The organism is Roseateles puraquae (genome assembly GCF_002205845.1).
Lineage (GTDB): Bacteria > Pseudomonadota > Gammaproteobacteria > Burkholderiales > Burkholderiaceae_C > Pelomonas > Pelomonas puraquae.
Genome location: NZ_NISI01000012.1, coordinates 55574 through 110956, shown reverse-complemented (window position 1 = coordinate 110956; position 55383 = coordinate 55574). Strand labels below are relative to the sequence as shown.

At 70.8% G+C, this 55383-nt stretch carries 53 protein-coding genes (2 of these 53 only partly in view); 23 read left to right on the top strand and 30 right to left on the bottom strand.

The genetic code is table 11. The features are described from left to right. On the top strand, positions 1-92 hold the final stretch of the coding sequence (locus tag CDO81_RS22840; RefSeq protein WP_088485552.1) for a serine/threonine-protein kinase. Its footprint begins 2473 nt before the window's first position; 92 of the gene's 2565 nt are visible here — the last part of the coding sequence; its start codon lies off the left edge, out of view; its stop codon occupies positions 90-92. Here the strand turns inward: CDO81_RS22840 and CDO81_RS22835 are convergent. From CDO81_RS22835 to tsaB, 7 genes are read right to left on the bottom strand one after another with little or no spacing between them, the layout of a single operon-like run. Then, positions 84-1337, bottom strand: coding sequence for an NAD(P)/FAD-dependent oxidoreductase (locus tag CDO81_RS22835; protein ID WP_088485551.1), 1254 nt, complete (start codon positions 1335-1337; stop codon positions 84-86). The genes CDO81_RS22840 and CDO81_RS22835 overlap by 9 nt on opposite strands. Further along, the gene (locus CDO81_RS22830; RefSeq protein ID WP_088485550.1) at positions 1334-1651 is read right to left on the bottom strand and encodes a c-type cytochrome; all 318 of its coding nucleotides are present in this window, start codon (positions 1649-1651) and stop codon (positions 1334-1336) included. Before CDO81_RS22830 ends, CDO81_RS22835 begins: the two co-directional genes overlap by 4 nt. A gap of 10 nt (positions 1652-1661) precedes the next feature. Beyond that, a complete protein-coding gene (locus CDO81_RS22825) occupies positions 1662-2753 on the bottom strand; it encodes a class I SAM-dependent methyltransferase (protein WP_088485600.1) in 1092 nt (363 codons plus the stop codon). 5 nt (positions 2754-2758) lie between these two features. Continuing rightward, positions 2759-4834 (bottom strand): putative bifunctional diguanylate cyclase/phosphodiesterase, encoded by a 2076-nt coding sequence (locus CDO81_RS22820; RefSeq protein ID WP_158218393.1) that lies wholly within the window; start codon positions 4832-4834, stop codon positions 2759-2761. Positions 4835-4842: 8 nt separating this feature from the next. Then, positions 4843-5631, bottom strand: coding sequence for a uracil-DNA glycosylase (locus CDO81_RS22815; protein WP_088485548.1), 789 nt, complete (start codon positions 5629-5631; stop codon positions 4843-4845). Continuing rightward, positions 5628-6110, bottom strand: a complete 483-nt coding sequence (rimI, locus tag CDO81_RS22810; protein WP_088485547.1) for a ribosomal protein S18-alanine N-acetyltransferase — start codon at positions 6108-6110, stop codon at positions 5628-5630. The genes CDO81_RS22815 and rimI overlap by 4 nt, the downstream gene beginning before the upstream one ends. Then, positions 6107-6790 carry a tRNA (adenosine(37)-N6)-threonylcarbamoyltransferase complex dimerization subunit type 1 TsaB gene (gene tsaB, locus CDO81_RS22805; protein WP_088485546.1) on the bottom strand — a complete coding sequence of 228 codons (684 nt, stop codon included), beginning with the start codon at positions 6788-6790 and terminating at the stop codon, positions 6107-6109. The genes rimI and tsaB overlap by 4 nt, the downstream gene beginning before the upstream one ends. A 23-nt stretch (positions 6791-6813) precedes the next feature. Here tsaB and dacB point away from each other — a divergent pair, with 23 nt between their 5' ends. Together dacB and CDO81_RS22795 are read left to right on the top strand one after the other, a co-directional pair. Next, a complete protein-coding gene (gene dacB / locus CDO81_RS22800; protein WP_088485545.1) occupies positions 6814-8214 on the top strand; it encodes a D-alanyl-D-alanine carboxypeptidase/D-alanyl-D-alanine endopeptidase in 1401 nt (466 codons plus the stop codon). 58 nt (positions 8215-8272) lie between these two features. Next, a complete protein-coding gene (locus tag CDO81_RS22795) occupies positions 8273-9418 on the top strand; it encodes a GGDEF domain-containing protein (protein WP_158218392.1) in 1146 nt (381 codons plus the stop codon). A 1-nt stretch (position 9419) separates the two neighbouring features. Here the strand turns inward: CDO81_RS22795 and CDO81_RS22790 are convergent, their stop codons facing one another. Then, complete coding sequence (locus tag CDO81_RS22790; protein ID WP_088485543.1) at positions 9420-9920, bottom strand: TspO/MBR family protein; 501 nt, start codon at positions 9918-9920, stop codon at positions 9420-9422. Positions 9921-10112: 192 nt separating this feature from the next. Here CDO81_RS22790 and lepB point away from each other — a divergent pair, with 192 nt between their 5' ends. Both lepB and CDO81_RS22780 read left to right on the top strand, forming a co-directional pair. Then, complete coding sequence (gene lepB, locus CDO81_RS22785) at positions 10113-10799, top strand: signal peptidase I (protein WP_193466532.1); 687 nt, start codon at positions 10113-10115, stop codon at positions 10797-10799. 105 nt (positions 10800-10904) lie between these two features. Continuing rightward, positions 10905-11462, top strand: coding sequence for a pyridoxamine 5'-phosphate oxidase family protein (locus CDO81_RS22780; RefSeq protein ID WP_241517104.1), 558 nt, complete (start codon positions 10905-10907; stop codon positions 11460-11462). A 28-nt stretch (positions 11463-11490) separates the two neighbouring features. On the opposite strand, the gene CDO81_RS22775 is transcribed toward CDO81_RS22780, so the two are convergent. Then, the gene (locus CDO81_RS22775; RefSeq protein ID WP_241517103.1) at positions 11491-12195 is read right to left on the bottom strand and encodes a Crp/Fnr family transcriptional regulator; all 705 of its coding nucleotides are present in this window, start codon (positions 12193-12195) and stop codon (positions 11491-11493) included. A gap of 87 nt (positions 12196-12282) precedes the next feature. On the opposite strand from CDO81_RS22775, the gene CDO81_RS22770 reads away from it, so the two are divergent. Then, positions 12283-12807, top strand: a complete 525-nt coding sequence (locus CDO81_RS22770) for an Mpo1 family 2-hydroxy fatty acid dioxygenase (RefSeq protein WP_088485542.1) — start codon at positions 12283-12285, stop codon at positions 12805-12807. Between the two features lie 18 nt (positions 12808-12825). Here CDO81_RS22770 and CDO81_RS22765 read toward each other — a convergent pair whose 3' ends face one another. Genes CDO81_RS22765 through CDO81_RS22755 form a run of 3 tightly spaced genes read right to left on the bottom strand, consistent with a single transcriptional unit; the run spans position 12826 to position 15715 of the window. Continuing rightward, positions 12826-13461, bottom strand: a complete 636-nt coding sequence (locus tag CDO81_RS22765) for a class I SAM-dependent methyltransferase (RefSeq protein ID WP_088485541.1) — start codon at positions 13459-13461, stop codon at positions 12826-12828. 20 nt (positions 13462-13481) lie between these two features. After that, complete coding sequence (locus tag CDO81_RS22760; protein WP_088485540.1) at positions 13482-14774, bottom strand: ABC transporter permease; 1293 nt, start codon at positions 14772-14774, stop codon at positions 13482-13484. An 11-nt stretch (positions 14775-14785) separates the two neighbouring features. Then, complete coding sequence (locus CDO81_RS22755; protein ID WP_088485539.1) at positions 14786-15715, bottom strand: ABC transporter ATP-binding protein; 930 nt, start codon at positions 15713-15715, stop codon at positions 14786-14788. A gap of 142 nt (positions 15716-15857) precedes the next feature. On the opposite strand from CDO81_RS22755, the gene CDO81_RS22750 reads away from it, so the two are divergent. Further along, complete coding sequence (locus tag CDO81_RS22750; protein WP_088485538.1) at positions 15858-16760, top strand: lactate/malate family dehydrogenase; 903 nt, start codon at positions 15858-15860, stop codon at positions 16758-16760. Positions 16761-16783: 23 nt separating this feature from the next. Here CDO81_RS22750 and CDO81_RS22745 read toward each other — a convergent pair whose 3' ends face one another. Beyond that, a complete protein-coding gene (locus CDO81_RS22745) occupies positions 16784-17866 on the bottom strand; it encodes a methyl-accepting chemotaxis protein (RefSeq protein WP_088485537.1) in 1083 nt (360 codons plus the stop codon). 185 nt (positions 17867-18051) lie between these two features. On the opposite strand from CDO81_RS22745, the gene CDO81_RS22740 reads away from it, so the two are divergent. After that, positions 18052-18630 carry a GNAT family N-acetyltransferase gene (locus CDO81_RS22740; protein ID WP_158218391.1) on the top strand — a complete coding sequence of 193 codons (579 nt, stop codon included), beginning with the start codon at positions 18052-18054 and terminating at the stop codon, positions 18628-18630. On the opposite strand, the gene CDO81_RS22735 is transcribed toward CDO81_RS22740, so the two are convergent. The 5 genes from CDO81_RS22735 to CDO81_RS22715 are packed head-to-tail and all read right to left on the bottom strand — an operon-like array spanning position 18631 to position 23184. Then, the gene (locus CDO81_RS22735; RefSeq protein WP_088485535.1) at positions 18631-19767 is read right to left on the bottom strand and encodes an acyl-CoA dehydrogenase family protein; all 1137 of its coding nucleotides are present in this window, start codon (positions 19765-19767) and stop codon (positions 18631-18633) included. It abuts the gene before it with no gap. A 31-nt stretch (positions 19768-19798) separates the two neighbouring features. Next, positions 19799-20464 (bottom strand): SDR family oxidoreductase, encoded by a 666-nt coding sequence (locus tag CDO81_RS22730; protein WP_088485534.1) that lies wholly within the window; start codon positions 20462-20464, stop codon positions 19799-19801. After that, positions 20461-21093: a LysE family translocator gene (locus tag CDO81_RS22725; RefSeq protein ID WP_088485533.1), complete on the bottom strand. Its 633-nt coding sequence runs from the start codon at positions 21091-21093 to the stop codon at positions 20461-20463. Before CDO81_RS22725 ends, CDO81_RS22730 begins: the two co-directional genes overlap by 4 nt. A gap of 4 nt (positions 21094-21097) precedes the next feature. Continuing rightward, positions 21098-22276 (bottom strand): acetyl-CoA C-acyltransferase, encoded by a 1179-nt coding sequence (locus CDO81_RS22720; protein WP_088485532.1) that lies wholly within the window; start codon positions 22274-22276, stop codon positions 21098-21100. A 59-nt stretch (positions 22277-22335) separates the two neighbouring features. Next, entirely contained in the window at positions 22336-23184 is an 849-nt protein-coding gene (locus CDO81_RS22715; protein ID WP_088485531.1) for an AraC family transcriptional regulator, read from the bottom strand. Between the two features lie 58 nt (positions 23185-23242). On the opposite strand from CDO81_RS22715, the gene CDO81_RS22710 reads away from it, so the two are divergent. Continuing rightward, a complete protein-coding gene (locus tag CDO81_RS22710; protein WP_241517102.1) occupies positions 23243-24610 on the top strand; it encodes a cytochrome P450 in 1368 nt (455 codons plus the stop codon). On the opposite strand, the gene CDO81_RS22705 is transcribed toward CDO81_RS22710, so the two are convergent. Together CDO81_RS22705 and CDO81_RS22700 are read right to left on the bottom strand one after the other, a co-directional pair. Then, positions 24592-26175, bottom strand: coding sequence for an SH3 domain-containing protein (locus tag CDO81_RS22705; RefSeq protein ID WP_088485530.1), 1584 nt, complete (start codon positions 26173-26175; stop codon positions 24592-24594). The two genes, CDO81_RS22710 and CDO81_RS22705, sit on opposite strands and share 19 nt — an antisense overlap. 8 nt (positions 26176-26183) lie before the next feature. Continuing rightward, positions 26184-26426 carry a DUF3297 family protein gene (locus CDO81_RS22700; protein ID WP_088485529.1) on the bottom strand — a complete coding sequence of 81 codons (243 nt, stop codon included), beginning with the start codon at positions 26424-26426 and terminating at the stop codon, positions 26184-26186. Between the two features lie 129 nt (positions 26427-26555). Between CDO81_RS22700 and CDO81_RS22695 the strand changes: the two genes are divergently transcribed. Continuing rightward, positions 26556-27977 carry a M16 family metallopeptidase gene (locus tag CDO81_RS22695; RefSeq protein ID WP_088485528.1) on the top strand — a complete coding sequence of 474 codons (1422 nt, stop codon included), beginning with the start codon at positions 26556-26558 and terminating at the stop codon, positions 27975-27977. A gap of 7 nt (positions 27978-27984) precedes the next feature. Further along, complete coding sequence (locus CDO81_RS22690; RefSeq protein WP_088485527.1) at positions 27985-29415, top strand: M16 family metallopeptidase; 1431 nt, start codon at positions 27985-27987, stop codon at positions 29413-29415. A gap of 62 nt (positions 29416-29477) precedes the next feature. Here CDO81_RS22690 and CDO81_RS22685 read toward each other — a convergent pair whose 3' ends face one another. The 4 genes from CDO81_RS22685 to CDO81_RS22670 form a co-directional block, all read right to left on the bottom strand. Continuing rightward, on the bottom strand, positions 29478-30062 hold the full coding sequence (locus CDO81_RS22685; RefSeq protein ID WP_088485526.1) for a hemerythrin domain-containing protein: 585 nt from the start codon (positions 30060-30062) through the stop codon (positions 29478-29480). Between the two features lie 85 nt (positions 30063-30147). Continuing rightward, positions 30148-31899, bottom strand: coding sequence for a bifunctional isocitrate dehydrogenase kinase/phosphatase (gene aceK / locus CDO81_RS22680; protein ID WP_088485525.1), 1752 nt, complete (start codon positions 31897-31899; stop codon positions 30148-30150). Positions 31900-31912: 13 nt separating this feature from the next. Beyond that, complete coding sequence (gene can / locus CDO81_RS22675) at positions 31913-32584, bottom strand: carbonate dehydratase (protein WP_088485524.1); 672 nt, start codon at positions 32582-32584, stop codon at positions 31913-31915. 23 nt (positions 32585-32607) lie between these two features. Continuing rightward, positions 32608-33786 carry an isovaleryl-CoA dehydrogenase gene (locus CDO81_RS22670; RefSeq protein WP_088485523.1) on the bottom strand — a complete coding sequence of 393 codons (1179 nt, stop codon included), beginning with the start codon at positions 33784-33786 and terminating at the stop codon, positions 32608-32610. Positions 33787-33901: 115 nt separating this feature from the next. Here CDO81_RS22670 and CDO81_RS29180 point away from each other — a divergent pair, with 115 nt between their 5' ends. Further along, on the top strand, positions 33902-35467 hold the full coding sequence (locus CDO81_RS29180) for a methyl-accepting chemotaxis protein (RefSeq protein WP_088485522.1): 1566 nt from the start codon (positions 33902-33904) through the stop codon (positions 35465-35467). Positions 35468-35471: 4 nt separating this feature from the next. Here CDO81_RS29180 and CDO81_RS22660 read toward each other — a convergent pair whose 3' ends face one another. After that, on the bottom strand, positions 35472-36359 hold the full coding sequence (locus CDO81_RS22660; RefSeq protein WP_088485521.1) for a LysR family transcriptional regulator: 888 nt from the start codon (positions 36357-36359) through the stop codon (positions 35472-35474). A gap of 110 nt (positions 36360-36469) precedes the next feature. Here CDO81_RS22660 and CDO81_RS22655 point away from each other — a divergent pair, with 110 nt between their 5' ends. Together CDO81_RS22655 and CDO81_RS22650 are read left to right on the top strand one after the other, a co-directional pair. Further along, positions 36470-37150 (top strand): Bax inhibitor-1/YccA family protein, encoded by a 681-nt coding sequence (locus CDO81_RS22655; protein WP_088485520.1) that lies wholly within the window; start codon positions 36470-36472, stop codon positions 37148-37150. Between the two features lie 11 nt (positions 37151-37161). Further along, a complete protein-coding gene (locus CDO81_RS22650; protein ID WP_088485519.1) occupies positions 37162-37572 on the top strand; it encodes a TerB family tellurite resistance protein in 411 nt (136 codons plus the stop codon). Here CDO81_RS22650 and CDO81_RS22645 read toward each other — a convergent pair. Next, on the bottom strand, positions 37553-39538 hold the full coding sequence (locus CDO81_RS22645) for an OPT family oligopeptide transporter (protein ID WP_206602155.1): 1986 nt from the start codon (positions 39536-39538) through the stop codon (positions 37553-37555). The two genes, CDO81_RS22650 and CDO81_RS22645, sit on opposite strands and share 20 nt — an antisense overlap. A 124-nt stretch (positions 39539-39662) precedes the next feature. Between CDO81_RS22645 and icmF the strand changes: the two genes are divergently transcribed. Both icmF and CDO81_RS28245 read left to right on the top strand, forming a co-directional pair. Continuing rightward, positions 39663-42953: a fused isobutyryl-CoA mutase/GTPase IcmF gene (icmF, locus tag CDO81_RS22640; RefSeq protein WP_088485518.1), complete on the top strand. Its 3291-nt coding sequence runs from the start codon at positions 39663-39665 to the stop codon at positions 42951-42953. Positions 42954-43167: 214 nt separating this feature from the next. Continuing rightward, a complete protein-coding gene (locus CDO81_RS28245) occupies positions 43168-44253 on the top strand; it encodes a WD40/YVTN/BNR-like repeat-containing protein (protein WP_088485517.1) in 1086 nt (361 codons plus the stop codon). Between the two features lie 19 nt (positions 44254-44272). Here the strand turns inward: CDO81_RS28245 and CDO81_RS22630 are convergent, their stop codons facing one another. Continuing rightward, positions 44273-45424, bottom strand: coding sequence for a GGDEF domain-containing protein (locus CDO81_RS22630; protein WP_088485516.1), 1152 nt, complete (start codon positions 45422-45424; stop codon positions 44273-44275). A gap of 101 nt (positions 45425-45525) precedes the next feature. After that, the gene (locus CDO81_RS22625) at positions 45526-46533 is read right to left on the bottom strand and encodes a transglycosylase SLT domain-containing protein (protein WP_241517101.1); all 1008 of its coding nucleotides are present in this window, start codon (positions 46531-46533) and stop codon (positions 45526-45528) included. Positions 46534-46580: 47 nt separating this feature from the next. Between CDO81_RS22625 and CDO81_RS22620 the strand changes: the two genes are divergently transcribed. Next, entirely contained in the window at positions 46581-47177 is a 597-nt protein-coding gene (locus CDO81_RS22620) for a YdeI/OmpD-associated family protein (RefSeq protein WP_088485515.1), read from the top strand. A 159-nt stretch (positions 47178-47336) separates the two neighbouring features. On the opposite strand, the gene CDO81_RS29175 is transcribed toward CDO81_RS22620, so the two are convergent. Beyond that, on the bottom strand, positions 47337-48551 hold the full coding sequence (locus tag CDO81_RS29175; RefSeq protein ID WP_144397368.1) for a GGDEF domain-containing protein: 1215 nt from the start codon (positions 48549-48551) through the stop codon (positions 47337-47339). A 121-nt stretch (positions 48552-48672) separates the two neighbouring features. Between CDO81_RS29175 and CDO81_RS22610 the strand changes: the two genes are divergently transcribed. The 6 genes from CDO81_RS22610 to CDO81_RS22585 are packed head-to-tail and all read left to right on the top strand — an operon-like array spanning position 48673 to position 55253. Next, on the top strand, positions 48673-49575 hold the full coding sequence (locus CDO81_RS22610; RefSeq protein ID WP_158218390.1) for a diacylglycerol/lipid kinase family protein: 903 nt from the start codon (positions 48673-48675) through the stop codon (positions 49573-49575). A gap of 7 nt (positions 49576-49582) precedes the next feature. Continuing rightward, a complete protein-coding gene (locus CDO81_RS22605) occupies positions 49583-50875 on the top strand; it encodes an alanine racemase (protein ID WP_088485512.1) in 1293 nt (430 codons plus the stop codon). Then, complete coding sequence (locus CDO81_RS22600; protein WP_158218389.1) at positions 50872-51990, top strand: lactonase family protein; 1119 nt, start codon at positions 50872-50874, stop codon at positions 51988-51990. Before CDO81_RS22605 ends, CDO81_RS22600 begins: the two co-directional genes overlap by 4 nt. A 49-nt stretch (positions 51991-52039) precedes the next feature. Next, positions 52040-52507, top strand: coding sequence for a CreA family protein (locus CDO81_RS22595; RefSeq protein WP_088485510.1), 468 nt, complete (start codon positions 52040-52042; stop codon positions 52505-52507). Beyond that, a complete protein-coding gene (locus CDO81_RS22590; protein WP_088485509.1) occupies positions 52504-53661 on the top strand; it encodes a GGDEF domain-containing protein in 1158 nt (385 codons plus the stop codon). Before CDO81_RS22595 ends, CDO81_RS22590 begins: the two co-directional genes overlap by 4 nt. Beyond that, the gene (locus CDO81_RS22585) at positions 53661-55253 is read left to right on the top strand and encodes an acyl-CoA dehydrogenase family protein (RefSeq protein WP_088485508.1); all 1593 of its coding nucleotides are present in this window, start codon (positions 53661-53663) and stop codon (positions 55251-55253) included. Before CDO81_RS22590 ends, CDO81_RS22585 begins: the two co-directional genes overlap by 1 nt. Positions 55254-55267: 14 nt before the next feature. Here the strand turns inward: CDO81_RS22585 and CDO81_RS22580 are convergent, their stop codons facing one another. Continuing rightward, on the bottom strand, positions 55268-55383 hold the end of the coding sequence (locus tag CDO81_RS22580; RefSeq protein ID WP_088485507.1) for a substrate-binding periplasmic protein. The gene runs 637 nt beyond the window's last position; 116 of the gene's 753 nt are visible here — the last part of the coding sequence; the start codon falls outside the window, past its right edge; its stop codon occupies positions 55268-55270.

The following is a 55383-nucleotide window of genomic DNA, read 5'->3' as shown; positions in this document are numbered from 1 at the left end:
ACGCCGCGCCGGTGCGGGAGGCCTGGGCCGATCTCGCCGCCCTGCGCGGCGGTGCCCTCACCCAGGCCAGCCTCGGCGGCCTGCTACTTTGACCCCAGTGCCAGGCTGTCGGCCCAGATGTTCTCGGCCCAGTCCCGCGCCACATCGGCCTCGGCAGCGCTCGCACGCGGCGACACCCCGCCCGCGCCGGCCACGGCCTTCATCGTGCGCTCGGTGGCGTCGTACTGGTAGACGGCGGCCACATGCATGGCTTCGTCGGGCGTGACGAAGCTGTAGCAGGTGTTCATCACCACCGGCGCCGGGTTGACCGGCTGACCCTGCAGCTCGGCCAGCACCGCCGCTGCCGCGACCTTGGCCTGCTGGTTGGCGAGGTGCGCCGACTTCGGCATGCCAGGCGCCGAGAAGACTGCATCGCCCACCACATGCACGCCCGCCGCGGCCTGGGCCTGCATGGACAGCCAGTCCACCCCGACCCAGCGTCCGTTGACATTGGCCAACTCGCGCGCCAGCGACCCGGCGCGCTGAGGCGGGATGAGGTTGAGCACGTCGGCACGCACGTCCTCGAACTCGAAGCGCGCCACGTCGCCGGCCACCTCGCGCAGCTCGGCGTTGGGCTGGTAGGTCAGCACGCCGGCGTGGTGCTCGCGAAAGGCCCGCTCGAACAGCGCCTTCTTGCTCTGGATCTCGGGGTTGGCGTCCAACACCAGCAGCTTGGCGCGCGGCCGGTGGCGGCGCAGCCAGGACGCGATCAGGCAGGCCCGCTCATAGGGGCCGGGCGGGCAGCGATAGGGCGCCTTCGGGATGCTCATCAGCACCACGCCGCCGTCGGGCAGGGCTTGGAGCTGGCGGCGCAGGGCCAGGGTCTGTGCGCCGGCCTTCCAGGCATGCACCACACGGCCGCTGTCCAGCGCGGCGGCGAGGCCGGGCGTGGCGTCGAGCTGGAAGTCGATGCCCGGCGCCAGGATGAGCCGGTCCCAGCGCCGCGTGCTGCGGTCGGCCAGGCGCAGGCTGCGGCCGGCCGGGTCGATGCCCACCACCTCGCCGCGCAGCCGGCGCACGCCCTGGGCCTCCAGCGCCGCGTAGCCGTGGGCGAGGCTCAGCGGCTCGCGCACGCCGGCGATGACGAGGTTGGACATCGGGCAGGAGATGAAGCCGTCGTTGCGCTCCACCAGGGTCACGTCCACGGCCGCGCCGCCCCAGAGCTTGAGGTAGCGCGCGGCGGTGGCCCCGCCGAAGCCGCCTCCCACGACGACCACCTGCGGTCGGGCGCGGCCCGGCGTGGCGCAGCCGGCCAGCGCCAGGCTCGCCGCCCCCAGCAACTCGCGGCGCGCGATCACGGCCGCGAGGCCGGCGCCGGGGCCGGCTGGGCGGCGAAGTAGGCTGCGATCAGGCGCAGCTGCTCCTCGGTGTAGCCCTTGGCGATCTGCGGCATCACGGTGCCGGGCTGGCGCCCCTGGCGGTAGTCGGCCATGGCCGACAGCAGCACCTCGGCCTTCATGCCAGCCAGCGGCGGGATGACCGAGCCGACCGCACGGCCCTGCGTGCCGTGGCACGTGGCGCAGGTGGCGGCGAGCTGCCGGCCGACGCCGAGCTCCTGCGCAGGAGCAGATGACGCCGCCAGCACCGCCGGCAGCAGAACCCAGGCTTTCATCGCACGCCTTTCAGAGCTTGTGCGACCGGTCTCCGCGTTCGAACCCCAGCGCGTCGAAGGGCGCCAGCAGCGGGGCAAAGCCGATCACCTTGAACAACTCGCCCATCTCATGCTCGGCCAGCAGGCGGTGCGCCATCGCGCGCTCGCCCAGCGAGGCGCCGTGCAGGAGGTCGGCGATGCCGCAGTTGAGCAGAAAGTTCGCCTGGCTGGTGTAACCCAGCACGACCAACCCCGCGTCCTGCCCGGCCAAGGCAATGCCGGTGAAGTTGACGTGGGCGGTAATGTCCTTGTCGCCCACCGCCACCAGCGGGTCGGCGTCGGCCTGGTGGGCCTGGTGGCACATCAGCGTGCCGCCGCGGCGCTGCGGGTGGTAGTACTCGCCTTCAGGGAAGCCGTAGTCGATGAAGAAGGCCGCACCGCGCTGCAGGCTGCGCGCCAGCGTGGCGATGAAGGCCTCGGCTTGTGGATGGATCTCGGTCACCGTCCCGGGCACGAAGCCGCCATGGCCAGGGTCCAGCAGCGGCGGGCGCAGGCGGCTGTCTCGGTCCTCGAAGGCGAAGCCCTCGCCGGCCGACACCACGCCGCGCTCGCGCCAGGTCTGGCCGTCGTAGGCGATCAGCTGCACGGGCATGGCGTCCAGCACCTCGTTGCCCACCACCACGGCCTCCAGTGCCTCGGGCAGCGCATCCAGCCACTCCACACGGCCCGCCCAGTGCGCCAGGCGCGCCTGTTGCCGCTCACGCAGCTCGGCCGACAGCTCGACGATGCGGTAGCGCGCCAGGCCGGCGCCCAGCGCATCGAGCTCGGCGATCAGCTGCGCCGCCAGCGCGCCCGAGCCCGCGCCGAACTCCACCACCTCATTGCAGCCGCTCGCCGACAAGGCCTGCGCGATCTGCCGGGCCAGCGCCCGGCCGAACAGCGGCGTCATCTCGGGTGCGGTGACGAAGTCGGAGCCTTCGCTCGGCATCTGGCCGAACTTGCGACGCGCGCCGGCGTAATAGCCCAGGCCGGGGGCGTACAGGGCCAGGCTCATGAAGCGGTCGAACGGCAGCCAGCCGCCCGCCGTCGCGATCTCGGCGTGGATCTTCTCGGTCAGTGTCATGCGGTTCACCGGGCCTTCACCCAGGCTTCGAAATCGGCGGCCGACATCGGCGCCCCCACCAGTTCACCCTGGAACTGCTGGCAGCCCCAGCTCGCCAGCAGCTGCCACTGCGCCGCGGTGCGCACCCCCTCGGCGGTGACGGTCAGCCCCAGGCCCACGGCCATCTGCACGATGGCGCGGGTGATGGCCTGGGCGCCGACATCGTCTGGCAGCCGGGCCACGAAGCTCTGGTCGATTTTGAGCTTGTCCAGCGGCAGCTCGGTCAGGTGGGCCAGCGAGGTGTAGCCGGTGCCGAAGTCGTCGACCGACACCGTCAGGCCCTGGGCGCGCAGCGCGGCCAGCGTGGTCGGCGCGTGCTCGACGTCTTCGATCAGCATGCGCTCGGTCAGCTCCAGCTCCAGCCACTGGCCTGGCGCGCCGGCCTCCGCGAGCACGCGCCGCACGATGTCGCCAAAGCCGTCGAGGTTGAACTGCATCCGCGACAGGTTGACCGCGATGCGCATCGCGCCCAGTCCTCGCGTCAGGCCCTGCTCGCGCCAGCGACGCGCGGTGGTGGCCGCCTCGCGCAGCACCCATTCGCCCAGCGCCAGCATGAGGCGGTGGCGCTCGGCCACGAAGATGAAGCTGTCCGGGCTCAGCAGCCCGCGCTGTGGATGCCGCCAGCGCAGCAGCGCCTCGGCCCCGCTGAGCTGGCCCGTGGCCGCCTCGACCTGCGGTTGGAAGAACAGTTCGAACTCGTTGCGCGTCAGGCCCTGGGCCAGCTCGGCTTCCAGCACCAGATCGGCGTAGGCGGTTTCGGCCAGGGCCGGCTCGAAGAACTGGTAGGTGGCCCGGCCGCGGGCCTTGGCGCGGTACATGGCCGTGTCGGCGTGCTGGATGAGTTCCTCGGCCTTGCGGCCATGGTCGGGGAAGACCGCCACGCCGATGGACGGCGTGACCGACAGCGCGCGACCGTCAGCCTTGACCGGCACCTCGACGACCGACAGCAGTGCTTCCAGCACGACACGGATATCGTCGCGGCTCTCCAGGTCGGACAGCAGCACCACGAACTCATCGCCGCCGAAGCGCCCCACCAGGTCGCTGCCGCGCAGCGCGCCGAGGAGGCGCTCCGACACGGTGGTCAGCACCTGGTCGCCTTCGAGGTGGCCGAGGCTGTCGTTGACGCGCTTGAAGTTGTCGAGGTCGATGAACAGCAGCGCCAGCATCTCGCCGCGGCGCTCGGCGCGGCGCATCAGCAGGGCCATGCGGTCCATGAAGGCCGTGCGGTTGAGCAGGCCGGTCAGGCCGTCATGGTGGGCCAGGTGCTGGATGCGGGCTTCGTTGGCGAGCCGGTCGCGGATGTCGCGGACCACGGCCATGCGCAGCCGCTCCTGGTCGCGCTCCAGCGTGCGCATGATGAGCTCCACCGGAATGCGCGACCCGTCGCGGTGCAGGATGACGGTCTCGTAGCGCAGCTCCTGCCCGAGGCGCATCACCTCGCGCACCTTGGGCACTTCGTCCTCGGCGACGAAGGCCATCACATGCTTGCCGATGAGCTCGTGCCGCGGCCAGCCGGTCAGCTCGCACAGCGGCACGTTGACATCAGTCATCACGCCATCGCGATGGAAAAGGATGCCCTCCACCGTGGCCTGCATGAACTTGTCCAGCCGCGCCTCGGACTCGCGCAGCCGGCGCTCGGCCACGCGGTGGCGGGTGATGTCATACACCAGCACCCAGCTGCCGAGCAGCACGCCGTGCTCGTCGAACTGCGGGATGAGGTGGATCTCGAGGTAAGCCTCCTCGCCGCTTGGATGCGCCAGCAGCCGCTCGTACACCACCGGCTTGAGCTCGCGCACCAGCTCTTCCACCGGTCCGCGCACCTCTTCATAGGCCTGGGCGCCGACGATCTCGCTGAAGTGCTTGCCGATGATCGACTGCTGCGTCAGCCCGAAGGCCTCGGCATAGCCCCGGTTGGCGAACAGGCAGCGATGGTCGGCCGCGCCGTAGAGGGCGATCCAGGCCGGCACATGGTCGGCCAGCATGCGAAAGCGCGCGGCATCCAGCGCCTGCGCCTGCAGATCGAGGGCCTGGGAAGCGCTCACCGGGTCCCTCATGAGGCGCGCAGCAGGGACAGGGCCAGACGCAGGTCGTCCCAGGCACCGGCCTTGTCGGCCCCGGAACGCAGCAGGTAGCCCGGCGCGAACGTGACCACCACCGGCAGGCCGCGCCACTGGTGCACCCGGCCACGCAGCCGGCCCAGCGGCTCGGTGGTGCCGGTCAGGCGGCGCGCCGCCTGCAGGCCCATGGCCAGCACCACGCGCGGCTGCAGCAGGGCCACCTGGCGTGCCAGCACGGCATCGCAAGCCTCCAGCTCAGCCGGCTGCGGGGCCCGGCCGCGCGGCGGGCGGCACTTGACCAGCGGCGTGACGAAGGCGGTCGCGTCGTCGCCGGCCCGGCGCTGGCCGGCGGCCTGGAGCATGCGGTCCAGCAGCCGACCGGCGTCGCCCGGCTGGCTGTCGCCGCTGGCGTCCTCCGACTCGTCCGGCGGATCGGTCACGACGAGCCATTGCGCCTGCTGCAGCGCGCCCTGGCCAAATACCGCGTGCCGGCGCTGCTCGCACAAGCCGCAGCCGCGGCAGGCGGCGACAGCGTCGCGCAGGGCGGGCAGGTCCAGCCCGGCGAAGTCCGCAGCCTGCGCAGGAGCAGCCTGCGTCATGGCCGGCGGCGCCATGACCGCCGCCGGCGCCGGCACGGCCACGCGCATCACCGGCGGCGGCGGTGCAGCCACGACGATGGGTTCCGGCTCGGCGGCCTCGGGCTCGGGCGTGGGGTCCAGTGCCACCGGAAGGCGGTAACCCATCTCGGCCAGCATGGCCCTCTGGCGTTCGTCCCAGCTCATGAGCTGACTCCCAGGCTCATGAGGATGGCGTCCTCGCGGGGGCCTTGCACCACCGGGTAATAGGCGCGCCGCCGGCCGACTTCGGTGAAGCCGTAGCGCCGATACACGTCGCGCGCGCGCTCGTTGCTGACCCGCACTTCCAGCCACAGCTGCATCAGCCCGCGGCGGCGGCATTCGTCCACCAGGCGGTCCAACATGACCACGGCCAGGCCGCGCCCCTGCCAGGCCGGTACCACGGTGATGTTCAGCAGATGCATCTCATCGGCCCCGGGCATGGCCACCCAGTAGCCCAGCAGCTCGGCGCGCGGGCCGCGCAGCACCTCGGCGGGGTAGTCGGCGGCGAGCGAGTCGACGAAATTGCCGTGCGTCCAGGGCACGGGGTAGGCCTGGCGCTCAGCGGCCATGACCTCGGTCAGGTCGGGCACGCGCATCACGGCGGCCTCGAACGGCGGCAGGCCGGGCTGCACCACGGCGTTCATGCGCGCTGCTCCCGCTCCGCGGTGGTGAGGGCCACCTTGTCGCGGATATAGACCGGCAGCGCCTCGGCGGCGTCGCGGGTCTCGCCGCGCTGCCAGGCCGCCAGCGCCAGGGCACCGAGCGCCGCGGCACGCGAGCGGGCCTGGGGCCAGGCTGGCGCTACCGGGCCCAGGGCCTCGGCGTACTCGGTGAGCGCGGACCCGGCCGCGGCGGCGGGCCGGCCCCAGTGGGCAGCCAGCGCGGCGGGTGCGTACAAGGCCGGGGCGTCGAGCACCTGCCAGCTGCCGCCATCGTGGCGGTAGTGGGCGGCGTAGATCTCGCCCATGCGGGCGTCCATCGCGACCCAGACGTCGTCGCCGGCGCCCTGGGCGCGGGCGTCCTCCGCCACCAGCATGAGGCTGTCCACGGCCAGCACGGGCTTGCCCAGCCCGAAGGCCAGGCCCTGGGCCACCGCGCAGGCGGTGCGCAGGCCGGTGAAGGCGCCGGGCCCCTGGCCGAAGGCGACGGCCTCCAACTCGGCCAGGGTCACGCCGGCCTCCGCCAGCAGCGCCTTGACCTCAGGCAACAGCCGCGCCGAAGCCTGGGCGCCGCCGGCGGCCTCGAAAACCCGGGTCTGCGCCGGTGTCACGAGGGCCACGGCCATCGTGTCGGTGGAGCTGTCGAGGGCCAGGAGGAAGGGCATCGGGGCAGTGTAACTTTCGGGTCATGCGCAAACAGGCTCGGGCATGGCTCTTGGGGGGATGGATCGGGGCGTGGATCGGGGGGGTGGCCGCCCAGGGGCTGCCCCTGTCGGTCCAGGTCGCGCTGCGCCAGGCCAACCTGCCCCCGACCGCCCTCGGCGTGGTCGTCCAGGCCCTGGACGAGCCCGAGCCCCGCCTGGCCTGGCAGGCCGCCACGCCGATGAACCCGGCGTCGCTCACCAAGCTGGTCACCAGCATGGCCGCGCTGGAGACGCTCGGGCCCGCGTGGCAATGGCAGACCCCGGTGTGGCTGACCGAAGACGGCGGCCTGGCCGTGCAGGGCAGCGGCGACCCCCGCCTGGGCACCGAGCGGCTGTGGGCCGGTCTCAAGCGCCTGGGCGTGACCGAGCTGCGCGGCCCGCTGCGGCTGGACCGCAGCGCCTTCACGCCCGGCACCGCGGCACCGGGCGATTTCGACGGCGAACCCTGGCGCGTCGGCAACGCCCAGCCCGAGGCCCTGCTGTTGAACGCCAAGGCCATCACCTACAGCGTGCGGGTGGACGGCGCTCAGGCCCGCATCACCGCCGACCCGCCGCTGGACCCGCCCCAGACCGTGCCCACCACCACCGCGCCCTGCGGCGACTGGCGCAGCGCGCTGAAGCTGCAATGGGCCGCCGGCCAGCGACCGCGTTTTGCCGGCAGCTTCCCGGCCGCCTGCGGCGAGCAGAGCTGGACGCTGGCCGACCCCGACCCGGCCACCTACCCCGGCCGGCTGCTGGCGCTGATGCTGGGCGAGGCCGGCATCGCCTGGCGCGGCGACAACGCCCTGGTGATCGAGGCCGCGGCCCCGGCTGCCGCCCCCACCCTCTTCTGGCCAGGGCCCACGCTGGCAGAGGCGCTGCGCGACATCAACAAGAACAGCAGCAACCTCGGCGCCCAGCAACTGCTGCTCACGCTGGCCCGCGCAGCCGGGGTGCCGGCCCCCTCGCCCGACACCGCGGCCGCCTGGCTGCAGGCGTGGCTGGACGTCCATGCCGGCAACACGCCGCCGACGCGGGTCGTCAACGGCTCGGGCCTGGCCCGCGAGACCCGCATCAGCCCCGCCCAGCTCGCCGCGCTGCTGCGCTGGGCCTGGGGCCAGCCCTGGATGCCGGAGCTGCTGGCCTCGCTGCCGGTGGCGGGGCTGGACGGCACGCTGTCGCGCCAGCCGGGGCGTTTTGGCGCGGCCACCGGGCGGGCCCACCTGAAAACCGGCTCGCTGCGCGACGTGACGGCCCTGGCCGGCATCGTGGACGCCCCCTCGGGCCGGCGCTGGGTGCTGGTGGCCGTGATCAACCACGCCCAGGCGCAGGCCGGGCGCGGCGTGCTGGATGCGCTGTTGCGCTGGGCGGCGCAAGACGCGCCGGCCGCCAAGGCGGGCTCGTGAGCCCCGCGCACCCCGTGCCCCAGGCACACTGGGGCCTCCCTCGCAGCCCCCGCCTCCCGTGACCGCGCAACCCCTGCTGATCGCGCTCGTTTCCGTGCAGTTCCTGGTGCATGCGCTGGTGTGGGCGATGACCGCCCGCATGGCGCGGCGCTGGCGGGAGGCCGAGGGTCATTTCGCGCTGTTCTGGTTCATGCTGGCCACCGGCCTGATGCTGTTCGTGCCGCCCTGGGACAGCGGCAGCGCACCGCGCAACCTGGCCGATCTGCTGATCATCGCCGCGTCGATGTGCGAGCACCGCGGCCTGGCGCTGCACTGGGGCCGGCGCCTGCCGCTCACGCCCTACGCCCTGGGCCTGGCGGCCGCAGCGGGTGTCGTCGCGGCGAGCTTCCTGATGGACAACGGCCACGGGTTGCGCGTGGCGGTGGTGTGCTTCGGCTGCGCCGCGATGATGGCCGCCAGCGTGCGGCTGATGTGGCGCCAGGGCCGTGCAGCCACGCCGATCTTCGCGCCGGTGGCGGCCGCCGGCTACACGCTGCTGGCCGCCGCCCTGACGGTGCGTGGCGTGCAGGCGCTGATGGTGGGCGCCACCACCAAGATCTCGATCGATGCACCCGTGCACGCCAACATTCCGCTGGCGATCGCCGTGCTGTTCGTCGGCGGGCTGCTGAACCTGGTGCACATCCGCCTGGTGCTCGGCCGCGTGCTGCACCGCCTGGGCCAGCAGGCGCAGACGGATGAATTGACCGGCGCACTCAACCGCCGCGGCCTGCTGCAGCACCTGGAGGCGGTGCATGCGGGTGCCGCGTCAGGCCAGGCCGGTTATGCGCTGCTGATGGTGGACATCGACCACTTCAAGACCATCAACGACCAGCACGGCCACGCCGAAGGCGACCGCGTGCTCAAGGGCGTCTCGGCCAGCCTTCGCAAGGCGCTGCGCGCCGATGACCACGTGGGCCGCTGGGGTGGCGAAGAGTTCTGCGTGCTGCTGCCCCACACGACCCTGCACGACGCGACCCTGCTCGCCGAGCGCATCGCGCGCCGCGTGTCGGACGACGGCCAGCGCGTTCCGGTGACCGTGAGCATCGGGGTGTCGGTGTACACCGCGGGCGACACCGATCTCCAGGCCGTGCTGCGCCGAGCCGATGGTGCGCTTTACGAGGCCAAGGCAGCGGGACGCGATCGGGTGGTGGCGGCGTTGTCGTGACTTAGAGCAACTGCGGGTTGGCCTGCCACACCGTCCAGGTCAGCACCGACGCGAAGCTGACCCAGGCGAGATACGGCAGCATCAGCAGCGCCGCGGGCCTGCGGATGCGCCAGAAGGCCACCATGGTCGCGACGATGAGCACCAGCATCAGCAGCACGTCCGCAAACGCGCCGGCCCCGGTGCGCCAGGCGAAGAACAGCCACGACCACAGCGCATTGGCCACCAGCTGCACGACGAACAGCGTCAGCGCGGCGCGCCGCCCCGGGTGGGCGGCCTCGCGCCACACCAGCCAGGCCGACACCGCCATCAACAGGTAGAGCACTGACCACACCGGGCCGAAAACCGAAGCCGGCGGCGCCCAGCCGGGTTTGGCCAGCTCGGCATAGAAGCCCGGCGCATTGCTGGAGCCGACCGCGCCAAGCCCGGCAAAGACGAACACGAACACCAGCCAGCCCAGCAGGGCGGCGGCCTGGAAGGGGGTGGAACGCTGGGTCAGCTGCATGGAGGCTCCCGTGGAATTGCCGCAACGATAGGCCGTTTTGCTTTCCCCAGCGGCCGGCTGGGGCGCCTGAAGACCGTAGGACATCACCGGCTACCCCACCACTCAGGCGCGCCCGCCGCCATTCGGCCTGCCCGGCCTGCCATTCGCCCGCTGCGGCCCCGCCCGACCGGCCTGTCGGGCCAGCATGCCGCCATGAACCTGCGACGCACCCTCCGCGAGAACCGCGGCTTCCTGCTCTTCCTGCTTGGCTTCGGCCTCTTCCGCACCGCCGTGGCGGACTGGAACCCCATTCCTTCCGCCTCGATGCGCCCCACGCTGCTGGAAGGCGATGTGGTGCTGGTCAACCGGCTGGCCTATGACCTCAAGCTGCCGCTGACCGACGTGGTGCTGCTGCCGCTGGCCGAGCCTCAGCGGGGCGACATCGTCACCCTCAGCTCGCCGGCGGGCGGCACGCGCCTCATCAAGCGCATCGTCGGGCTGCCGGGTGACCGCATCGCGATGCAGGGCGGCGTGTTGATCCTGAATGGGCAGCCGCTCGCCTACACCGACCGCCGCACGGTCGGCGAGCAGCTCGCGCCCGGCTGGCCGGTGGCTGCGGTGCGGGCGACCGAGCAACTGCCTGGCCATTCGCACGCGGTGCAGTTCCTACCCGGCGTGACCGCGCGGCGCGACTTCGCGGAGCGCACCGTGCCGGCGGATGAGTTCTTCCTGCTGGGCGACAACCGCGACAACAGCGAGGACTCGCGCTACATCGGCACCGTGCCCCGCGAGAAGCTGATCGGCCGCGCCCACCATGTGCTGGTGGCAGCCGACTGGCTGGGCGAGGACGGCTGGCGCATGGCGCCGCGCTGGGGCCGCTGGTTCACCGCCCTGCGCTGAGCCGACCGCTGAGCCCACGGCTGAGCCGGTGACGGGCTGGCGGCCTACACCCGGGACTGCGGGTGGGGCCTAACTTGGCGCCATCCCCTTCTTCCGGAGACCGCCATGAACGCACCGCTGATGAATCCCCCCAGCCAGGACCTGACCCCCACCCACGCCGACCGCGAACTCGACGACCTGCGCCGCGACCTGGCCGGCGCGGGCGCCGCCGAAAAGATCAAGGAAATCGTCGACAAGGCCGATACCTGTTTCCTGGTGACCCATGGCGGCGTGCGACCGATGGGCGTGCGCGCCTGTGACGAGGACGGCACGATCTGGTTCCTGAGTGACAAGCACAGCCACAAGAACGCCCAGATCGCGGCCAACCCGCAGGTGGAGCTGTACTTCCAGGCCTCGGAGCATTCGGGCTTCATGCACCTGAGTGGCCAGGCCCAGTTGTCGGAAGACCGCGCGCTGATCGACAAGCTCTGGACACCCCTGGCCCGCACCTGGTTCCCGCAGGGCAAGGAGGATCCGTGCATCAGCGTCATCGGCGTGAAGCCTACGGTCGGCCAGTACTGGGACAACAAGCATGGTGACGCCGTGGCCGGCGTGAAGATGCTGATCGGCGCCGCGTTGGGCAAGCCGCTGACGGACGGCGAGCTGGGCGAGCTGCGACCCTGACGACGCCCGGTGGCGGGCGCCAGGCGAGTCAGCCCGGCGTGGCGTCGCGGCGCAGGGCGTCGAGGTCCAGCACCTCCACCGCGCCGCGTGCACGCCGGAGCGCGCCCGCAGCCTCCAGCTCCTTCAGCGCCTGGTTCACGGTCTGGCGCGACAGCGCCAGCATCGACGCCAATTGCTCTTGCGACACCCGCAGCACCCGCAGGCTCTGGCCGTCGAGCGTGCCGAAGCCCGTGGCCATCAGGGCCAGCCGGCGCGCCAGGCGGGCGCGGGGGGCGAGCAGCACCAGGTCTTCCACCGCAGTGAACGAGGCGCGGATCTTCTGCGTCAGCAGGCGGCCGAAATGCCGCCACCACGCCGGCTGCTCGGCCAGCAACGCCGCCAGCTCAGCCTGGGACACGTGCCACAGCGTGACGGCCGACTCCGCCCAGGCGTCATGCGTGCGGGGCTCGTCGTCGAAGAGCGCGATCTCGCCGAACCACTGCGGCGGATTGAGCACCACCAGCACCGCCTCCTGGCCCGCCTCGTTCACGCCTGTGAAGCGCACCAGCCCCTGCGCCAGGCCATAGAGGCCGTCCGGCGTGTCACCGCGCGAGAACAGCCGCTCGCCCGGCCGCAGCCGACGCTCGCGCAGATGCGCCCGCATCCACGCCTGCAGCGGATCAGGCAGGGAGCGGAACCAGGCGCTGGCCGTCAACACGGCCAGGTGGGCATCGGGAGCAGGCGATCGGGGCACTTGTGTCGGCGGCTGGACAGAACGCGGCCCCGGTTTGTCCCATGATCCGGCCCGCCGGGGCAACCGGCCACACCACAGGAGACGCCCATGAAAACCCTGGAAGACCAGCTCGCCAACTATGCGGCCTACCACCGCGACAGCCGCAACATCGCCACGCACTTCGTCGGCATCCCGCTGATCGTGGTGGCGGTCGCCACGCTGCTGTCCCGCCCGGTGATGCCACTGGCCGGCCTGCCCGTGTCGCCCGCCGTGGCGGTGTCTCTGCTGACCGCGCTGTACTACCTGCGGCTGGACCTGCGCCTCGGGCTGCTGATGACGGCGCTGCTCGCGGGCGCGGTCGCCTTCGGCGCCTGGGCGGCGGGGCAAACGACTGCGCTGTGGCTGACGCTCGGCGTGGGCGGCTTCGCGGTGGGCTGGGTGTTCCAGTTCGTCGGCCACTTCAGGGAGGGCCGCAAGCCGGCCTTCGTGGATGACCTGATCGGCTTGATCATCGGGCCGCTGTTCGTGACGGTGGAGCTGCTCTTTCTGCTCGGGCTCTACGGCGAGCTGCAGCAACGCATCGACGCCCGCGTCGGCTCGGTGCGCCGCGGCCGCACGCCCGCCAGCGCCTGAGGCTGAGGCGCCGCGGCGTCAGGCGTCTTGGAATGCCAGCAGATGCCAGCGGGTGGCGGCGCTGACGAGCACCGCGTCATTTACCACCGCGCTGTGCAGGCGCAGGCCCAGCGGCGCCAGCAGCGCCTGCACCTCGGACGGCGCATGGTTGTGAAACCGGCGCCCGTCGCCGTCTCGATCACCCGCCAGGGCTGACGCGGCCATCTCGGGGAGGGCCAGCAGCAACCGCACGGCGGGCGCAGCCTGCCGAGGCCGCAGCAGGCTGGCCATCGAGGCCAGCGCCGCCGGCAGGTCGGACGGCGCCAGATGCATCAGCACGGCGCTGCACACCACGGCATCGAAGCCCTGCGGCCGCTCCACCGCAAACGGATGCCCGAGGTCCGGCAGGCCCGCATCGGCCAACCGCCCACGCGTGGTCGGGTACAGCCGCTCGGCCTGCGCACGCATGCCGGCATGCGGCTCCACGCCCCAGGCCTGCAGCCCGAGAGCCAGCATGCCGGCCACATCGCGCCCTGCACCGGCGCCCACATCCAGCACGCTGCATCCCACGGGCAGCAGCCGCTCGACCTGGGCCAGCATGGCGCTGCGCGGTGACTCTGCGGCCACACCCTCGTTGGCGTAGCGGTCGTAGAAGGCGTGGGTTCCGGCGTCCATGCGGCACTGTAGCGACGCCCTCACTCCTCCCAGCGGAACCGCCACACGGCGAGCAGCCCGAACGCCGCGCTGAAGGCCAGCATGACGCCGCTGGGCAGCAGGGCCGCCGAGAACGGCTGGCCGCGCCAGGTCATGGCGTCCAGCGCATCCACGGCCCAACGGGTGGGCACGGCCAGCGTCAGGGTCTGCAGCCACTCCGGGAACAGGAAGGACGGCACCCAGGCGCCGCCGAGCATGACCATCAGCAGCGTGGCCAGGATGGCCAGGCCGCGGGTGGCCTCGGGCGTGCGGCCCAGGGCCGCCACCAGCAGGCCGAAGCTGGCGGTCAGCAGCGAGAAGCTCAGCAACACCAGCGCGAAGCCGGGCAGGCTGCCCAGCACCCGCACCCCGAAGGCCGCGATGGCCACCGCATAGATGACGGTGAACACGATCAGCGAGATGACGGCGCTGGCGACGATGCGGCTGCCCAGCAGCTGGCTGCGCGACAAGGGTGCAGCGCGCAGCCGCTTCCACAAGCCCAGGCGGCGCATCATCAAGAGACCCAGCGCCAGCTCCACGCCGCTCATCAGGATGAACTGCACGCCCATGCCGGCGAAGGAGTGTGCATAGCTGTTGTAGGCCACCGGCGCGGCATTGGCGCCGGCCTGCACCGCCTCGATCTCGCGCGTGCGGTAGGGCAGGGACAGGCCGCCTGCGGGCTGAGACCCAGCCGATGCGGCTGACGCCGGCTCGTGCCGCTGCACAGCGCTGATGCTGTCGAACATGCGCACCAGCTCGCTGCGACGTTCGGGGTCCATGCCCTGCGCCGCCTCGACCTCGCGCTTCATGTTGCCCAGCACCGGGCTGTCGGCGCTGAAGGTGCTGCGGCTGACCTCCTGCATCAGCGTCTGCGCGAGCATGCCGCGCACCACCGCCAGGGCGCTGCTCTGGGAGGGGTCGTAGTGCAGCTGGATTTCCGGCTTGCTGCCTGCACCGAACAAGGCCGCCCCGGCCTGCTGACCCAGGCCCGCCGGCAGGATGGCCACCGCGCGCAGCTGGCCGGCGCGCACCTGGGCCAGCGCTTCATCCTCGCGGGCGACGGTGGTCTTGAGCGAGGCCTCTGCCTGGAGGGCCGCCACGACGCGCCGGGACAGCGGGCTGTCGTCGAGGTCGACCACGCCGATCGGGATGCCGGCCATCTTGCTGCTGCCGCCGAACAGGCTGCCGAAGAAGGCCGCGATCAGGATGGGCGCGACGATGCTCATCAGCACCGCGCGGCGGTTGGAGAAGTAGAGCCGGATCTCGGCACGCACGAGGGCAAGAAGAGCTTGCATGGTGGATGTCCTCAGTCCCGCAGGGCGCGGCCGGTGAGTTGCAGGAAGACGTCTTCGAGCGTGGCGCGGCTGGATGCCAGCCCACGCACCCGCACGCCGCGCTGGGCCAGCGCCGCCAGCAGGGGGCCGGCATCGCGCCCCAGGTCGGGCAGCTGCACGTCCAGCCGCTGGCCGGTGCGGCGCAGGCCGGGCAGGCCCGCCAGTGCGGCGTCGTCGGGCTCGCCGTCGAGCTCGATCTGCAGGGTCTGCGCCGCCGGCAGCCGCGCGAACAGCTCGGCCTGCGTGCCGCTGGCGACCACACGACCGTGGTCGATGATGACGATGCGGTCGGCCAGGCGCTCGGCCTCTTCCATGTAGTGCGTGGTGTAGATCAGCGCCTTGCCGGCCGCCTTGAGCGCCTCCAGGTTGTCGAAGATGGCGTTGCGGCTTTGCGGGTCGACGCCGGCCGTGGGCTCGTCCAGCAGCAACACGTCGGGGTCGTGCAACAGCGCGCAGGCGATGTTGAGGCGCCGCTTCATGCCGCCGGAGAAGGTAGCGGGCCGGTCCTGGGCACGGTCGGTCAGGCCCACCAGGGCCAGCACCTCGGCAGCGCGACGACGGATGAGGTCCGGCGCCAGGCCGTACAGCGCGCCGCAGAGTTCCAGATTCATGCGCGCGGGCAGCTCTTCGTACAAGGCGATGTCCTGCGGCACCAGGCCGATGCGCCGCTTGTAGGCCGCCTCGTCGCTCGACAGGCTCACGCCGCCCGAGAGCGTCACCCGGCCGGCGTCCGGCACGGTCAGGCCGCAGATCATGCCCACCGTCGTCGACTTGCCCGCGCCATTGGGCCCGAGCAGGCCGAGCACCTCGCCCGGGCGCAGCGACAGGCTCACGTCCTGCACCGCCACCCGCTCACCATAGACCTTGCGCAGGCCGGTCGCCTGCAACACCTCGTTGACCATGTTCGCCTCTCCTGACTGGATGGCGGCCATGCTAGGCAGCGCGACGCAGCCGCCCCAGCGGCCGGCGACGAATGGCAAGCAGGCGGCGCGAATCGACAGCGGCAGGCCGCCGAGGGGGCTTCACGCCGGCCATACTTCGGGCATGAAAGCACGCATCGGCATCATCGGCACGGGCTGGGTCGGCACCAGCGTCGCCTTTTCCACCCTGCTGGCGGGCCACGCCAGAGAGCTCTGGCTGCACGACCTGCGCATCGACGTGGCCGAGGGCGAAGCCCTGGACCTGGCCGATGGCGCCGCCTTCTACCCGCGCTGCGAGGTCAAGGCGGTGCCGCTGGCGCAGATGCGCGAGGCCGACATCGTCGTGCTGGCCGCGGGCCGCAACGGCCGGGCAGACGAAAGCCGGCTGGACCTGCTGCGCGACAACGCCCGCATCGCCGCGGGCGTCGGCCGGTCGCTGACCGGGTTCGGCGGCATCGTGATCGTCGTGACCAACCCGGTCGACGTGCTGACGCGAGTGGTACGCAGCGCCAGCGGCCTGCCGCCGGAGCGCGTCATCGGCACCGGCACGCTGCTGGACACCGCCCGCCTGCGCCAGCGCCTGGCCGTGAAGCTCGGCGTGGCCACGCAGTCGGTGCATGTGCAGATGGTGGGCGAGCATGGCGACACCTCGGTGCCGCTGTGGTCAGGCGCCCGCGTGGGCGGCGTGCCCTTGCGCGACTGGCCGGGCTGGCAGCCCCAGGACGAGGCGACGCTGGCGCAGGAGGTGCGCCGCGCGGCCTACGAGGTCATCAAGCGCAAGGGCGCCACCAACCATGCCATCGGCCTGGTGACGGCCGAGCTGTTGGGCTGCATCGTGAATGACGAGCGACGATTGCTGCCGGTGTGCCGCGTGCAGGACGATGGGGTTGCGCTGTCGCTGCCGGCCCTGGTGGGGGCGGCCGGCGCCGTGGCGGTGACCGCACCGGCCATGGACCGCGCCGAGCGCGCCGCGCTGGTGACGTCCAGCGACGTGCTGGACCGCGCCTTCGGCACGCTGGCAGCCTGAACGGAGACGTCCGACCGCCGCGCTCAGCGCGTCTTGAAACGCCCGACCAACTCGTTCAGGCGGCTGGCCTGGGCCTTCAGGCTCTCGGCCGCCGCGGCGCCCTCTTCCACCAGGGCGGCGTTCTGTTGCATGGACTGATCGAGTCGGTCCACCGAATCCGCAATCTCACGCAGGCCGGCGCTCTGGGTGCGGGCCAGCTCGGTGGCGTCCTTGATCAGCGACGCCACGCGCTCCACGCTGGCCACCACGTCCTGCATCTGCGTGCCGGCGTCGTTGACGAGGCGTGAGCCGGCATCGACCTGCTCGACACTGGCGCTGATCAAGGACTTGATCTCCTTGGCGGCCCCGGCGGAGCGCTGCGCCAGCGAGCGCACTTCGGACGCCACCACCGCGAAGCCCCGCCCCTGCCCGCCCGCCCGGGCGGCCTCGACGGCGGCGTTCAGCGCCAGGATGTTGGTCTGGAAGGCGATGCCGTCGATGACGCCGATGATGTCGGCAATCTTGCGGCTGCTTTGGCTCACGCCGTTCATGGCCGTCACGGCGTTGAGCACCACCTCGCCGCTCTGGCGCGCCTGGGCGGACGTGGTCTGGGCCAGCGTGCTGGCCTCGTCCATGGCTTCGCTGCTGTGGCGGGCGGCCTCGGTCATCTGCCGCATGGAGCTGGCTGCCTGCTGAAGGTCGGCGCTGCCCTGCTCGGTGCGCTGAGAGAGGTCGAGGTTGCCGGCCGCAATCTCGGTGGCGGCCGTGTTGACCTGCTCGGCGCCGTCGCGCAGCGTGCTCATCATGCCGCGCAGCGTGGTCTGCAGCTTGAGCATCATCGACATGCCGGCACGGGCGCTGGCATTGCCGCGCAGCACGATGTCTTCACGCAGGTCGCCGTCGCTCATGCGCGAGGCACCGCCCATCAGGTCGCGCAGGAAGTCGCCGGTGCTCTTGGCGCCGTCGATGTAGATGAAGGCGATGAGCCCGCCCAGCACCAGGCTGCCGCCGATCAGCCACCCGGCCGACATGCCGGTCAGCACCCCCACGATGACATGCACTTGCAGGGCCACGGTCAGGCCGAGGTACAGCGCCACGCGCTGGGCAATGGAGAGGTTGGCGAACATCGGGACGGGCCTCCTTTTGTCCAACTCAATTTAGCGCAGGGGCGGCGCGCACCCCCTTGACCGGCGACGGAACAGTGACATTTGCACGTTGTGATGTCCACGCAACGTGGCGTTACAAGTCGGAAGCAAAACTCTGACGAAGTTGAGCGATGCTTCGAACCTGTCAGAAAGCTTGCAGTTTGCTTATGTTCCTCCGCCGCCTCAATCTCGAAGACCCCCGTGATCGCGAGATCGCCCAGGAGCTCTTCCTGGCCGCTCCCGAGTACGAAGTCGATGCCTTTGGCCGGCTGCCGTCCAACGACATGGCGCAGCCGCTGGAGGGTCGATTCCCGAGCGCCTGCGCACCCGAGCACCGGCTGACCTTCGCCGCCTTCGACCACGACCGCCCGCTGGGCCTGGCACAGGTCGCCCTGCACATGCCCTCGGCTGATGCCGCTGCCCTGCTGCTACTGCTGGTGCCGGCACCGCTGCGCAAGCAGCACGTGGGCTGCGAGATCGTCGAGCGCCTCAGCCGGCAGGCCCGGCGGTGGCCCGGCATCAGCCAGTGGTACCTCAGCGTGACAGATACCAACACGGGCGGGCTGGCCTTCTGGCGGCACTGCGGTTTCCGCACAACGGCCACCGGGCTCACGGCAGCCGGCTTCACCCACACCATGCATGCGATGACGCGGGCCGTGAAGCAGCGCCCGCTGTGCCAGCGCCATGGCGTACCCGAAGACGACGCGGGCGTGGACGCCCGCAACCTGTTCGCGCGCCTGCGCTGATCAGGCCTGGGCCAGCGCCCGCCCGATCAGGATCTTCTGCACCTCGCTCGTGCCTTCGTAGATCTGGCAGACCCGCACGTCACGGTAGATGCGCTCGACCGGGAAGTCCGCGAGGTAGCCATAGCCGCCGTGGATCTGGATGGCGTCGGAGCAGACCCGCTCGGCCATCTCGCTGGCGAAGAGCTTGGCCATGGCCGCCTCCTTCAGGCAGGGCTTGCCGGCGTCTTTCAGCGCGGCGGCATGCCAGATGAGCTGGCGTGCGGCCTCGATCTGGGTGGCCATGTCGGCCAGCTTGAACTGCACGGCCTGGTGCTCGAAGATCGGCTGGCCGAAGGTGACGCGGTCCTTGCTGTAGCGCAGCGCGGCCTCGAAGGCCGCCCGCGCCATGCCGACTGACTGCGACGCGATACCGATGCGCCCGCCTTCCAGGCCCGACAGCGCGATCTTCAGGCCCTGGCCCTCCTCGCCCAGGCGGTTGGCCGCCGGCACACGGCAGTTCTCGAACAGGATCTGCGCGGTGTCGCTGCTGTGCTGCCCGAGCTTCTCCTCGACGCGCGCGACGGCATAGCCCGGCGTGGTGGTCGGCACCAGGAAGGCGCTGATGCCCTTCTTGCCGGCCGCCTTATCGGTGACGGCCATCACGATGGCCACGTCGCCGTGCTTGCCACTGGTGATGAACTGCTTGACGCCGTTGAGCACATAGTGGTCACCGTCGCGCGTGGCGGTGGTCTTCAGCCCGCCGGCCTCGGAGCCCACATGCGGCTCGGTCAGGCAGAAGGCGCCGAGCATGTCGCCACGCGCCAGGGGCTTGAGGAAGCGCTCTTTCTGGTCGTCGTTGCCGAAGGCCATCAGGATGGAGCAGACCGGGCAGTTGTTGACGCTCACCACGGTGCTGGTGCCGCCATCACCCGCCGCGATCTCTTCCAGGATAACGGCCAGGGCCAGGTAGTCCAAGCCCGCGCCGTCCCATTCGGTGGGCACGGCCACGCCGTAGCAGCCCAGGGCAGCCAAGCCCCTGAGTTGCTCGGCGGGGAAGTGGTGTTGCTTGTCCCAGGCGGCGGCGCGAGGGGCGATTTCGGCTTGCACGTAGGCGCGGATGGCGTCTTGGACGGCGAGGTGGTCGTCACTCAACAGCATGGAGAAGTCCTGTAACAGAAGGGGGCAGGCGTCAGAAGTCCAGCCGCTGCCCGTCGTAATTGAAGAAGCTGCCGGTGTCCGCCGGCTTCACGCTGGCCAGCACGGTGCGCATGCCGGCGATGCTGGTGGGGGCGTCGATGTCCGCGCCCGAGCCGCCCATGTCGGTCCTCACCCAGCCAGGGTGGAAGCTGATGACGGTGGCCTTGCCGGCGAGTGCCAGCGACGCATCCTTCATCACCGAATTGACCGCCGCCTTGGAGGCCCGATAGAGCCAGCCGCTGCCGTTGGTGCGCAGGCCGATGGAACCCATGCGCGACGAGATGATGGCCAGCCGAGCGCCCGGCGCGAGCGCCTCGGCCACCTGGGGCAGCAGACGCATGGGGCCGAGCACATTGGTGCGCATGACAGTGTCGAAGTCGTCCTGCGTGGGCGCGTCCAGCGCTGCCGCGCGCGGGCCGAAGACGCCCGCATTGATGACGACCACATCGAAGGCCTCGCCGTCGATCTGCCAGGCCAGGCCCGACACGCTGGCGGCACTGGCCACATCCAGGGTGAGCGGCTTGGCGCCGAGTTCGGTGATGCGGGCGCGCCCGGCGTCGTCCCGCGCGGTGGCGGTGACGGCCGCCCCGGCCGCGCGGTACTGGCGCACGAATTCCAGCCCCAGCCCGCGCGAGGCGCCAATGATCAGCACATTCATGGTTTGCTCAGGGCCAGCTTGGCAGCCAGCACGGTGAAGAGGCCAGCGCCTCCGAGGTTGAGACTGCGACCCAACCAGGGCCGCGACCGGGCTCGGCGCAGCGGCGTCACCAGCGCGATCAGCCCCAGCAGGAACAGCAGCCCCTGCACGATGAACCAGCCGCCGAGGAAGAGGAAGGCCAGCGTCTTGTCCGGCGCATCCGCCGCGATGAACTGCGGCAGCAGCGCCAGGAAGAACAGCGCCACCTTGGGGTTGAGTGCATTGGTGAAGAAGCCCTGCCGCGCCGTGCGCCACAGCGACGGCGGCGCCACGACCTCGGTCGCTGCGGACGGCGGCTTCAGGCCGGCCCGCGCCATACCCCAGGCGACGTACAGCAGATAGGCGGCACCCACCAGCTTGACCACCGTGAAGGCCTCAGCCGAGGTGGCCAGCAGCGCGGCCAGGCCAAAGGCCGCGGCCAGGGTGTGCAGCACGCAGCCAGCCATGATGCCGACAGCCGCCGCCACGCCCTGGCGCCAGCCGCCGCGCAGCGTGCTGGCGACGGTGTAGGCCATGTCCACGCCGGGCGTGGCGCTCAGCACGAACACCGTCGCGGCGAACAGTGCCAGGTCGTGGGTGCCGAGTGCCATGACGTCAGACCATCTCGACGGCCAGCGCGGTGGCCTCGCCACCGCCGATGCACAGCGCGGCCAGGCCCTTCTTGAGGCCGCGGGCCTTCAGCGCGCCCAGCAGCGTGACGACGATGCGCGCACCGCTGGCGCCGATCGGGTGGCCCAGGGCGACGGCGCCGCCGTTGACGTTGACGATCTCGTGCGGCAGCTTGAACTCGGCCATGGCGGCCATGGTCACGGCAGCGAAGGCTTCGTTCACCTCCCACAGATCCACGTCACCGGCCTGCCAGCCGGCCTTGGCCAGCGCCTTCTGGATGGCGCCCACCGGGGCGGTCGTGAACCAGTCCGGCGCCTGCGCGTGCACCGCGTGGCTGACGATGCGGGCGATGGGCGCCAGGCCACGGGCCTTGGCGGTGCTCTCGCGCATCAGCACCAGCGCGGCGGCACCGTCGGAGATGCTGGAGGAGGTGGCGGCGGTGATGGCGCCGTCCTTCTTGAACGCGGGCTTGAGCGTGGGGATCTTGTCGAGCTTGGCCTTGAAGGGCTGCTCGTCGAACTTGATGACCGTGTCACCCTTGGGGCCGGACAGGGTCACCGGCGCCATCTCCCAGTCGAAGGCGCCGCTTTCGTTGGCGGCCTTGGCGCGCTGGGTGGAGGTGATGGCGTACTGGTCCATGGCCTCGCGGCTGAAGGCGTACTTGGCCACGCACTGCTCGGCAAACACGCCCATGGCCTTGCCGCGCTCGTAGGCGTCTTCCAGGCCGTCCAGGGCCATGTGGTCGTAGACGGCCGAGGCGCCGTACTTGATGCCCTTGCGGGCGAACATGAGGTGAGGCGCGTTGGTCATGCTCTCCATGCCGCCGGCCACCATGACCTCGGCGCTGCCCGCGGCCAGCATGTCGTGCGCGAACATCATGGTGCGCATGCCGGAGCCGCACATCTTGCTCATGGTGACGGCTCCGGCCGAGTCCGGCAGGCCGGCGCGGCGCAGGGCCTGGCGGGCGGGCGCCTGGCCCTGGCCGGCCATCAGGCAGTTGCCCATCAGCACTTCGTCGACAGCATCACCCGGCACGCCGGCACGCTCGACCGCCGCCTTGATGGCGATGGCGCCCAGCTCCCAGCCGGCGAGGCTGGCGAAGTCACCCAGCAGGCCGCCGATGGGCGTGCGGGCGGCGGAAACGATGACGATGGGGTCGGACATGGCAGTCTCCAGAGTTGAAGCGAATCCCGCCATTCTGCTCGTTTTGGTTGACGTTTACGTCAACCACGCCAAAGGCGGTAGGCCCAGAAGGCTTCTTCGGTGGCGATGCGCCGGCGCAGGTCCTCGGGGCTGAAGCCCGTGAGACGGCGGGTTTCCCGGCAGAGGTGGCTCTGGTCGGCGTAGTCGTGGCCAGCGGCGATCTCGGCCCAGTTCACCCCGCCATCTCCTTCAGCTGCAGCGACGGCGTAGAAGGCGCTCTCGGCGCGCGACACGGCCCGCAGCTCGCGCATCGGCAAGCCGGCCCAGGCCTTGATGCGGCGCTCCAGCTGCCGCAGGCTGCGCCCGGCGGCACTGGTGGCGGCGCGCACCGCGAGCGCCTCGGTCCAGGCGGCATAACGGTGGCCGGGCCGATGGGTACCGAGCGCCTGCCAGCGCGGCACGAGGAAGTCCTGCAGCAGCGTCAGTCGGGCCGCGTCATCGGGCGCGGCAGACATCTGCGCCGCCCAGCCCTGCCAGTCGGGCGGCAGCACCGCCAGGGCGTCATGGATCTGGTTCACGTGGCGGTCCAGGGCCACGCCGGTCAGCGCCGTGAAGGCGTCAGGCAACATCAGCAGCTTGAAGGCGCTGATCTCACCCGGGTTGCGGGTGTGGCTGGGCAGCGTGAACGGCCCGGCAAACAACACCGGCGCGTGCACCGGCGCCGCCGGCGGCTGCGAGAACCCGGGCGTGGCCAACCATTCGCTGCGGCCCTCGGCCCACCAGAACAGGCTCACGAGCGGCGTGGCTGGAAAGTAGTTGTCACGTTGCTCGGCAGGCAGCGCGCGGCCGCGGGTGTCGCGCAGCATCACGCCGCGCACACAACCGGCCAGGGCCAGGGGCGGCAGCCAAAGACGTGTGGACGGCTCCATGGCGGGCAGTGTCGCATTCGTTCAAGACTGCAGGCGACACCCCTCGCACCATGCCGCCATGACGACCCTGACCTGGCACGATCTCCCCGCCCACCCCACCCGCTGGTGGGGTCTGGCCGCGCTGCGCGACATGCGGCGCGACTACCTCGGCTTCATCGGTGCCCAGCAGCGCCTGGGCGACCTGGCGGCGCAGCGCATCCTGCGCGAGCGCGTGGTGGATGTGTTCGACCCGGCCCTGGTGCGTGCCTTGATGGTGGACCATGCCGACGCCCTGGTGCGCTGGGCGCGCGGGCCCGAGGTGTTTGCCGACCTGATGGGGCAGTCCGTGCTGGTCACCGAGGGCGCCACCTGGCAGCGGCAGCGCCGCATGCTGATGCCGGCCTTCACGCCCAAGCGCGTGGCGGGCTATGCCGCGCTGATGACGCAGGCCGCCGTGGAGGGCCTGGCGCGTGTGCGCCCGGGCGAGGTGGCGATGGACGCGCTCTACAGCCACCTGACGATGGACGTGATCTCGCGCACACTCTTCAGCACGCCCATCGGCCAGGACACCGCTGCGGCAGCGCACGCGGTGCAGGTGCTCAGCGAGACGGCGCTCGGCGAGATGTTCTGGCCCGTCACGCTGCCCGACTGGCTGCCCCTGCCCGGCAAGGCGGCCAAGCGCCGCGCGAGCCGCCTGCTGCACGGACTGCTGGCCAGCCACATCAACGCTCGTGCCGATGCGGACGACGGGCGCAGCGACCTCCTCGGCATGCTCAAGGCCCTGCGCGACGAGACCACGGGCGAGGCCCTGTCACGGCAGGAGGTCTACGACCAATGCATGGTGAGCTTCCAGGCCGGGCACGAGACCAGCGCCACGGCGCTGCTGTGGTGGAGCTGGCTGCTCGCCACCCACCCGGAGGTGCAGGACCGCGCGCGCGCCGAGGTGGATGCGATGCTCGCCGGCCGGGTGCCGACGGCCGACGATGCCGGTGCGCTGCCCTACTTGTCGGCCACGCTGAAGGAGGCGATGCGGCTGTACCCGCCGGTGGCCGCCATCATGACGCGGCGGCTGACCCGGGACATCACCGTCGGCGGCGTGCAGCTGCCGGCGCGCACCCTGGTGCGGGTGACGCCCTGGCTGCTGCATCGCGACCCGCGCTGCTGGCCCGAGGCCGAAGCCTTCCGGCCGGAGCGCTTCCTGCCCGGCGCGCCGCACGAGATCCCGCGGGGCGCCTACATCCCCTTCGGCCTGGGGCCGCGCGTGTGCCTGGGCCAGCATTTCGCGGTGCTGGAGATGACACTGATTGCGGCGCTCGTGCTGCAGCGCTTCCACCTGAGCCCAGTGGAGGCCAGCCCGCCCGAGCCGCGCATGGCGGTCACGCTGCGGCCAGCCGGCGGCCTGCGACTGCGGCTGGCCGCGCGCGCGCCTCAGCAGCCGCAGCCGTAGCCGAAGGTGTCGACCTCCAGCAGCCGCCAGCGGCCCGCCACATTGGCCAGCAGCAGGCGGTACCAGGGGTCGTCATGGGGCGGCGGCCCGTCCAGATGCCCGGGGCCGCGGCCGGTGGCCTGCAGCCAGGCCAGGTCGGGGATGCCATCGTTGTCGAGGTCGACGGTGCGCCATTCGCCGCTGACAAAGCCGGTCTGGCCACGGTCGAGCTTGAGCACCTGGCGGGTCCAGCGCGCCGGGCCGGCCGGCAGCGGCCGGTTGCTCCAGAGCTGGAACAGCAGCGGCACCCGCCCGGCCGGCGGCGCCTCGATGCCGTTGCGCAACAGCGTGGCGCGGTCGGCCGTGCCGTAGGAGAAGCCGCCGACCCAGCCGTCGCAGTTGACATCGGAGGTGGGGTCCCAGTCGCGGTAGGTGCGCTGGGGCGCGGCACGCTCGTCGCGCACGGTCTGGTCGGCCAGCAGGCTGATGCGGCGCAGCGGCTGGCTCAGGCGGTCGATGCGCGCGCCCGGGGCCACCTCGCCGCGATTGGGCGAGCCGGGCTGCAGCGACTCGTGCAACGCGACCACCTGGCCGCCGAAGCGGGCCGCCAGCGCGGCGATCGATTCGCCGGGCGCGGCGAGCTGGTCCTCGCGCGTCCACCAAGATGGCGCAGCCTCGGGCAGCGCGGGCAGAGCCTTGAGCAGGGCGAGCGTGCGCGGCGCCGCATCGCCATCACGGTCATAGCCCTCCAGGCCCAGGGAGGGCGCACCGTCGCCGGGCAGCGGCTTGAGCAGGCGAGCCCATTCGGGCCAGACCCGCGGCGGGTCGTCCACGCTGACCACCTCGCCGGACAGCCGGGCCTTCATGCGCTCGAGCTGCTCGTCAGGGCCACGCGGCGCCTTCTCGCCCAACTGCGCGCGCTGCTGCTCCACGCCGCGCGCGTAGTAGGCCATCAGCTCCCAGCTGGGCGCGATCCAGAATGCCCGCGCCGGATTGAAGTCGGGATTGCTGCTGCCGTCGGCATGCACCGGCATCGCCAGCGACAGCGCGTTGACCGGGGAGCGCTCCAGATACCGACAGGCGGTGTAGCCGGACAAGGCCGGCCCGTCGATCAGTTGCACCGCGCAATAGCCCGCGGCCGCTTCCGGGCCGGTCAGGCGCACCGCCGTGTTGAGCGCGAGGCTGGCCAGCACCGGCGCATCGGGGCGCGGCTCGGCGCGCAGCTGCAGACGACTGCCGGTCACCCAGCGGCGGTCGGGCGGCACGCCCCCTTCGCCCGCCTTGAGCGGCGCCACCGGCTGTTCGCTCAGGTAGCGGCAGGCGACGTAGCCGGTGTAGCGCAGCGGGCCGGCGCCTTGAACTTCGCACCACTCCGCGCCCGCGGCCGGCGGCCTGGACAGGTCCACGCGATGGCCTTGCGGCAGCCGCTCCAGGATGCGCGCCTGGGCCGAAGGCTCCGCGCGCAGCATCAGGCTGGTGGCCTGCACCCAGCGCACGGTGGGCGGCGGCGTTGCCGCCTGCGCCTGAGGCGCAGCCAGCGCTCCAGCCCCAGCCAGCAGCAGGACGGTCAAGCGAGGGCCGCGCATGCGCTGGGTCAGCGGTAGAAGGCCTCGACCTGGCCTTTGAGCTTGATGCACAGCGGCCGACCCTTGCGGTCCAGCGTCTTGCCGGCGGGCACCTTGATCCAGCCTTCGCTGATGCAGTATTCCTCGACGTCGAACCGCTCCTTGCCGTTGAAGCGAATGCCGATGTCATGCTCGAAGACGGCGGCGACATGGTGCGGGCTGCGCGGGTCCACGCTGAGGTGATCGGGCAGTTCGGGGCGGGTATCGGACATGGTCGGTACAGGGGTGACAACAGCCGCGCATTGTCGCGGCTGACGGGCGCGACGGGTTTTCCCGGTGTGCCTGCCGTCACCCGGCGCGACTCGCGCGACACTCGCGGCCGTTTCCGACCAGGAGAGTCCATGATCCAGACCACCCGCCGTGCCGTGCTGGGCGCCCTTGGCGCCGCAGCCCTCGCACTCACCAGCGGCCCGAGCCTGGCCGCGCCAGCCGCCGCCGCTGCCGCCGACCGCTGGCAGATCCCCGTGCACGTGAAAAAGCTCGACAACGGGCTGACCGTGATCATCTCGCCCGACCCGAGCAGCCCCACCGTGGGCATCAGCGTGGTCTACAAGGTCGGCATGCGGCTGGAGCCGCGCAACCGCACCGGCTTCGCCCACCTGTTCGAGCACCTGATGTTCCAGGGCACCCCCAAGGCGCCCAAGGGCGTGTTCGACAAGGTCATCACCTCGGGCGGCGGCAACAACAACGGCTCCACCCGTCCCGACTTCACCAACTACATCGAGACCGCGCCGTCCTCAGCCTTGGAGAGCATGCTGTGGCTGGAAGCCGACCGCATGACGACGCTGGACTTCAACGCCGCCACGCTGAAGAACCAGCAGGACGTGGTGAAGGAGGAGATCCGCGTCAACGTGCAGAACCAGCCCTATGGCGGCTTCATGTGGATCGACATCGGCGGCCTGGCCTTCGACAAGTGGGAGAACAACCACGACGGCTACGGCAGCTTCGTCGACCTGGAGAACGCCAACCTGGATGACGTGCGCGCCTTCCACCGCGACTTCTACGGCCCCAACAACGCCGTGCTGGCCATTGCCGGCGACGTGACGCCCGCCCAGGGCTTCGCGCTGGCGCAGAAGTACTTCGGCAAGATCCCGGCCCGGCCGACACCCAAGCCCACCGACTTCAGCGAAGGCCTGAACACCGCTGAGCGGCGGCTGACGCAGTCCGACAAGCTGGCCCAGGTGCCGGCTGTGGCTGCGGCCTGGAAGATTCCCGAGCGCGGCAGCCGTGACCAGGCGCCGTTCGCCGTGCTGGGCCAGTTGCTGGCCGGCGGTGATGCCTCGCGGCTCTACCAGGGCCTGGTCAAGGGCCGCGAGCTGGCGCTGAACGTCAACTCCCTCTACGGCCTCACCGGCGTGTGGGAGTACGACGGCCCCACGCTGTTCACCGTGTTCGCCCTCTACAAGCCGACCACCACGGCCGACGCGCTGCTGGCCGGCATCGACGAAGAGGTGGCCCGCATCGTGAAGGAAGGCGTGGACGACGCCACGCTGAAGAACCTCAAGACCGCGCTGCTGGCCGATTGGTACAACGGGCAGGAGATGTTCCTGCTGCGCGCCGACCGCCTGGCGAAGCTGCAGACCCTGTGGGGCGACGCCAACGTCGTCAACCAGGTGCCTGGCTGGATCGAGGCCGTGACCTCGGCCGACGTGCAGCGCGTGGCGGCCACCTACCTGACCCGCGCCAACCGTTCGGTCATCGACCGCAAGCCCGCCGCCATGCTGGCCGCGCCCGCCGCGGCCAAGGCCGCATCCCAACCCTGAGGCCCCGATGATGAAGACCCGTCTCTCCCCCATCACCCGCGCCGGCCTCGCGCTGACGGCTGCGCTCGCCCTCGCCAGCACCGCCCAGGCGGCGCCCGATCTGCCCGCTGAGCTGCCGCCCTTCGGCAAGGACAAGCCGCTGGTCGTGCCCAAGATCACCCAGACCACCCTGCCCAACGGGCTGCAGGTCTGGGTGGTGCCGCGCAATGGCATTCCGCGGGTGGACTATGTGCTCGCCGTGCGCGGCGCCGGCCTGGGCGCGGATGCCCCCGACGCCCCCGGCCGCGCCAAGCTGCTGGCCGGCCTGCTGTCCGAAGGCACGGCCTCGCGCAGCTCGCGCCAGATCGCCGAAGCCGCCCAGGCCATGGGCGGCGGCGTGGGCGCCTCGGCCAGCAACGACGGCATCCGCCTCAGCGCCAACGCGCTGGCCTCGCATGCTGCAGACATGATGAAGCTGCTGGCCGACGTGGCTCGCCGCCCCGCCTTCCCGGACGGCGAGGTGCAACTCGCCAAGGCCAATGCGCTGCAGGGCCTGAAGGCGGCCGGCGCCCAGCCCGCCTTCCGCGCCGCCAAGGCGCTGGACGGCGCCATCTACGGCGACCACGCCTACGGCCGCACGCAGGAGACCGAAGCGGCCATCACCGCCGTCACGGCCGAAGGCCTGCGTGCCGAGCATGCGCGCCGCTTCCGCCCGGACCGCGCGCTGCTCGTCATCACCGGCCGTATCGACGCCGCCCGCGCCACCCAACTCGCCCGCGAGGCGTTCGGTGACTGGAAGGCTACGGGCGAGCCGTTGCCCGAGCTCACGCCGCCGCCGGCCACCATGCCGGTGCAGCGCCTGCTGCTGGAACGCCCGGGCAGCGTACAGGCCACGCTGCGACTGGGTCGCCCCGGCATGCCGGCCAGCGGCGACGAGCAGGTGGCCCTGCGCCTGACGAGCGCCATCCTCGGCACGGGCTTCTCCAGCCGCGTGAACATCAACTTGCGCGAGGAAAAGGGCTACACCTACGGCGCCCGCGCGGGCGGCGTGTCCTGGCGCGTGGGCGGGGCCATCACCGGCGGCGCCGACGTGCGCAACGACGTGACCGGTGCGGCCATGACCGAGTACATCAAGGAGTACCGTCGCATCGGCACCGAGCCCGTGCCCGAGTCCGAGATGGCGATGAACAAGCGCTACATGGCCGGCAGCTACCTGATCAGCACACAGCTGCAAGGGGCGCTGGGCCAGCAGCTCGCCGGCAACTGGCTGGTGGGCCTGCCGGCCGACTTTCTCGGCAAGTTCGTGCCGGCGCTGCAGAAGGTCAGCGCGGCCGAGGTGCAGGCCATGGGCAAGAAGTACTTCAACCCCGACGAGCAGAGCTGGGTGGTGGTGGGCGACGCCGACAAGATCGGCGAGCAGCTCAAGGCCTTCGGCGAGTTCAAGGTGGTGAAGCCCTGAACGTCCCCCGCGGTACCTGACCGCCATCGCCCCGGAGCTGCAACCGGGGCGGGCGCCCGGCCTCAGGCCGTGCGCCGGGGCTGGCTCTTGCCGCGCAGGCGCGCGCCCGCCTGCGCGTTGCCGCGCTTGGCGGCCTGATCGGCAGCGGCCCGCGCAGGCTTCACCAGCCCGGTGGCCGGCGACACGACCACCGTCTGGTACTGCGCCGCGTAGTGCTTGCGCATGCGCACGATCTCGCGCCGGTAACGGGCGCCGAGCTGCGCCTTCTTGGCATCAGGCAGCAGGCGGCCGGCCACCTGGAAGAACTTGGATTCCTCTTCCTTCAGGTGGTGCCGCACCTTGAAGCTGAGCTGCTTCGCGGTGGCGATCCAACCATCCTGCTGCTTGTCGCGCACCGACAGTTCCTCCAGCAGCTCGTCGACCTCATGGTGCTCGTGCAAGGCGTGGCGCGAGGCATCAAGACCTCCGTCCTGCATCAGCAGCGGCACGTACAGATGCCGCTCCTCGGCCGCCGCATGGGCCATGAGCTCGACCTTGAGCTGCAGGAACAGCAACTGGCGCACGGCCATGTCGCCGCGCGAGACGGTGAGCTTGCGGCACAGGTCACGTTGCAGGTCGTGGCTCTCGCGGATGGCGTCGAAGATCATGGGCGGCTCTCCAGGGGCAAGCAGGTCACCCGGGTGATTCTTCGCAGCCGCGCGCGTCAGGTCTGTCGGACGAAACGCCGTCTCCTCAGGCCGAGCCGAAACGCCGCGCCGGGTCGTAGGGAAACACGTCGTGCACATGGCCGGCCTGGATGCGCTGCTTCTGGCCGTTCCAGAAGTCGGCATCCAGCAGGTCGGCGTGATGGCGCATGAAGACCTCTCGCACCCGCGGGTCGCCAAGCAGGAAGGGGGCGAAGGTCTCCGGAAAAACATCGCGCGGCGCCACCGGCCACCAGACCTCGCCAGACATTTCCTCCTCCTCGTTGCGCGGCGCCGGCACGCGGCGGAAATGGCAGTCGGTGAGGTACTCGATCTCGTCGTAGTCGTAGAACACGACCTTGCCGTGGCGGGTCACGCCGAAGTTCTTCCAGAGCATGTCGCCCGGGAAGATGTTGGCCGCCACCAGATCCTTGATGGCCTGGCCGTACTCCACCACCGCGCGCTCGCGCTGCTCGGGCGTCGCGTCCTGCAGGTAGAGATTGAGCGGCACCATGCGCCGCTCGATGTAGACATGGCGCAGCACCAGGTCGTCGCCGTTCTCCTCGAGGACGCTCGGGCAGAAGTGGCGCAGCTCGGCCAGCAGCGCCTCCTCGAACCGGTGGCGCGGGAAGGCCACGCGGGTGTATTCCAGCGTGTCGGCCATGCGGCCGACGCGGTCGTGCGCCTTGACCAGCCGGTATTTGCGCTGGATCTGCTCGCGGCTGGTGTCCTTGGCCGCGGGGTAGAAGTCCTTGATGACCTTGAACACGAAGGGAAAGCTCGGCAGGTCGAACACCAGCATCACCATGCCCTTGATGCCCGGCGCGATGCGGAAGCGGTCGGAGCTGTGGCGCAGGTGCGCGAGGAAGTCTCGGTAGAACAGGCTCTTGCCCTGCTTCTGCAGGCCCAGCGCGGCGTAGATCTCGGAGCGTGGCTTGCGCGGCATCATGCTGCGCAGGAATTGCACGTAGGCGCTGGGCACCTGCATGTCGACCAGGAAGTAGGCGCGGGCGAAGCTGAACAGCATCAGCAGGTCGTCCTCGCCGAACAGGGCCGCATCGATGAAGAAGCGGCCATCGCTGTCACGGCGCAGGATGGGCAGGGCGAACGGCGTCTCGGTGAAGCCGTTGATGATCTTGCCCACCACGTAGGCACCCTTGTTGCGGAAGAACAGGCTGGAGAGCACCTGCAGCTGGAAGTTGGCGCGCCAGCGGAAGTCGCCCAGCTGGCGCGTGACGGCGTCGAGCACGCGGCCGGCGTCGCGATGCAGGTCGACGAACTCGCCGTCGAGCTGGAAGTTGGTGACCACGCGCGCGATGGTGTCGCGCAGCGTGGCCGGCGTCGGGTAGTAGGCCCGGTAGGTCGGGCGGGCGGCGGGCTCGTCGTTCTCGATGTACTCGGTCGAGATGGCCGGTCGCACGAAGATGAAATCGTTGTGGAAGTAGGCGTGGTGCAGGATGCGCGTGCACACCGAGTTGAAGAAGGTCTCGGCGAGCTCGGGCTGGTGATGGTTGGTCAGCAGCCCGATGTAGTGCAGCTTGACCTGCTGCCAGACGTCCATCGGCAGCGTGGCAGCCGCGAAGCGCGCCTGCAGCAGCGCGGTCGTCTCGGCCACGCGGGCGTCGTAGAACTCGATGCGCAGCGCCTGCGCCCGCTGCTGGCCCGCCCAGTCGCCGCGCTCGAAACGGGCCTGCGCCTGGGCTGACACCGCGCGAAAGCGGCGGTAGTGGTCGTCGAAGCCGCCAAGCAGCGCCTGGGCGATGTCGAACGCCCGGGTGTCGGTCAGCTGGGTCGGGAACATGGCCCGAAGGCGCTCAGCCGGCGGCGTAGCGCTGCTTCACGGCGGCCAGCGCCTGGCGGTAGGCCGGGTCCACATCGGCCGCGCTCGCCGCCGTGACGGCCAGGTCTTCCAGCAGGCCGTTGTGCAGGCCATAGACCCAGCCGTGCACGACGATCTCCTGGCCACGCGCCCAGGCATCGCGCACGACGGTGGTGTGGCAGGCGTTGCGGGCCTGCTCCAGCACGTTGAGTTCGCACAGCGCATCCACCCGCCGGGCCTCGGGCACGGTGTCCAGCCACTCACGGTGCATGTGGCGCACGTCCTGCACGTGGCGGATCCAGTTCTCCACCAGGCCCACGCGGGTGTCGTAGAGCGCTGCCTTCACGCCACCGCAGTTGCTGTGGCCGACGACGATGATGTGGCGCACCTTGAGGTGGTCCACCGCGAACTGCATGACGGACAGGCAGTTCAGGTCCGAATGCACCACCACGTTGGCCACGTTGCGGTGCACGAACAGCTCGCCCGGCAGCAGGTCGACCAGCTCGTTGGCGGGCACGCGGCTGTCGGCGCAGCCGATCCACAGGTACTGCGGGGTCTGCTGCTTGAGCAGGCGCGAGAAGAAGCCCGGCTCGCGGCTCTCCGTCTCCGCCGCCCAGCGCTTGTTGTTGTTCAGCAGATCCTGCAGTTGGTCGTTCGCGTCGGTCATGCCGGCATTGTCCCAGCCCGGGGTTACATCGTCTCCGCAAAGAGCTCCCGGCCGATCAGCATCCGGCGGATCTCGCTCGTGCCCGCGCCGATCTCGTAGAGCTTGGCATCGCGCCACAGGCGCCCCAGCGGGTACTCGTTGATGTAGCCATTGCCGCCGAAGATCTGGATGCCTTCGCCCGCCATCCAGGTGGCCTTCTCGGCCGTCCACAGGATGACGCTGGCGCAGTCCTTGCGCACCTGGCGCACGTGCTCGGCGCCGAGCAGGTCCAGGTTCTTGGCCACGGTGTAGGCGAAGCTGCGCGCGGCCTGCAACACGGTGTACATGTCGGCCACCTTGCCCTGGATGAGCTGGAACTCGCCGATGCTCTGGCCGAACTGCTTGCGGTCGTGGATGTAGGGAATGATGTTGTCCATCACCGACTGCATGATGCCCAGCGGCCCGCCGGACAGCACGGCGCGTTCGTAGTCCAGGCCTGACATGAGCACCTTGGCGCCGCCATTGACCGCGCCCAGCACGTTCTCGGCCGGCACCTCGACGTTCTGGAACACCAGCTCGCCGGTGTGCGAGCCGCGCATGCCGAGCTTGTCGAGCTTCTGGGCGATGGAAAAGCCCTTCATGCCCTTCTCGATCAGGAAGGCCGTGACGCCGCGCGCGCCCAGCTCCGGCTCGGTCTTGGCGTAGACCACCAGCGTGTCGGCATCCGGGCCGTTGGTGATCCACATCTTGCTGCCGTTGAGCAGGTAGAAGCCGCCCTTGTCTTCAGCCTTGAGCTTCATGCTGATGACGTCGGAGCCCGCGCCCGGCTCGCTCATGGCCAGCGCGCCGACGTGCTCGCCGCTGATCAGCTTGGGCAGGTACTTGGCCTTCTGCGCGGCGTTGCCGTTGCGCTTGATCTGGTTCACGCACAGGTTGCTGTGTGCGCCATAGGACAGGCCCACCGAGGCGCTGCCGCGGCTGATCTCCTCCATGGCCACCATGTGGGCGAGGTAGCCCATGTTGGCGCCGCCGTATTCCTCGGGCACCGTGATGCCGAGCACGCCCAGCTCACCCATCTTGCGCCACAGGTCCATCGGGAACTGGTCGCTGCGGTCGATTTCGGCGGCGCGGGGGGCGATTTCCTCGTCTGCGAAGGCGCGCACCGCGTCGCGCAGCGCATCGATGTCTTCGCCCAATTGGAAGTTGAGGCCGGGCAGGTTCATGAAATATCTCCTTCCCACCCGGTTACGGCACGGTTACAACAGGACCGCCGGGGGATTCTGATTGACGTAAACGTCAACTGTAGCAACAGCCACGTCCACCCATCGAGGAGTCCATATGCTGAACCAGATGAGTTTCCAGCGCCGCATCCTGCTGCTGCTGGGTACAGCCATCGCAGGCGTCGTCATCCTGGTGGCCATCAATGCCATGCAGGCCCATGACGACATCATGGCCAGCCGGCGCGAGGTACTGCAGACGGCGGTGCATTCGGTCGCCAACCAGGTGCTGCAACTGCAGGCGGCGGCGGCCTCGGGCAAGCTCAGCGAGGAAGCCGCGCAGGCGGCGGCCCGCGACGCCATCGGCTCGGCGCGCTTCGGCGGCAGCGACGGCAAGACCGAATACTTCTACGCCTGGACGCTGGACGGCGTCGGCGTCATGCACCCCATCAAGCCGGAATGGGCGGGCAAGAACATGGCCGACAAGATCGTCGACGGCAACGGCCGCAAGACCATCGTGGACATGGCCTCCAACCTGCGCGCCTCCGGCACCGGCCGCGCCTTCGTCGACACGCATTTCCCCCGCCCGGGCGGCAAAGACCCCGTGCCCAAGCTGCAGTACCTGGTGCAGATCCCGGGCTGGAACTGGATGGTCGGCTCGGGCCTGTACCTGGACGACGTCAATGCGCTGGTCTGGCGCGCAGCGCTCAAGCAGATTGCCGCGGGCGCGGCGGTTCTGGCCGTGACGGTGATGCTGGGGCTGGCGATTGCCCGCAGCGTGCTCCGCCAGCTCGGCGGTGAACCCAGCGTGGCCATGGCCGCCATGCAGGACGTCGCCCGCGGTGACCTGAGCCTGCGGCTCAACACCGCCCGCAGCGACAGCCTGATGGGCCAGATGCAGGCCATGGTCGAGGCGCTGCGAAGCACCATCGAGCAGGTGCGCGGCGCGGTGGAGTCCATCACCACCGCTGCCGGCGAGATCGCGCAGGGCAACCACGACCTCTCGGCCCGCACCGAGCAGGCGGCGTCCAACCTGCAGCAGACCGCCAGCTCGATGGAGGAGATGAGCGGCGCCGTCGGCCAGAGCGCCGACACCGCCCGCCAGGCCAACCAGCTCGCTACGTCAGCCGCCGAGGCGGCGCAACGCGGCGGCCAGGTGGTGGCTCAGGTGACGAGCAGCATGCAGCAGATCACTGACAGTTCGCGCCGTATCGGCGACATCATCGGCGTCATCGACGGCATTGCCTTCCAGACCAACATCCTGGCGCTGAATGCTGCCGTCGAGGCCGCGCGCGCCGGGGAGCAAGGCCGCGGCTTCGCGGTGGTGGCCAGCGAAGTGCGCGCCCTGGCCCAACGCAGCGCCGAGGCAGCCAAGGAGATCAAGTCCCTGATCGGCACCTCGGTCGGCAACGTGGAGCAAGGCGCGGAGCTGGTGGGCGAGACCGGGCGCGCGATGCAGGAGATCGTCGGCAGCGTGAGCCGCGTGTCGGACCTGATCGGCGAGATCGCCGCCGCGTCGGGCGAGCAGCGCGACGGCATCCAGCAGGTCAACCAGGCCGTCACGCAGCTCGACCAGATGACGCAACAGAACGCGGCGCTGGTGGAGGAGTCCGCCGCGGCAGCGCAGTCGATGCGCGAGCAGGCCCAGCGCCTGGCCGAGGTGGTGTCGGCCTTCCGGCTCGCCTGACGCCTCAGGCGGCGGCCTGCGGCAGCAGGCGGCGTACCAGCGGGTGGCTGATCTTCTTGTCGGTACCCACGGCGAAGAACTGTTCGGCCACGCCCTCGGCCAGGCCGACGTTCACGAGGCCATAACGCCCGGTCAGCGCGTCATCCACGGCGGTGGCCGCCGGGAACACGCCCAGGCCTTCGCTGCCGAAGGTGGCCAGCAGCGCGCTGTCCTCGAACTCGCCGGCCACGCGCGGGCGCACGCCCTGGTCGGCCAGCCAATGGTCCAGCCGCGGGCGCAGCGCGGCATGCGAGGTGGGCAGCAGCAGGGGCACGTCAGCGAGCGATGCGGGGAAGTTGCGCCGCGCCGTCGCGGCCCAGCGCTCGTGGGCATACCAGGCCACTGGCGAGCTGCCCAGCGAGTGGCTGTACACGCGCAGGTTGGGGTTGGCCGGCGCCGGGCGGTCGGCCAGCACGACATCCAGCCGGTGCAGCGCCAAGTCCCCGAGCAGGTCGTCGAACTCGTCCTCGTGGCACAGCAGGCGCAGCTGCGGTGTGTCCAGCACCGGCGCGAGCAGCCGCTGGGCGACGAGCTTGGGCAGGCCGTCGGAGATGCCCACGGCCAGGCGCACCGCGGGCGAGGTGGCGGCATCCCGCACGCGCTCGGGCAGGGTCTCGCCGATCTGGAAGATCTGCTCGGCCTGCTCCAGCGCGGCGAGGCCCGCCTCGGTCAGCACCAGGCTGCGGCCGGAGGGCTTGAGCAACGCGGCGCCCAGCGCCTGCTCCAACTCGCGCACCTGCGTCGACACCGTCTGCACCGACAGGCCAAGCTTCTCGGCCGCCCGCGTGAGCCCGCCCTCCTTGGCCACGGCCCAGAAGTAGTACAGATGGCGATAGCTGAAGCTCAGGCTCATGGTTGTTACCTCAGGGAATACGGAAGCGTCTCTTCCTGATTTTCTGCTTTTTTCTGATCCCACCGCATCCTACCCTGGCGGCCCCAATCGACCCTCCAAGGAGAGCCGCCATGCAACACCAACCCCGCACCGTCGCCCTCACGATGCCCTACGGCGCCGTCGACCGCGGCACCGCGCACCGCGTGCTGCGCAACACCTACGCGCTGCTGTCGATGACGCTGCTGTTCAGCGCTGCCGTCGCCGGCGCCGCCGTGGCCTTCAGCCTGCCGGCGCCCGGGCTGATCTTGACTCTGGTCGTCTACTTCGGCCTGCTGTTCGGCATCCACAAACTGCAGAACCGCGGCGCCGCCGTGGGCCTCGTCTTCGCGCTGACCGGCTTCATGGGCTGGACCCTCGGCCCGCTGCTCACGCGCACCCTGGCGCTGCCCTCCGGTGGCCAGGCCGTGATGCTGGCCCTGGGCGCGACCGGCGCGGTCTTCCTGGCGCTGTCGGCCTACGCGACGACCACCAAGCGTGACCTGTCGTGGATGGGTGGCTTCCTGTTCGCCGGCATGATCGTGGCCCTGCTGGCCGGCCTGGCGGCGGTGTTCTTCCAGATCCCCGCGCTGGCGCTGACGGTCTCGGCCGTGGTCGCTCTGCTGTCGGCCGGCCTCATCATGTATGAGACCCAGCAGATTGTGAACGGCGGCGAGACGAACTACGTGCTGGCCACCGTCAGCCTATTCGTGTCCATCTTCAACCTGTTCACGAGCCTGCTGAGCCTGTTCGGCTTCGCCAGCTCTGACGACTGAAGGAGGCCGCCATGCGCAGCTATGCCGTGAACAGCCCCGAAGCCGTCAACCGGCTGCTGGCCCTGGCGGCCCTGGCCGATGGGCATGTGTCCAAGGTGGAGCTCGAAGCCCTGGAGGCCGCCGGCGCGGAAGCCACCGGCGCCCCAGGCGCCGTGATGCGCGGCGTGCTGCATGGGCTCTGCGAGGACCTGATGATGGCCGACCCGCTGCACTGGGACGGCATCATCCGCCTCGACAGCGAAACCCTGGGCACGCTGTTCGACGAGGTGCAGGACCCCGAGCTGCGCATGAGCGCGCTGCGCCTGGGGCTGCGGGTCGCGCACGCCGACCAGCATCTGCACGAGGCCGAGAGCCAGCTGCTGCTGGACGCCATGAGCCGCTGGGGCATGCTCGACCAGGAGCCTAGCCCCGCGAAGTCCTGAGCAGCCAGGCGTACAGCCCGAGGCCGATACCACCAAAGGCCAGCGTGCCCAGCACCTGGCCCGCGGTGGCGAAGCTCTCACCCACCAGCGCCAACGGCGCGCCGTTGCCGGAGAACACGACGACGGCCGCCAGGATCACGCCCAGCAGGCTCTCGCCGACGATCAGACCCGAGGCCATGAGCACGCCGAGTTGCTTGGTGGCCTCGGGGTTGTGCTGGCGCTCGGCCCGGCGCTCGAACCACCAGCCGGCGATCGCACCGACGACGATGGTCAGCGTGCTGTTCAGCGGCAGGTAGATGCCCAGGCCCACGGCCAGCGGCGCGAGATGCGCACGGCCGCCCGAACCGCGCTTGATGACCTCGTCGGCCACGATGCAGGCCACGCCCACCAGCGCGCCGATGCCGATGAGGTGCCAGGCCAGGTCGCCCTGGATGACGCCCTTGGCCAGCGCAGAGATCAACGCCGCCTGCGGTGCGGCGAGGGCGGTCTTGGGATCGGCGCCGGGCGCGCCGGCGAACCCGTAGGCCTTGTTCAGCAGGTCCAGCACCGGCGGGATGACAAGCGCACCGGCTACCACGCCGATGATGAGGGCCAGCTGCTGGCGCCACGGCGTGGCGTCCACGAGCTGGCCGGTCTTGAGATCCTGCAGGTTGTCGTTGGAAATGGTGGCCACGGCGAACACGACCGCCGTCACGAACAGCGCGAAGGCCACCAGCGCCTGCCCGGTGCTCGGCGGCAACAGCGGCTTCACGAGCAGCGCCAGCAGCAGCGACACCCCGATCACGACCAGGATGCCCACCCCCGACAGCGGGCTGTTCGACGAACCGATCAGGCCGGCCATGTAGCCGCACACCGCCGCCACGAAGAAGCTCATCAGCACCACGTAGACCACGCCGCCCACCACCAGCAGGCCCAATTGGTCGCCCAGGCCGGCGGAGGTCGCGAACTGCGACAGCATGACGCCGATCGGCAGCATGCAGGCCAGCGTGATGAGGCCGACCGTGCCGATCGGGATGTCCTGCTCGGTGCGGGGCAGCGTGTCGGCCTTGCCGGCCTTGCGCACACGGGCCGACATGGCGGCACCGTGCAAGCCGGCGACCACGGGCTTAGCCAGCTTGACGAGCGTCCAGATCGCGGCCACCGCGATGCAGCCGGCGCCGATGAAGCGCACCTTCTTGCTCCAGGCCGCCATCGCGACCGCTTCGGGCACGCCCTCCAGGCCCTGCGTCAGCCATGGCACGCCGCCCAGCCAGGCGATGCAGGCGCCCACGAGGATGGCGATGCCGACCCACAGCCCGACCAGGTGGCCCACCGCCAGCAGGGCGAAGCTGAAGTTGAGGTCATAACCCGTGGCGCCGCCTGGTCCCTTGTCGCTGCCCGGCAGGCGGAAGTACTGCGCCAGGTTGGCCGCAAACACCTGCGTGGCCACGATGACGGCAAAGCCCGCCGACACCAGGCTGCCGACGATGATCGCCGCCAAGCCCTGCCGGTTGGCCTCGCCGCTGCCGCTGGCGTGCCCCACCTTCAGCACCTCGGCGCAGGCCACGCCCTCGGGGTAGGGCAGCGGCGAGTTGGTCACCAGCGCTCGGCGCAGGGGGATGGAATACATGACGCCCAGCACACCGCCCAGCGCGCACAGCGTCATCGACATCCAGTACGGAAAGCCCGTCCACCACCCGATCATCACCAGGCCGGGCAGCACGAAGATGATGGACGACAGCGTGCCGGCAGACGACGCAATGGTCTGCACGATGTTGGTTTCGCCGATCGAGTTGCCCGCCGCACGGCGCAGGAGGGCCATCGCGATGACGGCCGCCGGGATGGAGGTCGCAAACGTCAGGCCCGCCTTCAGGCCGAAATAGACATTGGCGGCGGTGAACACGCCGGTGATCAGGATGCCCAGCACGATGCCGCGCAGGGTCAGTTCGGTGCCGAGTTCGGGCGCCGTCGAGGCAGGAGTGATCATGCAGTCGGAACGTTGGGGCGCCGGGTAGCGCGATGTGCGCATCATCGCGGCAGGCCGCGAGACCTTGAATTGACGTTAACGTCAATTGGCGACCTAGAATTGCGCCCGAGCCAGGAGACAAGCCATGACCGACCTCGCCGCCGACTACAAGGCGCTTGCCGAATACCGCCCGACCCACAAGGTCCGTTTCGTCACCGCCGCCAGCCTGTTTGACGGGCATGACGCCGCGATCAACATCATGCGGCGCATCCTCCAGAACATGGGCGCGGAGGTGATCCACCTCGGGCACAACCGCTCGGTGGACGAAGTCGTCACCGCCGCCCTGCAGGAAGACGCCCAGGGCATCGCCATCAGCTCCTACCAGGGCGGCCATGTCGAGTACTTCAAGTACATGGTGCAGCTGCTGAAGGAGCGAGGCGGCGAGCACATCCAGGTGTTCGGCGGCGGCGGCGGCGTCATCGTGCCGGCGGAGATCCGCGAGCTCGCCGAGCACGGCGTGCGCATCTTCAGCCCCGAGGACGGCCAGCGCATGGGCCTGCAGGGCATGATCGGCGAGATGGTCATGAAGGCCGACCAGGACTTCAGCGCCTACGCGCCCCAGGACCTCGGCGCCATCACCGGCCACAGCGAAGGCGCCTGGCGCGCGCTGGCCCAACTGCTCACCGCACTGGAGAACGGCAAGGCCGCGCCGGCCATCGTCGACGCGCTGCGCGCCCAGGCCCAAGGCATCAAGACCCCCGTGCTCGGCATCACCGGCACCGGCGGCGCCGGCAAATCGAGCCTCACGGACGAACTCATCCGCCGCCTGCGCCTGGACCAGGGCGACGCCCTGCGCGTGGCCCTGATCTCCATCGACCCCTCGCGCCGCAAGAGCGGCGGCGCGCTGCTCGGCGACCGCATCCGCATGAATGCCATCAGCCCCTGGAGCAGCGGTGCGCGCGTGTTCATGCGCTCGCTGGCCACGCGCGACTTCGGCAGCGAGATCTCGCCGGCCCTGCCGGACGTCATCGCCGCGGCCAAGGTGGCGGGCTTTGACCTCGTCATCGTCGAGACCTCCGGCATCGGCCAGGGCGACGCGGCCATCGTGCCGCTGGTGGACGTGCCCATGTACGTGATGACGCCCGAGTTCGGCGCCGCCAGCCAGCTCGAGAAGATCGACATGCTCGACTTCGCCGAGTTCGTTGCCATCAACAAGTTCGACCGCAAGGGCGCGCTCGACGCGCTGCGCGACGTGGCCAAGCAGGTGCAGCGCAACCGAGAGGCTTTCGGCCAGTCGCCCGACACCATGCCGGTGTTCGGCACCATGGCCAGCCGCTTCAACGACGACGGCGTGACCGCGCTCTACCAGGCCCTGCGCGAGCGCCTGGGCGCCCTCGGCCTGAAGCTCGGTGAGGGCCGGCTGCCCCGCGTGGCCACCCGCCACAGCACGCACCAGACGCCCATCGTGCCGCCGGGCCGCGTGCGCTACCTCGCCGACATCAGCGAGACCGTGCGCAGCTACAAGGCCCGCGCGCGCCGCCAGGCTGCGCTCGCCCGCGAGGTGCAGCAGCTCGAAGCCAGCCGCGCGATGCTGCAAGCGGCCAACCCCGACAAGCAAGGCGCCCGCACCGCGCTGGCCGACCTGGCCGAGCAGCGCCGCGCCAAGCTCGACGGCGATGCCCGCCAGCTGCTGGGGCAGTGGCCCGACATGGTCAAGGCCTACGCGGGCGACGAGTACGTCGTGAAGATCCGCGACAAGGAAATCCGCACGTCCCTCGTCACGCAGAGCCTGTCCGGCACCAAGATCCGCAAGGTCGTGCTGCCCACCTACGAGTGCCATGGCGAGCTGCTGAAGTGGCTGATGCTGGAAAACGTGCCGGGCAGCTTCCCGTACACGGCCGGCGTGTTCGCCTTCAAGCGCGAGGGCGAGGACCCGACCCGCATGTTCGCCGGCGAGGGCGACGCCTTCCGCACCAACCGGCGCTTCAAGCTGGTGAGCGAAGGCATGCCGGCCAAGCGCCTGTCCACCGCCTTCGACTCGGTCACGCTCTACGGCGCCGACCCCGCACCGCGGCCGGACATCTACGGCAAGGTGGGCAACTCCGGCGTGAGCATCGCCACGCTGGACGACATGAAGGTGCTGTACGACGGCTTCGACCTGTGCAACCCGAGCACGTCGGTCTCGATGACCATCAACGGCCCCGCGCCCACCATCCTGGCGATGTTCATGAACACCGCCATCGACCAGAACCTCGACAAGTTCCGCCGCGACAACGGCCGCGACCCCACCGCCGACGAAGCCGCCAAGATCAAGGACTGGGTGCTGGCCAATGTGCGCGGCACGGTGCAGGCCGACATCCTGAAGGAGGACCAGGGCCAGAACACCTGCATCTTCTCGACCGAGTTCTCGCTGAAGGTGATGGGCGACATCGCCGAGTACTTCGTGCACCACAACGTGCGCAACTTCTACTCGGTGAGCATCTCGGGCTATCACATCGCCGAGGCCGGGGCCAACCCGATCAGCCAGCTGGCGCTCACCCTCTCCAACGGGTTCACGTTCGTGGAGGCCTATCTTGCGCGCGGCATGCACATCGACGACTTCGCGCCAAACCTGTCCTTCTTCTTCAGCAACGGCATGGACCCCGAGTACACCGTGCTGGGCCGCGTCGCGCGCCGCATTTGGGCCGTCGCCATGCGCGACCGCTACGGCGCCAATGAGCGCAGCCAGAAGCTGAAGTACCACGTGCAGACCTCGGGCCGCAGCCTGCATGCGCAGGAGATTGCCTTCAACGACATCCGCACCACCCTGCAGGCCCTGATTGCCATCTACGACAACTGCAACAGCCTGCACACCAACGCCTTCGACGAGGCGATCACGACGCCGACCGAAGACAGCGTGCGCCGCGCGATGGCCATCCAGCTCATCATCAACCGCGAGTGGGGCCTGGCCAAGAACGAGAACCCGAGCCAGGGCGCTTTCATCATCGACGAGCTGACCGAGCTGGTGGAGGAAGCCGTGCTGGCCGAGTTCGAGCGCATCAGCGAGCGCGGCGGCGTGCTGGGCGCCATGGAAACCGGCTACCAGCGCGGGCGCATCCAGGAGGAGAGCCTGCACTACGAGATGCTCAAGCACACGGGCGAGTACCCCATCATCGGCGTCAACACCTTCCGCAATCCCAAGGGCGACCCGGTGCCGGAGCACATCGAACTGGCCCGTTCGACCGAAGAAGAGAAGCAATCTCAGCTGAGCCGCCTGGCCGACTTCCAGGCCCGCCACGCCGCCGAGGCTCCGGCCCTGCTGGCCCGCCTGCAGCAGGCCGTCATCGAGAACCGCAACGTGTTCGAGGTGCTGATGGACGCGGTGCGGGTGTGCTCGCTCGGCCAGATCACCAGCGCGCTGTTCGAGGTGGGCGGTCAGTACCGGCGCAGCATGTGACGAAACACGCGGTCACACGACCGATCGGGCGACGCTGCTAACCTCCTGACAACGGGCACGAAAACGCCCGACAGGGAGTCCAATGAAAGAGTCACGTCGCGCCTTTTTGGCGTCGCTGGGTGTGTTGGCCGCTTGCGGTGGCGGAGGATCCGGGCCTTCCCCAGCGCCCGCGCCCACCCCGACACCGCCCCCTCCTCCGCCGCCACCGCAAAGATTGCTGCGCCTGCTGCCGCCCTATGCCGGCAGTCTGGCCGTGATCTGGGGCGTCTCTGAAGACGGCAAGCTATGGAAGTCCGCCACCGGTGGCGACACCTGGGCGGCTGTTTCCAGCCCGACCATCGGCCGGATCGACAACGTCTTTTCGGCGGGCACCGACACCCTCTGGCTGGCCGGCCGGGATGGCGATCAGCCGGCGCTCTGGCGCGGCACGGCGAACGGCACCGGCTGGGTCAAGCGCACCGTGCCCGCGGGCGCGCCGGCCACGTTCGCGCTCAGCAGTGATGATGGCAACACCCTGACCGTGACATGGGCGACCTCTTTCGGCGGCATGACCACGTTCTACTCACGCTTCCAGTCGCTCGACGGCGGGATGAACTGGGCATCCGCTCCTGAAGCCTTCGGTGAATGCCTCTCGGTCGGTGCCCGCTGGTGCTCGGCCAAGGCACTGAGGGGCACGAACTTCGGCTTGTTGCCCTACGGTGCCATCCTGCGTTCGCAGAATTCGGGCCGGACCTGGGACACCCGGCTGGCCCTGGACGACTCGCGCGCGGGCATGCTGCTGGGCTCGCCCAACCCGTCCTTGCTGTTGGTGACGAGCTTCTCGCACAAAGGCTCGTATGCGCCGCCGGTTGCTCCGGTCGATTGGCGCCTGCACCTGACCCAGGATGGCGGCACCACCTGGACCGAATGGGATGCGCCGGCCAGCGTGCAGGGTTTCACTGCCATCAGCGGCGTGCCGTCACTGGGCTGGCTGATCGCTTCGCGGGTGGAAGACACCCAGCTCCTGCGCAGCCTGGACTACGGTCGCACCTGGCAGCCCTTGGTGCTGCCGGCGGGCTACACCGAGTTCCTCCAGCTGGAGCAGGGCGCGCTGTGGGCACGCAACGTCACCGCCGTACAGGTGAGCACTGACATGGGCAGCACCTGGGCGGCGGCCACCTGGCCCGCGGGCGCCGATGTCACCACCACCCGTGTCATGCAGACAAGCCCGACCCGTCTGCTCGCCCAAGCAGCCAACGGCGCCGGCGTGTGGACGAGCGCCGACCTCGGCAAGACCTGGCAGGACGTGAAGGTCAGCTGAAGCGCGCGCCGCCGCGGGCTCAGGCTGCCAGCTGCACCCGGTCGCGACCGGCGCGCTTGGCGTCGTAGAGCGCGGCGTCGGCCCGGCTGAACACCGCCTCGGGCGCCTCGTTGGCGCCGCGCGCGCGGGCCACGCCGACGCTGACCGTCACGGCCAGCGGCCCGGCTGCCGTCGGGAAGGCGGCGGTGCCAACGGCCTCTCGCAGGCGCTCGCCCAGACGCGCCTCGTCACCCGGTTCGGCCTGGGCCCAGATCACGGCGAACTCTTCACCACCCAGCCGCACGGCCAGGTCGAACGGTCGCAGCGTCTCGCGCAGCCGTTCGCCGATGCCGCTGAGCACCGCATCACCGACCGCATGCCCGTGGGTGTCGTTGATGCGCTTGAAATGGTCCACGTCCAGCAGCGCCAGCACCGGCGGCTGCTCGGCGCCACGCTGCAGCAGCCGGCGCAGCCGCTCGTCGAAGCCGCGGCGGTTCAGCAGGCCGGTCAGCACGTCGACTTCGATGAGCTGCTCGATCCGCCGCAGCGCGCGGTCCTGCAGCAACAACAGCATCGCCAACCCCTGCGCGATGACCAGGCCGATGGTGGCCAGCAGGCCCCAGGCGTTGTACTGGGTCGCCAGCGCCCGGTCGGGCACCACCCACGGCAGCATGACGCAGGCGCGGGCCAGCTCCACGCCCGCGCTCACCGCCAGCGCCGTGGCCATCAGCAGCATCGGGAAGCCCGGCTGTGCCCGCCAGGCCTGCTGGGCGGCGCGCATGGCCGGCGCGGTCAGCAGGGCGCTGGCCAGCAGCGTGAGGGACAGCGAGGCCCACAGGTGACCGGTCGCTGCGGCCAGTACCAGCGCGGCAACGGCCACCAACGCTGTGAACGCCACCGGCCCGCGGCAGCGCAGCCGCTGCCCCAGGAATACACGCAGACCCAACATCACCAGCAGCGCGCTGATCAGCCCCCCGAGATGCCCGACGGCATACCAGGCACGCGGGGCCTCGACGGCAAAAGCCAGCGCCCGCACGGTCTGCGTCAATGCCGAAGCCCCGAAGGCGCCCGCCCAGAGCCACAGGGCCCGCTCCGACTTCAGATGCCAGGCACCGCCGAGCGTGGCCAGCGCCAGCATCGCCGTGACGAGCTGGTAGACGCTGAGCAGCGTGTCGACTTGCAGGGTTTGCATCTGCGGTGAAGGAGGGTCAGGCCGACACGATGCCTGCACAACGCGACACCCCGACGACGCGGTCACGCCCGCGCATGACGAATCTCACACCGGGCCCGGCTTCAACGGGTCTGGAGCGTCTGCATGGCGAGCTTGACCCGCTGCACCATCGGTGACGGTGGCGTCACAGATGGGTCGAAAGGATGCAGGCGCTGGCCGCCCACCGAGGCCATGATCTTGCGCACATACAGCCGGGTCTCGGCATACGGCGGCACGCCGAGGTATCGGTCGACGGCCTTTTCGCCCGCGTTGTAGCCGGCCAAGGCCATCATGACGTCACCTTCGAAATAGGCCAGCAGCCAGCGCAGGTAGGCCATGCCGGCGCGGATGTTCTGCGCCGGGTCGCGCAACTTGGTGGCCTTGAAGCGAAGCGCCGTCTCGGGCAGCAGCTGCATCAAGCCCTGCGCCTTCTTGGGCGACTCGGCCAGCGGGTCGAAGTTGGACTCCGCGGCCATCACCGCCAGCACCAGGGCCGGTGCCAGCTGGTACTCAGGTGCGAGCACCTTCACGTAGTTGACGATGGCGGGCGGCGCCTGCGCCGGCAAGGGCAGCGCGTTCCACAGCGACACCGGCGAGGCCGCCTTGCCCCCGGCGCGTGCCGCAGGCGGCGGCGCCAGCGCGACTGGCGGGTCGGTCTCGGGGGGCCGCAGGCAGGGCGGCGGGTCGCCCAGCGGCGTGCCGCCCATCTTGTCCAGCATGTTCTGCGCCTGGGCCATGCCCTGCTCCGCCGCGGCGGCGAACAGGTGGGCGGCTTCGGCGTCGTTGCGCTGGATGCCGCGGGCGTTGGTGAGCATCCAGCCCAGGTTGTACTGGGCCTCGGCGTCGCCATAGCGCGCCGCGCGGCAATACAGCTTGGCGGCGGCCACCTCATTGCGCGGCACGCCGTCGCCGTACTCCAGCGCCTTGGCCTCCTCGCGCCAGCGCTCCACCTGCGCCGGCACCACCGGCCCCTTCTCCCCGGGCGGCATGGTGGGGCGCGGCAGCTGCTCCAGCGTCAGCGCGGGCAACTGGGCCCAGCTCGGGGCCGGGCTCAAGGTGGCAGCCAGCAGCAGGGGCAGGAGGAATCGCAAGGGTCAGTCCGGAGGGCCGTCAGGGGCCGAAAGTCTATGCTCCTGTGATGGCAGTGCTCGACCCCCGCATCGACGCCTATCTGGCTGCTGCACCCGATTTCGCCCGGCCCATCCTCGAGCGGCTGCGCGAGGACGTGCACGCCGCTTGCCCCGAGGTGGTGGAGACCCTCAAGTGGAGCCGGCCGCACTTCATGCTCGACGACAAGTTGCTGTGCGGCATGTCGGCCTTCAAGGCGCACTGCGCCTTCAGTTTCTGGGCGCGCGAAGGCGGTCCCGAAGGCCAGCCGGGTGCCATGGGCGACTTTGGCCGCATCACGACCCTGGCCGACCTGCCCACCCGCGCTGCATTGCGCCGCCAGATCCGCGACGCGGCCGCGGTGTTGCGTGCCGGTGCACCGCGCGCCACCAAGCCCGGCCGGGCGCCGCGCCCGCAACTCACCATGCCCGACGACTTCGCGGCGGCCCTCGCCGACGTGAGCGCCGCGCGGCGGCACTACGACGCCTTCCCGCCCAGCAAGCAGCGCGACTACCTCGAATGGGTGCTCGAAGCCAAGCAGAGCGACACCCGCGCTCGCCGCATCGCCCAGGCCGTGCAGTGGCTGGCCGAGGGCAAGCCGCGGCACTGGAAGTACGAGCGCTGCTAGTGTGGTGTCCCGCAGATACGAGCACATGAAATCGCGTCTTCAACCCCATGGCGGCGTTGCAAATCCTCGCGATACCGCCGGGTATCGCTGCGGTTTGCGCCTTGCTCTGGGCTCGAAGCCATCGATTTCATTTGGTGCACGTATCTGCGGGAAACCACACTAGCCGCCCGGCGCGGGCGCCTCGCTCCCGGCGACAGACTGCAACGTCGAATTGCGCATCCAGTCGTCCGCCACCACCACGCGGTTGCGGCCCTGCTGCTTGGCCTGGTAGAGGGCCTTGTCGGCCAGGTGCATGAGCGTCTCGGGCGTGTCGCCGGCAGCGGCCTCGGCCACGCCGGCCGACAGCGTCACGCGCAGCGGCCGGCCGCCGTCGCCCTGCAGCTCCAGCGCCTCGACCGCCAGCCGCACCTGGTCCGCCAGATGACGCGCGCCACTCAACCCCGTGGCCGGCAGCACCAGGCCGAACTCCTCGCCGCCCAGCCGGCCCAGCACATCGGAGCCCCGCAGCCGCGCACGGGTGCAGGCGGCCACGGCCTTGAGCACCTGGTCACCCACCGCATGGCCGTGGCGGTCGTTGACGAGCTTGAAGTGATCCAGATCCAGCATCACGAAGGACACCGGCTGGCCCTCGCGGCGCGCGCGTTCCATCGCATGCGCCAGCAGCGACACCGTGGTGTTGTGGTTGCACGCCCCCGTCAGCCCGTCGACGCTGGCGAGCTGGCGCATCTGGCTGGCCATGCGCTCGAAGGCGGCCAGGATCAGGCCAAAGCCCGCCGCCAGCACCGCCATGAAGGCGCCCATGTAGATCAGGCTGCTCCAGGTGCGCCAGGGCTCCTGCGCCTGCGGCGCCACCTGCGCCCAGCACACCGCCAGCCCCACGCGCAACCACAGCGCGGCGCTCGCCAGCACCAGCATGCTCGCCACCACCCGGAAGCTCAGCTCGCCGCGCCAGCCCAGGCGCAGCGCAGCCACCGTGGGCGGCAGCAGCAATACCGCCATCACGCCGGACATCGCGCCCGCCCGCACCGGCGTGGCCACGTCCAGCACCAGCGGCGTGATGAGCAGCCCGGCTAAGGCCAGCGCGTGATACCAGCCGGGCAGACCCCGGTTGAGCAGATGCCGCGACACCGCCCCGGCCACGCCGGCCAGGCCACCGATCACCAGCCAGTTGCCCGACAACAACACGGCCGGCGCCGGCAGGCGCTCGCGCAGCGCGAAGCAGCCAAAACCCAGGCTGAAGGCCAGGGCCGCCCAGCTGAGCTGCTGCAGCTCGCCCCGGCCCAACGCCCCGCGGCCGGCCATCCACAGCTGCAGCGTGAGCAGGCCGAACCCCACCACCAGGATGAGCACCAGCGTGGGAATGTGGAGCGTCATGCGCAGAGCACGGGCATGGAATGACGGCGTTGTCTGCCGGGCAGTGTAGGCAGCCGACAGCGTCTGCGCGGCAGGGTCTGCGCCGATGGCGCGCCGCGGCGCGGGCCGCTTCAATGCGGGCGTGACCGTCCCTGCCCTGGTGCCTGAACCGGCGCTCTGCCTGCTGAACCCGCATGCCGCCAACGGCCGCTGCGCCGCCCTTGCCGCCCCGCTGCGCGAGGCCCTGCCCCAGGTGCCGCAGGTGCTGCCGGACAACGTCGACAACGCCCGCCAGCGCCTGCAGGCCCTGCCCGAAGGCAGCCGCGTGCTGGTGGCCGGGGGCGACGGCACGGTGCACCAGCTGCTGCCCACACTCGTCGCCCGGCGGCTGCAGCTCGCCCTGTTACCCGGCGGCACCGGCAACGACCTTGCCCGCGCGCTGGGCCTGGCCCGGCTCGGCTGGCAGGACGCCCTGGCCCATGCCCTGCGGGCGCCCGCTTCGACAATGGACGTGGGCGAGATCGGCACCGAACACACCGAGGCCCGACTCTTCATGTCCAGCCTCACGGCCGGCTTCGATGCCGCCATCGCGCTACGGGCGCTGGCCGCGCCCAAATGGCTGCGTGGCCAGCCGCGCTACCTGTGGGCCACGCTGCGCGAGGTTGCACGGCTGCAGGTCTACCCGCTGCAGGTCGAAGCCGATGGCAGGCTGCTGCACGACGGCCCGCTGCTCTTCGCTTCCAGCCTGAACACACCAACCTACGGCAGCGGCATGCCGGCAGCGCCTGGCGCGCGCATCGACGACGGCGCGCTGGCCCTGCTGCGGGTCGGCGCCTTCGGCCGGCTCGGCGCGCTGGGCATGATGCCGCTGCTGCTGGCCGGCCAGCATCTGCGTCACCCGCGCGTGACGCTGTCGGCCTTCCAGCGGCTGCGCCTGCGCGCCGTGGGCGCGCTGCCCCTCGCGGTCGATGGCGAGCCGCTGCCGGCAGCTGCCGACATCACGGTGACGGTGCGACCTGCGGCGCTGCAGGTGGTTCGCCGATGATCCCGCCATGGCACCTGACGACGACATTCCGCGCCCCGGCTGGCTGGGGCCCTGGCTGAAAGGCTTTCCGGCGCTGCAGCCGCCGCTGCCGCTGGACGAAGTGGCTTCGCGCGGCTGGCATCTGCTGGGCGACGAGCTCGCCTTCCCGCTGGCCGTGGTGCGCCAGCAGGCGCTGGCCCACAACATCGCGTGGATGCAGGACTTCGCTGCACGGCACGGCGTGCAGTTGGCCCCGCATGGCAAGACCACCATGAGCCCGCAGCTGTTCCGTCGCCAGCTCGCGGCCGGCGCCTGGGGCCTGACGTTTGCGAACGTCCACCAGCTGCGCCTGGGCCTGGCCGCCGGCGTGCGACGCGCGCTCATCGCCAATGGCATCGTCGGCGCGGCGGACCTGGCTGAACTGTTGGCGCTGCGGCGGCGCTATCCGGGTGTCGAGCTGGCCTTCTTCATCGATTCCACGGCCCAGCTCGACCTGATCACCACGCTCTGGCCGCGCCTGGGCGCGGGCGAGGCGCAGCTGGACGTGCTGCTGGAGCTGGGCACCACGCGCTGCGGGCTGCGCGAGCACGCCCCGGCCCTGACGCTGGCGCGGGCGCTGCGCGGCCACCCTGCGCTGCGCCTGCGCGGCATTGGCTTTTACGAGGGCCTGCAGGTGCAGGGCGAGAGCGCGCCCGACCGGGCGCTGATGCAGCACTGGCAGCAGCGCATCGACACCCTGCTGGCCGACTTCGAGGCCGAGGGCCTGATCGAGCCGGAGGCCCGGCCGGTGTGGCTCAGCGGCGGCGGCTCGGCGTTGTTCGACCTGGTCGCGCCCGTGCTCGGCGCCCGACCCGAGCGCCTGGGCCTGCTGCGCTCGGGCTGCTACATCTGCCATGACCACACCCACTACGGCCGCTACATGCAGACCATGGACGAGCGCCTGGGCACGCCGCTGTCCTCGCCCAGCCTGCAACCGGCGCTGGAGGTCTGGACGCTGGTGCTGTCCTGCCCCGAGCCGGGTCTGGCCCTGCTGAATGCCGGCCGGCGCGATGCCGGCTTCGATCAGGGCTGGCCCCTGCCCGTCTGGCATGCGCACGCCGGCCAGCGCCAGGCCGCACCGGCGGGCTGGCAAGTCACCGGGATGAACGACCAGCACGCCTACCTGCGCTGGGACCCGGCCGTCACGCCAGGCCCCGCCGTGGGTGACCGCGTCGCCCTGGGCCCCGCCCATCCCTGCACCACCTTCGACAAATGGGCCTGGCTGGCCGTGGTCGACGAACAGGACCGGGTGGTGGACGCCCTCACCACGCAGTTCTCATGAAGCGCCGACAGCTCCTTCGCCTGACCCCGCTCGCCCTGATGCCACTCACCGCTCACGCCACCGCCCCCAGCCCCCGCTTTCTTCACGTGGGCACGTATGCACCGCTGGGCCAGGGGCTGTACAGCTTCAGCATGGCAGCGGACGGCAGCCTGCGGCCGATCGGCATCACGTCCAACGCCCACAGCCCGAGCTGGCTGGCTGCCGAGGGCCGCCATGTCTACGCCGCCGAAGAGGGGGCGGACCAGGTGGCCGTCTACCAGCAGGACCACGCAGGCCAACTGACGCTGCTGCAGCGCCAGCCCAGCGGCGGCAAAGGCCCCGCCCACCTGAGCCCCGGCGCGGGCAGCCTGTGGGTGGCCAACTACGGCGACGGCCGCTTTGCGGCCTTGCCCCGCCTGGCCGACGGCCGGCTGGGGCCGCCCGAGAGCTGGCCCAGTTGCGCCAGCGCCGACTGCCGTCCCGGGCCGACGCGGCCTCAGAGCGGCCCGCCCGGCAGCCAGGCCAACAGCGGCCACGACGGGCCGCATGCGCACATGATCGAGGCCAGCGCCGACGGCCGCTGGCTGCTCGGCACGGACCTCGGCCGCGACGTGCTGCTCGCCTGGCCTCTGCAGGCCGGCGCCCCCACCACCGCCGCCCACGAGCTCGCCCTCAGCCCAGGCTCGGGCCCGCGGCATTTCGTGGCCCACCCGCAGGACCCGCGCTGGCTCTACGTGCTGCAGGAGACCTCCTCCACCCTGTCCACCGTCGAGCTGACGGCCGACGGCCCACGCCTGCTGGACGAGACCTCGGTACTGCCCACGGGTTTTGCCGGCACCAGCTACGCCTCGGGCCTGCTGGTGGCGCCGGGCGGGCGGCATCTGTACGCCTTCAACCGCCTGCACGACAGCCTGGCCGTGCTGAGCCTGGCCCAGCCACGACGCCCGCGGGTGCTGGACCACCACTGGGTGCACGGCAGCACGCCCCGCAGCGCCTGCCGGGCGGGCCGCCACCTCTACGTGTGCAACCAGCGCAGCGACCACCTCAGCCATTTCGACCTCGGCCGCCCGGAGAGCCCGCGCTTCACTGGCCGCCACACGCCGGTGCCCAGCCCGGCCGGCGCCTGTTGGCTTTAGGGCCTTCGCGACCCATTGCCTTGGCGTTAACAGGCCCTAGACTGACCCGATGAAGCACGCCGCCCTCACCCTCCTGCTGGCCGCCGCCTCGCTGGCCCATGCCGAGCCCATCGGTTCGGTGGACACCGCTTTCAAGCTGATCGGCCCCGATCACAAGATCGTGGTCGATGCCTATGACGACCCCAAGGTGCAGGGCGTCACCTGCTTCGTGTCGCGCGCCAAGACCGGCGGCATCAAAGGCGCCATCGGGCTGGCGGAGGACAAGTCCGAAGCCTCCATTGCCTGCCGCCAGGTCGGCCCCATCACCATCGCCCAGCCGTTGCCGCGCCAGGAAGAGGTGTTCAGCGAACGCATCTCGCTGGTGTTCAAGCGGCTGCGTATCGTGCGCATGGTCGATCCGACCCGCAACACCCTGGTCTACCTGACCTACTCCGACCGCCTGATCGATGGCTCGCCGCAGAACAGCGTGACCGCCGTGCCGGTGGACCGCGCCCAGCCCATCCCCGTCAAGAAATGAGCTTCACCAGCGCGCTGTTCGCCCTGCTGCCGATGCAGGCGCTGGTGGCCGCGCTGGTGCTGATCACGCTGGTCGGCTGGCGCGGCGACAACGCCGGTGGCCGCTGGGCCCAGGCTGGCATGCTGGCCCTGGCGGTGGGCCTGGCGCTGGCCAGCCCGTCGCTCGTGGCGCGCCTGGGCTCGCCGCCGTGGGTCCACGCCCTCGGCGTGGCCGCCGTGAGTGCCGGTCTGTCGGCGCTGTGGTGGGCCTTGTGCCTGTGGCTGCAGCCCCGCCCTGGCCGCTGGGCCATGGCCGCCGCACCGGTGCTGCTGGCGGTGGGGCAGCTGCTGCTGGCCGAGGCGCCCCACGAAGCCCAGACCCTCGCGGACCTCGGCCTCGGCGCGCAGCTCGCATGGCTCGGCGTGGCCTTGACGCTGCCCGGCCGCAGCAACGTCGTCCAAGGCCTGAACAGCCGGCGCTGGCGGCTGCTGGGCCTGGCCGCGGTGCTGCCGCTGCTGGTGGCCGTGCTCAGCCGCGCGGTCGTCACCGAGTTCGGCTCGCCCTCGGCCTCGCCTGACCTGCTGCTGGCCCTGGCTGGCCAGCTGGCCTTGCTGCTGGCGCTGCCCATGTTGTTGCTGGCCTGGCGCGGCCAGATCGAGGCGGAGCTCGCCCGCCTCACCCAGACCGACGGCCTGACCGGCCTGATCGACGCCGCCGCCTTCGGCCGTCGCTCGGTGGACCTCATCTCCATGGCGCGCCGCTACCAGGAGCCCCTGGCGCTGGTGGTGGTGACGCTGGATGACTTCGGCACCCTGCAGGCCGAACACGACATCGATTTCGCTGACCGCACCCTGGCCCTGTTCGGCAGCTGCGTGCAGGCACAGATGCGGCTGGGCGATCTGGCCGGCCGGCTGGGTGAACACCAGTTCGGCGTGTTGATGGCCCGCTGCCTGCCCGAAGGCCCGCAGGCCCTGGACCAGCGACTGCGCGCCGCCGTGGCCGAGCGCGCGCCGGCGGAGCTGGGCCTGAGCCTGGCCTTCAGCGCCGGCTGGGCCAAGCTGCGCCCGGGCGACCGAGGCATCGCCGACCTGCAGCGCCGCGCCGAGACCGCGCTCTACGAAGCCCGCCGCGCCGGCGGCAACCAGCTCAAGGCCGAGCCGGGCGTGAGCGACTGATGGCCACCGCGGACAACCTCGTCGACGAGTGGGTCGGTCACAACCTGCTGGCCACCGACCCTGCGCTGCTGGCCGCGCTTCGCCAGGCGGCGCCTCAGGCTGTTGAGCCGCTTACCCGCTATGGTGCCGAACTCGGCAGCCCTGACACCGCCCAGTGGGCGCGCGATGCCAACCGCCACGGCCCGCAGTTGCGACAGCTCGACGCGCGCGGGCGTCGCATCGACCTGATCGACTTTCACCCCAGCTGGCACGCGCTGCTGGCCCTGTACCGCCGCCAAGGGCTGGTCGGCGACGTGTTCGCCACCGACACCGCCGGCCGCTGGACGGCCTTCGCCGCCGGCTGCTACCTGCATGGCCAGGTGGAAGCCGGATCGCTCTGCCCGGCGACCATGACGCAGGCCGCCATTCCCGTGCTGGCCCGCCAGCCCGAGCTGTTTGCACCGCTGCGCGAACAGTTCTTCAGCCGCGTGCATGACCCGCGCGAGGCACCACTGGCCAACAAGGCGTCGATCTGGGTCGGCATGGGCATGACCGAAAAGCAAGGCGGCTCCGACCTGCGCCGGGTGACCACCCACGCCACCGCGCAGGCCGACGGCAGCTACGCCATCACCGGGCACAAGTGGTTCTTCTCGGCGCCCAGCAGCGATGCCCACCTGGTGCTGGCCCGCACCGAGGCCGGCCCCACCTGCTTCTGGCTGCCGCGCTACACGCCCGACGGCGCGCGCAATGCCATCCAGGTGCTGCGCCTGAAGGACAAGCTCGGCAACCGCAGCAACTGCAGCAGCGAGGTGGAGTTCCACGGCGCCTGGGCGCGCCGCGTGGGCGACGAAGGTCGCGGCATTCCGACGCTGATCGAGATGGCCGGCTACACCCGGCTGAACTGCGTGATCGGCAGCGCGGCGCTGCTGCGTGCCGGTCTGGTGCAGGCCCTGCACAACGCGCGCGAGCGCCACGCCTTCGGCCGGGCACTGGCTGAACAGCCCCTGATGCAGACGGTGCTGGCCGACCTGGCGTTGGAGAGCGAGGCCGCGATGCGCCTGATGCTGCGCCTGGCCCGCGGCTTCGAGCAGGGCGAGGCCGCCTGGCAGCGGCTGATGACGCCGGCTGCCAAGCTCTGGGTGTGCAAGCGGGCCATCGAATGCACCGGCGAGGCCATGGAGCTGCTCGGTGGCAATGGCTACGTGGAGGACGGCGTGCTGGCGCGGCTGTACCGCGAGGCCCCCGTGAACTCGATCTGGGAGGGCTCGGGCAACGTCATGGCCCTGGACGTGCTGCGCGCCGTCGCCCGCGAGCCTGACGTGGCGCTGGACCTGCTCGCCGGTTTTGCCGCCAGCCCCGATGCGCCGGTGCGGGCCGAAGCCACCCACCTGCAGCGCCTGCTGACGGGGGACCCCGCCGCGCTGGAGTCGCAGGCGCGCCGCGTGGCCCAGGGGCTGGTGCTGTGTGCGCAGGCGGTGCTGATGCGCGAGGAGGCCTCCGAGGCGGCCGCCGACGCCTTCATCGCGACCCGCTTCAACGGCGACGGCCGCCTGCTTGGTACCCAGCCGGTGCCCCAGTCGGCCCGCCTGCTGGCCGACGCCCTGGCAGGCTGAGGCGCCCTGCAGCCTCAATCGCCGAAGTACTTGCGCACGACCCGGGCCGTGGTGCCCTCCGCCTTCAGCGCGGCACTGGCGTCCTGGTAGCGCTGGGCCCACGCGGCATCACGCGAGTGCTTGCTGACGA

Excerpts from the sequence above, each read along its gene's own strand:
- CDO81_RS22830 (WP_088485550.1), bottom strand. The coding sequence starts at position 1,651 with ATGAAAGCCTGGGTTCTGCTGCCGGCGGTGCTGGCGGCGTCATCTGCT.
- CDO81_RS22825 (WP_088485600.1), bottom strand. The coding sequence starts at position 2,753 with ATGACACTGACCGAGAAGATCCACGCCGAGATCGCGACGGCGGGCGGC.
- CDO81_RS22815 (WP_088485548.1), bottom strand. The coding sequence starts at position 5,631 with ATGAGCTGGGACGAACGCCAGAGGGCCATGCTGGCCGAGATGGGTTAC.
- rimI (WP_088485547.1), bottom strand. The coding sequence starts at position 6,110 with ATGAACGCCGTGGTGCAGCCCGGCCTGCCGCCGTTCGAGGCCGCCGTG.
- tsaB (WP_088485546.1), bottom strand. The coding sequence starts at position 6,790 with ATGCCCTTCCTCCTGGCCCTCGACAGCTCCACCGACACGATGGCCGTG.
- dacB (WP_088485545.1), top strand. The coding sequence starts at position 6,814 with ATGCGCAAACAGGCTCGGGCATGGCTCTTGGGGGGATGGATCGGGGCG.
- CDO81_RS22790 (WP_088485543.1), bottom strand. The coding sequence starts at position 9,920 with ATGCAGCTGACCCAGCGTTCCACCCCCTTCCAGGCCGCCGCCCTGCTG.
- lepB (WP_193466532.1), top strand. The coding sequence starts at position 10,113 with ATGAACCTGCGACGCACCCTCCGCGAGAACCGCGGCTTCCTGCTCTTC.
- CDO81_RS22780 (WP_241517104.1), top strand. The coding sequence starts at position 10,905 with ATGAACGCACCGCTGATGAATCCCCCCAGCCAGGACCTGACCCCCACC.
- CDO81_RS22770 (WP_088485542.1), top strand. The coding sequence starts at position 12,283 with ATGAAAACCCTGGAAGACCAGCTCGCCAACTATGCGGCCTACCACCGC.
- CDO81_RS22765 (WP_088485541.1), bottom strand. The coding sequence starts at position 13,461 with ATGGACGCCGGAACCCACGCCTTCTACGACCGCTACGCCAACGAGGGT.
- CDO81_RS22760 (WP_088485540.1), bottom strand. The coding sequence starts at position 14,774 with ATGCAAGCTCTTCTTGCCCTCGTGCGTGCCGAGATCCGGCTCTACTTC.
- CDO81_RS22755 (WP_088485539.1), bottom strand. The coding sequence starts at position 15,715 with ATGGTCAACGAGGTGTTGCAGGCGACCGGCCTGCGCAAGGTCTATGGT.
- CDO81_RS22750 (WP_088485538.1), top strand. The coding sequence starts at position 15,858 with ATGAAAGCACGCATCGGCATCATCGGCACGGGCTGGGTCGGCACCAGC.
- CDO81_RS22745 (WP_088485537.1), bottom strand. The coding sequence starts at position 17,866 with ATGTTCGCCAACCTCTCCATTGCCCAGCGCGTGGCGCTGTACCTCGGC.
- CDO81_RS22740 (WP_158218391.1), top strand. The coding sequence starts at position 18,052 with ATGTTCCTCCGCCGCCTCAATCTCGAAGACCCCCGTGATCGCGAGATC.
- CDO81_RS22735 (WP_088485535.1), bottom strand. The coding sequence starts at position 19,767 with ATGCTGTTGAGTGACGACCACCTCGCCGTCCAAGACGCCATCCGCGCC.
- CDO81_RS22730 (WP_088485534.1), bottom strand. The coding sequence starts at position 20,464 with ATGAATGTGCTGATCATTGGCGCCTCGCGCGGGCTGGGGCTGGAATTC.
- CDO81_RS22725 (WP_088485533.1), bottom strand. The coding sequence starts at position 21,093 with ATGGCACTCGGCACCCACGACCTGGCACTGTTCGCCGCGACGGTGTTC.
- CDO81_RS22720 (WP_088485532.1), bottom strand. The coding sequence starts at position 22,276 with ATGTCCGACCCCATCGTCATCGTTTCCGCCGCCCGCACGCCCATCGGC.
- CDO81_RS22715 (WP_088485531.1), bottom strand. The coding sequence starts at position 23,184 with ATGGAGCCGTCCACACGTCTTTGGCTGCCGCCCCTGGCCCTGGCCGGT.
- CDO81_RS22710 (WP_241517102.1), top strand. The coding sequence starts at position 23,243 with ATGACGACCCTGACCTGGCACGATCTCCCCGCCCACCCCACCCGCTGG.
- CDO81_RS22705 (WP_088485530.1), bottom strand. The coding sequence starts at position 26,175 with ATGCGCGGCCCTCGCTTGACCGTCCTGCTGCTGGCTGGGGCTGGAGCG.
- CDO81_RS22700 (WP_088485529.1), bottom strand. The coding sequence starts at position 26,426 with ATGTCCGATACCCGCCCCGAACTGCCCGATCACCTCAGCGTGGACCCG.
- CDO81_RS22695 (WP_088485528.1), top strand. The coding sequence starts at position 26,556 with ATGATCCAGACCACCCGCCGTGCCGTGCTGGGCGCCCTTGGCGCCGCA.
- CDO81_RS22690 (WP_088485527.1), top strand. The coding sequence starts at position 27,985 with ATGATGAAGACCCGTCTCTCCCCCATCACCCGCGCCGGCCTCGCGCTG.
- CDO81_RS22685 (WP_088485526.1), bottom strand. The coding sequence starts at position 30,062 with ATGATCTTCGACGCCATCCGCGAGAGCCACGACCTGCAACGTGACCTG.
- aceK (WP_088485525.1), bottom strand. The coding sequence starts at position 31,899 with ATGTTCCCGACCCAGCTGACCGACACCCGGGCGTTCGACATCGCCCAG.
- can (WP_088485524.1), bottom strand. The coding sequence starts at position 32,584 with ATGACCGACGCGAACGACCAACTGCAGGATCTGCTGAACAACAACAAG.
- CDO81_RS22670 (WP_088485523.1), bottom strand. The coding sequence starts at position 33,786 with ATGAACCTGCCCGGCCTCAACTTCCAATTGGGCGAAGACATCGATGCG.
- CDO81_RS29180 (WP_088485522.1), top strand. The coding sequence starts at position 33,902 with ATGCTGAACCAGATGAGTTTCCAGCGCCGCATCCTGCTGCTGCTGGGT.
- CDO81_RS22660 (WP_088485521.1), bottom strand. The coding sequence starts at position 36,359 with ATGAGCCTGAGCTTCAGCTATCGCCATCTGTACTACTTCTGGGCCGTG.
- CDO81_RS22655 (WP_088485520.1), top strand. The coding sequence starts at position 36,470 with ATGCAACACCAACCCCGCACCGTCGCCCTCACGATGCCCTACGGCGCC.
- CDO81_RS22650 (WP_088485519.1), top strand. The coding sequence starts at position 37,162 with ATGCGCAGCTATGCCGTGAACAGCCCCGAAGCCGTCAACCGGCTGCTG.
- CDO81_RS22645 (WP_206602155.1), bottom strand. The coding sequence starts at position 39,538 with ATGATCACTCCTGCCTCGACGGCGCCCGAACTCGGCACCGAACTGACC.
- icmF (WP_088485518.1), top strand. The coding sequence starts at position 39,663 with ATGACCGACCTCGCCGCCGACTACAAGGCGCTTGCCGAATACCGCCCG.
- CDO81_RS22630 (WP_088485516.1), bottom strand. The coding sequence starts at position 45,424 with ATGCAAACCCTGCAAGTCGACACGCTGCTCAGCGTCTACCAGCTCGTC.
- CDO81_RS22620 (WP_088485515.1), top strand. The coding sequence starts at position 46,581 with ATGGCAGTGCTCGACCCCCGCATCGACGCCTATCTGGCTGCTGCACCC.
- CDO81_RS29175 (WP_144397368.1), bottom strand. The coding sequence starts at position 48,551 with ATGACGCTCCACATTCCCACGCTGGTGCTCATCCTGGTGGTGGGGTTC.
- CDO81_RS22605 (WP_088485512.1), top strand. The coding sequence starts at position 49,583 with ATGGCACCTGACGACGACATTCCGCGCCCCGGCTGGCTGGGGCCCTGG.
- CDO81_RS22600 (WP_158218389.1), top strand. The coding sequence starts at position 50,872 with ATGAAGCGCCGACAGCTCCTTCGCCTGACCCCGCTCGCCCTGATGCCA.
- CDO81_RS22595 (WP_088485510.1), top strand. The coding sequence starts at position 52,040 with ATGAAGCACGCCGCCCTCACCCTCCTGCTGGCCGCCGCCTCGCTGGCC.
- CDO81_RS22590 (WP_088485509.1), top strand. The coding sequence starts at position 52,504 with ATGAGCTTCACCAGCGCGCTGTTCGCCCTGCTGCCGATGCAGGCGCTG.
- CDO81_RS22585 (WP_088485508.1), top strand. The coding sequence starts at position 53,661 with ATGGCCACCGCGGACAACCTCGTCGACGAGTGGGTCGGTCACAACCTG.